This is a genomic window from Faecalimonas sp. (assembly GCA_029264305.1).
Lineage (GTDB): Bacteria > Bacillota > Clostridia > Lachnospirales > Lachnospiraceae > Faecalimonas.
Map to the genome: position 1 here is coordinate 57,672 of JARICA010000021.1, position 57,671 is coordinate 115,342.

General features: G+C 32.1%; 57 protein-coding genes and 1 riboswitch (2 of these 58 cut by a window edge). Of the genes, 53 read left to right on the plus strand and 4 right to left on the minus strand.

The window, feature by feature from the left end:
- The 13 genes from ACY2U7_RS07780 to rseP all read left to right on the plus strand — a co-directional run.
- Positions 1–62, plus strand: partial view of a YibE/F family protein gene (locus ACY2U7_RS07780; RefSeq protein ID WP_461812964.1) — the final stretch only. Its footprint begins 1,009 nt before the window's first position; 62 of the gene's 1,071 nt are visible here — the last part of the coding sequence; its start codon lies beyond the left edge, outside the window; it ends in the stop codon at positions 60–62.
- On the plus strand, positions 59–814 hold the full coding sequence (locus ACY2U7_RS07785; RefSeq protein ID WP_461812963.1) for a YibE/F family protein: 756 nt from the start codon (positions 59–61) through the stop codon (positions 812–814). Before ACY2U7_RS07780 ends, ACY2U7_RS07785 begins: the two co-directional genes overlap by 4 nt.
- A gap of 86 nt (positions 815–900) precedes the next feature.
- On the plus strand, positions 901–1,602 hold the full coding sequence (locus tag ACY2U7_RS07790; protein WP_461812962.1) for a phosphatase PAP2 family protein: 702 nt from the start codon (positions 901–903) through the stop codon (positions 1,600–1,602).
- On the plus strand, positions 1,599–2,633 hold the full coding sequence (locus ACY2U7_RS07795) for a lysylphosphatidylglycerol synthase transmembrane domain-containing protein (RefSeq protein ID WP_461812961.1): 1,035 nt from the start codon (positions 1,599–1,601) through the stop codon (positions 2,631–2,633). Before ACY2U7_RS07790 ends, ACY2U7_RS07795 begins: the two co-directional genes overlap by 4 nt.
- Before the next feature lie 13 nt (positions 2,634–2,646).
- Positions 2,647–3,264, plus strand: a complete 618-nt coding sequence (locus tag ACY2U7_RS07800; RefSeq protein WP_461813002.1) for a CDP-alcohol phosphatidyltransferase family protein — start codon at positions 2,647–2,649, stop codon at positions 3,262–3,264.
- A gap of 11 nt (positions 3,265–3,275) precedes the next feature.
- Positions 3,276–4,145: a phosphatidylserine decarboxylase gene (locus ACY2U7_RS07805; protein WP_461816179.1), complete on the plus strand. Its 870-nt coding sequence runs from the start codon at positions 3,276–3,278 to the stop codon at positions 4,143–4,145.
- Entirely contained in the window at positions 4,138–5,454 is a 1,317-nt protein-coding gene (locus ACY2U7_RS07810) for a M18 family aminopeptidase (RefSeq protein ID WP_461812959.1), read from the plus strand. The genes ACY2U7_RS07805 and ACY2U7_RS07810 overlap by 8 nt, the downstream gene beginning before the upstream one ends.
- Before the next feature lie 120 nt (positions 5,455–5,574).
- Complete coding sequence (gene pyrH / locus ACY2U7_RS07815; protein ID WP_461816180.1) at positions 5,575–6,270, plus strand: UMP kinase; 696 nt, start codon at positions 5,575–5,577, stop codon at positions 6,268–6,270.
- 33 nt (positions 6,271–6,303) lie between these two features.
- The gene (gene frr, locus ACY2U7_RS07820; RefSeq protein WP_461816181.1) at positions 6,304–6,855 is read left to right on the plus strand and encodes a ribosome recycling factor; all 552 of its coding nucleotides are present in this window, start codon (positions 6,304–6,306) and stop codon (positions 6,853–6,855) included.
- An 83-nt stretch (positions 6,856–6,938) separates the two neighbouring features.
- Entirely contained in the window at positions 6,939–7,649 is a 711-nt protein-coding gene (gene uppS, locus ACY2U7_RS07825) for an undecaprenyl pyrophosphate synthase (protein WP_461816182.1), read from the plus strand.
- Positions 7,649–8,452, plus strand: coding sequence for a phosphatidate cytidylyltransferase (locus ACY2U7_RS07830; RefSeq protein WP_461816183.1), 804 nt, complete (start codon positions 7,649–7,651; stop codon positions 8,450–8,452). The genes uppS and ACY2U7_RS07830 overlap by 1 nt, the downstream gene beginning before the upstream one ends.
- A 13-nt stretch (positions 8,453–8,465) precedes the next feature.
- Complete coding sequence (locus ACY2U7_RS07835) at positions 8,466–9,608, plus strand: 1-deoxy-D-xylulose-5-phosphate reductoisomerase (protein ID WP_461812874.1); 1,143 nt, start codon at positions 8,466–8,468, stop codon at positions 9,606–9,608.
- Positions 9,609–9,612: 4 nt separating this feature from the next.
- A complete protein-coding gene (gene rseP, locus ACY2U7_RS07840; RefSeq protein ID WP_461812873.1) occupies positions 9,613–10,638 on the plus strand; it encodes an RIP metalloprotease RseP in 1,026 nt (341 codons plus the stop codon).
- Between the two features lie 48 nt (positions 10,639–10,686).
- Here the strand turns inward: rseP and ACY2U7_RS07845 are convergent, their stop codons facing one another.
- Positions 10,687–11,952 carry a peptidoglycan-binding protein gene (locus ACY2U7_RS07845; RefSeq protein WP_461816184.1) on the minus strand — a complete coding sequence of 422 codons (1,266 nt, stop codon included), beginning with the start codon at positions 11,950–11,952 and terminating at the stop codon, positions 10,687–10,689.
- 500 nt (positions 11,953–12,452) lie between these two features.
- Between ACY2U7_RS07845 and ACY2U7_RS07850 the strand changes: the two genes are divergently transcribed.
- The 14 genes from ACY2U7_RS07850 to ACY2U7_RS07915 all read left to right on the plus strand — a co-directional run bounded on the left by ACY2U7_RS07850 (position 12,453) and on the right by ACY2U7_RS07915 (position 28,057).
- Positions 12,453–13,124 (plus strand): response regulator transcription factor, encoded by a 672-nt coding sequence (locus tag ACY2U7_RS07850; RefSeq protein ID WP_461816185.1) that lies wholly within the window; start codon positions 12,453–12,455, stop codon positions 13,122–13,124.
- Between the two features lie 44 nt (positions 13,125–13,168).
- On the plus strand, positions 13,169–14,101 hold the full coding sequence (locus ACY2U7_RS07855) for an ATP-binding protein (RefSeq protein ID WP_461868121.1): 933 nt from the start codon (positions 13,169–13,171) through the stop codon (positions 14,099–14,101).
- A gap of 113 nt (positions 14,102–14,214) precedes the next feature.
- Positions 14,215–14,982 (plus strand): ABC transporter ATP-binding protein, encoded by a 768-nt coding sequence (locus ACY2U7_RS07860; RefSeq protein ID WP_461812869.1) that lies wholly within the window; start codon positions 14,215–14,217, stop codon positions 14,980–14,982.
- Positions 14,975–16,960, plus strand: a complete 1,986-nt coding sequence (locus ACY2U7_RS07865; RefSeq protein WP_461816187.1) for an FtsX-like permease family protein — start codon at positions 14,975–14,977, stop codon at positions 16,958–16,960. Before ACY2U7_RS07860 ends, ACY2U7_RS07865 begins: the two co-directional genes overlap by 8 nt.
- 284 nt (positions 16,961–17,244) lie before the next feature.
- Positions 17,245–17,403: a hypothetical protein gene (locus tag ACY2U7_RS07870; protein WP_461812867.1), complete on the plus strand. Its 159-nt coding sequence runs from the start codon at positions 17,245–17,247 to the stop codon at positions 17,401–17,403.
- A gap of 104 nt (positions 17,404–17,507) precedes the next feature.
- Positions 17,508–19,223 (plus strand): recombinase family protein, encoded by a 1,716-nt coding sequence (locus tag ACY2U7_RS07875; RefSeq protein WP_461816188.1) that lies wholly within the window; start codon positions 17,508–17,510, stop codon positions 19,221–19,223.
- Positions 19,224–19,423: 200 nt separating this feature from the next.
- Positions 19,424–20,305, plus strand: a complete 882-nt coding sequence (locus ACY2U7_RS07880; protein WP_461812865.1) for a helix-turn-helix domain-containing protein — start codon at positions 19,424–19,426, stop codon at positions 20,303–20,305.
- 351 nt (positions 20,306–20,656) lie between these two features.
- Positions 20,657–22,165, plus strand: a complete 1,509-nt coding sequence (locus ACY2U7_RS07885; RefSeq protein ID WP_461816189.1) for a hypothetical protein — start codon at positions 20,657–20,659, stop codon at positions 22,163–22,165.
- 4 nt (positions 22,166–22,169) lie between these two features.
- A complete protein-coding gene (locus tag ACY2U7_RS07890; RefSeq protein ID WP_461813207.1) occupies positions 22,170–23,042 on the plus strand; it encodes an ABC transporter ATP-binding protein in 873 nt (290 codons plus the stop codon).
- Positions 23,043–23,054: 12 nt separating this feature from the next.
- A complete protein-coding gene (locus ACY2U7_RS07895; protein ID WP_461816190.1) occupies positions 23,055–25,181 on the plus strand; it encodes a hypothetical protein in 2,127 nt (708 codons plus the stop codon).
- Positions 25,181–26,308: a hypothetical protein gene (locus ACY2U7_RS07900; protein WP_461816191.1), complete on the plus strand. Its 1,128-nt coding sequence runs from the start codon at positions 25,181–25,183 to the stop codon at positions 26,306–26,308. The genes ACY2U7_RS07895 and ACY2U7_RS07900 overlap by 1 nt, the downstream gene beginning before the upstream one ends.
- A gap of 108 nt (positions 26,309–26,416) precedes the next feature.
- Positions 26,417–26,986 carry a 16S rRNA (guanine(966)-N(2))-methyltransferase RsmD gene (rsmD, locus tag ACY2U7_RS07905; RefSeq protein WP_461813210.1) on the plus strand — a complete coding sequence of 190 codons (570 nt, stop codon included), beginning with the start codon at positions 26,417–26,419 and terminating at the stop codon, positions 26,984–26,986.
- On the plus strand, positions 26,980–27,456 hold the full coding sequence (gene coaD / locus ACY2U7_RS07910; protein WP_461813211.1) for a pantetheine-phosphate adenylyltransferase: 477 nt from the start codon (positions 26,980–26,982) through the stop codon (positions 27,454–27,456). The genes rsmD and coaD overlap by 7 nt, the downstream gene beginning before the upstream one ends.
- Before the next feature lie 16 nt (positions 27,457–27,472).
- Complete coding sequence (locus tag ACY2U7_RS07915) at positions 27,473–28,057, plus strand: ATPase (protein WP_461813212.1); 585 nt, start codon at positions 27,473–27,475, stop codon at positions 28,055–28,057.
- A 2-nt stretch (positions 28,058–28,059) separates the two neighbouring features.
- On the opposite strand, the gene ACY2U7_RS07920 is transcribed toward ACY2U7_RS07915, so the two are convergent.
- A complete protein-coding gene (locus ACY2U7_RS07920) occupies positions 28,060–28,992 on the minus strand; it encodes a nucleoside recognition domain-containing protein (RefSeq protein ID WP_461813213.1) in 933 nt (310 codons plus the stop codon).
- A 111-nt stretch (positions 28,993–29,103) separates the two neighbouring features.
- Between ACY2U7_RS07920 and ACY2U7_RS07925 the strand changes: the two genes are divergently transcribed.
- The 13 genes from ACY2U7_RS07925 (at position 29,104) to ACY2U7_RS07985 (ending at position 41,871) form a co-directional block, all read left to right on the plus strand.
- Positions 29,104–30,552: an aminoacyl-histidine dipeptidase gene (locus ACY2U7_RS07925; protein WP_461816193.1), complete on the plus strand. Its 1,449-nt coding sequence runs from the start codon at positions 29,104–29,106 to the stop codon at positions 30,550–30,552.
- A 62-nt stretch (positions 30,553–30,614) separates the two neighbouring features.
- The gene (locus tag ACY2U7_RS07930; protein WP_461816194.1) at positions 30,615–31,454 is read left to right on the plus strand and encodes a M23 family metallopeptidase; all 840 of its coding nucleotides are present in this window, start codon (positions 30,615–30,617) and stop codon (positions 31,452–31,454) included.
- A 52-nt stretch (positions 31,455–31,506) separates the two neighbouring features.
- Positions 31,507–32,892, plus strand: a complete 1,386-nt coding sequence (locus tag ACY2U7_RS07935; protein ID WP_461813216.1) for an RsmF rRNA methyltransferase first C-terminal domain-containing protein — start codon at positions 31,507–31,509, stop codon at positions 32,890–32,892.
- Entirely contained in the window at positions 32,889–33,593 is a 705-nt protein-coding gene (locus tag ACY2U7_RS07940; protein ID WP_461813217.1) for a pseudouridine synthase, read from the plus strand. Before ACY2U7_RS07935 ends, ACY2U7_RS07940 begins: the two co-directional genes overlap by 4 nt.
- The gene (locus tag ACY2U7_RS07945) at positions 33,587–34,255 is read left to right on the plus strand and encodes an HAD family hydrolase (protein ID WP_461816195.1); all 669 of its coding nucleotides are present in this window, start codon (positions 33,587–33,589) and stop codon (positions 34,253–34,255) included. The genes ACY2U7_RS07940 and ACY2U7_RS07945 overlap by 7 nt, the downstream gene beginning before the upstream one ends.
- On the plus strand, positions 34,256–36,151 hold the full coding sequence (locus ACY2U7_RS07950; RefSeq protein ID WP_461813219.1) for a YgiQ family radical SAM protein: 1,896 nt from the start codon (positions 34,256–34,258) through the stop codon (positions 36,149–36,151). It abuts the gene before it with no gap.
- Between the two features lie 15 nt (positions 36,152–36,166).
- A complete protein-coding gene (locus ACY2U7_RS07955; protein WP_461813220.1) occupies positions 36,167–36,919 on the plus strand; it encodes an SDR family NAD(P)-dependent oxidoreductase in 753 nt (250 codons plus the stop codon).
- Positions 36,920–36,936: 17 nt separating this feature from the next.
- The gene (locus tag ACY2U7_RS07960; protein WP_461813221.1) at positions 36,937–37,512 is read left to right on the plus strand and encodes a hypothetical protein; all 576 of its coding nucleotides are present in this window, start codon (positions 36,937–36,939) and stop codon (positions 37,510–37,512) included.
- Between the two features lie 15 nt (positions 37,513–37,527).
- Positions 37,528–38,493: an RluA family pseudouridine synthase gene (locus tag ACY2U7_RS07965; RefSeq protein ID WP_461813222.1), complete on the plus strand. Its 966-nt coding sequence runs from the start codon at positions 37,528–37,530 to the stop codon at positions 38,491–38,493.
- Complete coding sequence (locus tag ACY2U7_RS07970) at positions 38,494–39,036, plus strand: Holliday junction resolvase RecU (protein WP_461813223.1); 543 nt, start codon at positions 38,494–38,496, stop codon at positions 39,034–39,036.
- A 13-nt stretch (positions 39,037–39,049) separates the two neighbouring features.
- A complete protein-coding gene (gene hisE, locus ACY2U7_RS07975; protein ID WP_461813224.1) occupies positions 39,050–40,303 on the plus strand; it encodes a phosphoribosyl-ATP diphosphatase in 1,254 nt (417 codons plus the stop codon).
- A gap of 92 nt (positions 40,304–40,395) precedes the next feature.
- A complete protein-coding gene (locus ACY2U7_RS07980; protein ID WP_461813225.1) occupies positions 40,396–40,674 on the plus strand; it encodes a hypothetical protein in 279 nt (92 codons plus the stop codon).
- Positions 40,675–40,758: 84 nt separating this feature from the next.
- Entirely contained in the window at positions 40,759–41,871 is a 1,113-nt protein-coding gene (locus ACY2U7_RS07985; RefSeq protein ID WP_461816196.1) for an aldo/keto reductase, read from the plus strand.
- Positions 41,872–41,945: 74 nt separating this feature from the next.
- Here ACY2U7_RS07985 and ACY2U7_RS07990 read toward each other — a convergent pair whose 3' ends face one another.
- Positions 41,946–44,072: a CocE/NonD family hydrolase gene (locus ACY2U7_RS07990; RefSeq protein WP_461816197.1), complete on the minus strand. Its 2,127-nt coding sequence runs from the start codon at positions 44,070–44,072 to the stop codon at positions 41,946–41,948.
- A 108-nt stretch (positions 44,073–44,180) separates the two neighbouring features.
- A complete protein-coding gene (locus ACY2U7_RS07995; RefSeq protein ID WP_461813228.1) occupies positions 44,181–45,770 on the minus strand; it encodes a helix-turn-helix domain-containing protein in 1,590 nt (529 codons plus the stop codon).
- Between the two features lie 384 nt (positions 45,771–46,154).
- Between ACY2U7_RS07995 and ACY2U7_RS08000 the strand changes: the two genes are divergently transcribed.
- The 13 genes from ACY2U7_RS08000 to ACY2U7_RS08060 form a co-directional block, all read left to right on the plus strand.
- Positions 46,155–47,726 (plus strand): InlB B-repeat-containing protein, encoded by a 1,572-nt coding sequence (locus tag ACY2U7_RS08000; RefSeq protein WP_461816198.1) that lies wholly within the window; start codon positions 46,155–46,157, stop codon positions 47,724–47,726.
- A gap of 264 nt (positions 47,727–47,990) precedes the next feature.
- Positions 47,991–50,177, plus strand: a complete 2,187-nt coding sequence (nrdD, locus tag ACY2U7_RS08005; RefSeq protein WP_461813230.1) for an anaerobic ribonucleoside-triphosphate reductase — start codon at positions 47,991–47,993, stop codon at positions 50,175–50,177.
- 12 nt (positions 50,178–50,189) lie between these two features.
- Entirely contained in the window at positions 50,190–50,681 is a 492-nt protein-coding gene (gene nrdG / locus ACY2U7_RS08010) for an anaerobic ribonucleoside-triphosphate reductase activating protein (RefSeq protein ID WP_461813231.1), read from the plus strand.
- A 60-nt stretch (positions 50,682–50,741) separates the two neighbouring features.
- Positions 50,742–50,846, plus strand: a riboswitch (TPP riboswitch).
- Between the two features lie 249 nt (positions 50,847–51,095).
- Positions 51,096–51,602 (plus strand): energy coupling factor transporter S component ThiW, encoded by a 507-nt coding sequence (thiW, locus tag ACY2U7_RS08015; RefSeq protein WP_461813232.1) that lies wholly within the window; start codon positions 51,096–51,098, stop codon positions 51,600–51,602.
- 11 nt (positions 51,603–51,613) lie between these two features.
- Entirely contained in the window at positions 51,614–52,435 is an 822-nt protein-coding gene (gene thiM, locus ACY2U7_RS08020; RefSeq protein WP_461813233.1) for a hydroxyethylthiazole kinase, read from the plus strand.
- A 15-nt stretch (positions 52,436–52,450) separates the two neighbouring features.
- Complete coding sequence (thiE, locus tag ACY2U7_RS08025) at positions 52,451–53,092, plus strand: thiamine phosphate synthase (protein WP_461813234.1); 642 nt, start codon at positions 52,451–52,453, stop codon at positions 53,090–53,092.
- Positions 53,089–53,745, plus strand: coding sequence for an HAD family hydrolase (locus tag ACY2U7_RS08030; protein WP_461816199.1), 657 nt, complete (start codon positions 53,089–53,091; stop codon positions 53,743–53,745). Before thiE ends, ACY2U7_RS08030 begins: the two co-directional genes overlap by 4 nt.
- A 71-nt stretch (positions 53,746–53,816) precedes the next feature.
- Positions 53,817–54,623: a bifunctional hydroxymethylpyrimidine kinase/phosphomethylpyrimidine kinase gene (gene thiD, locus ACY2U7_RS08035; RefSeq protein ID WP_461813236.1), complete on the plus strand. Its 807-nt coding sequence runs from the start codon at positions 53,817–53,819 to the stop codon at positions 54,621–54,623.
- A 1-nt stretch (position 54,624) separates the two neighbouring features.
- Positions 54,625–55,791 (plus strand): putative hydroxymethylpyrimidine transporter CytX, encoded by a 1,167-nt coding sequence (cytX, locus tag ACY2U7_RS08040; RefSeq protein WP_461816200.1) that lies wholly within the window; start codon positions 54,625–54,627, stop codon positions 55,789–55,791.
- A 194-nt stretch (positions 55,792–55,985) separates the two neighbouring features.
- Positions 55,986–56,471, plus strand: coding sequence for a hypothetical protein (locus ACY2U7_RS08045; RefSeq protein WP_461813238.1), 486 nt, complete (start codon positions 55,986–55,988; stop codon positions 56,469–56,471).
- A 20-nt stretch (positions 56,472–56,491) separates the two neighbouring features.
- A complete protein-coding gene (locus ACY2U7_RS08050; RefSeq protein WP_461813239.1) occupies positions 56,492–56,854 on the plus strand; it encodes a VOC family protein in 363 nt (120 codons plus the stop codon).
- Between the two features lie 84 nt (positions 56,855–56,938).
- The gene (locus tag ACY2U7_RS08055; protein WP_461813240.1) at positions 56,939–57,382 is read left to right on the plus strand and encodes a hypothetical protein; all 444 of its coding nucleotides are present in this window, start codon (positions 56,939–56,941) and stop codon (positions 57,380–57,382) included.
- Positions 57,369–57,671 carry the 5' portion of an FUSC family protein gene (locus ACY2U7_RS08060; RefSeq protein WP_461816201.1) on the plus strand. 780 nt of this gene lie beyond the right edge of the window, so the window shows 303 of its 1,083 coding nt (coding positions 1–303); its start codon is at positions 57,369–57,371; its stop codon lies off the right edge, out of view. Before ACY2U7_RS08055 ends, ACY2U7_RS08060 begins: the two co-directional genes overlap by 14 nt.

A 57,671-nucleotide genomic window follows, 5' to 3' on the forward strand; every position in this document is an offset into this window, starting at 1 on the left:
TTTCTATTTTTGTATCGGCTTCTCTGCTGAAAATGAAAAAAAGAAGGGGGGCGATATCATGATAGGAATTTTGGCAATAATACTGTTCGTTCTCATACTTATTGTAGGTGGAGAGAGAGGCGCAACTTCTATAATGGCTCTTGCTGGAAATGTTGTTGCGTTGATGTTTGCTATTATTTTGTTAGCAAGAGGATATTCCCCATTTCTTATTTTGTTTTTAGCGACAATCGCAATTAGTTGCATTTCTCTTTTTGGACAAAATGGAAAGAATGTAAAGACAAAAGCTGCCTTTGTGTCTGTGATTATTGTAATGTTTTTGATTACGATTTGTATTTATTTTGTCTTATGGAAAGATAGTGGAGCTGGTTTAAATGAAATCCAGTCTATACAAGAAGATGTTATGTATTATTACAATGTAAATATAGAAATCAGTATGATGCAAATAGCAGTTTCTGTTACAATACTAAGTGCATTAGGAGCGGCAATTGATACAGCTCTTTCTGTAACTTCAGCAGTACATGAGGTGGCATTCCATAAAAAGAATTTAACACAAAAGGAACTTTTTCGTTCTGGTATACAAGTTGGAAAAGAAATTATTGGAACAACAGTAAATACATTATTATTCGCGTATTTAGGAGAATCTCTTTTGTTATTTGCTTATTTAAAAAGAGAAAAGTTCCCTTTAGAATTAATTGTAAATTCTAAATTTCTATTTCAAGAACTTTCTGTTATGTTGTTTGGGGCCATTACTTGTTTGCTTATTGTTCCAGTTTCGGCATATTTTGTTTCGCATTATCTTGCAAATAAAGTTTAAAGGTTTCTTAAGATTGACTTATTTTCTTTATCCTAAGTGGAAAATTTGCTATAATAGATAGATGTTAGGCGAATGTGAGGAGATATATGAGAAAAAGAATACAAAGATGTATTGAAAAAATACTACCTGTGGATAGGTTTTTGATACTTATTTTTGCTTTTACGTTTAATAGTATAGTGTATAGCGGATCAAGAATGATTGCAGGCGATTGGCATCATTATATATTGACAAGCCATTTAGATGAAAAGATACCACTTATTCCAGAAAGTTTACTGATTTATTTTGGGTGTTATATTTTTTGGATACTTAATTATCTTATTATTGCAAAACAAGATGAAGAAAAAGCATATCAGTTTTTTTTGGCGGATATGATTTCAAGAATTATTTGTTTCTTGTTTTTTATTCTTTTTCCGACAACGAATATTCGTCCTGATATTTCAGGGGAAGGAATATGGAATGTAGGAATGAGATTTTTGTATCAAGTAGATGCAGCGGATAATTTGTTTCCATCGATTCATTGTTTAGTAAGTTGGTTTTGTTATATTGGAATACGAGGAGAAAAGAAAATTTCAAAATGGTATCGATGGACTTCGTGTATTATAGCAATTTTGGTGTTCGTTTCTACGTTAACAACAAAGCAACATGTAATTATTGATGTGCTTGCTGGTATTGTTATTGCTGAAATAACATTATGGTTTACAAAGCATACAAGATTTTATGTGAAATATATGCATTTTTGGAAAGGAATGAGCAATAAAATTTTTAAAATGGGAGGAAAAGGGGAATGAAAAATGTAAAGAAGAATGTATTTAATCTTATATTTCTATTTCTCGTATTCGGTTTGACCATTTATGGTGTGTTTAAGGGAGAAGATATTACACAAGTGATTCGAGTGATTAGGAATGCGCGGTTTGAGTTTATTCTTTTTGGCATAATATGTGTTATCCTGTTCATTTGGGGAGAATCGATTATCATTTATTATTTGATGCATTCATTATCTATTCAATTGAAAAAGTGGAAATGTTTTCTTTTTTCATCGGTAGGTTTCTTTTTTAGTTGTATTACGCCATCTGCGAGTGGAGGACAGCCAATGCAAATCTATTACATGAAAAAAGAAAGAATTCCAATACCGGTATCTACATTGGTATTGATGATTGTAACTATTACATATAAAATGGTACTTGTACTTATTGGTGTGTTTCTTCTTTTGCTAGGAAGAGGGTTTGTTAAGGAATATTTAACTGGAATACTTCCAGTATTTTACTTGGGAGTAAGTTTAAATGTGATGTGCGTGACTTTTATGCTTATTCTTGTGTTTCATCCTGTCCTTGCGAAAGCGATTATGAAAAAGGGGCTTCGATTGCTTGAAAAATTACATATTTTAAAGCATAAAGAAGAACGTATGATACAATTAGAAAATTCTATGAATTTGTATAATGACACTGCTAAATATTTAAAAAGTCATGTGCAAGTAATGTTGAATGTACTTTTAATTACATTTTTACAACGTATCGCATTGTTTTTAACAACATACTTTGTCTACTGTGCATTTGGACTTTCAGGAAAAGGAATTGTTGAGATTGTTTTGTTGCAAGCAGTTATTTCGATAGCAGTAGATATGCTTCCACTTCCGGGTGGGATGGGAATCAGTGAAAAATTATTTTTGATTATTTTTGTTCCAATATTTAGTCCAGCATTTTTATTGCCTGGAATGATTTTGAGCAGGGGATTAGGCTATTACGCACAATTATTTATTAGTGCAATTATGACGGTTGTTGCACAATTTACATTAGGAAAAAGAAAAGAAATGATAGAGTAAAGAGGGAAGAATGATGATAGGATTTTATAACTATTCAGTAATTTTAACATATATCGGACTTATCTCATCCATTATGGGAATGATATTTACGGTAAATGGACATTATAAATTGGCAATATTTTGTTTAGCATTTTCGGGATTATGCGATATGTTTGATGGAAAAATTGCAAGAGCAATGAAAAATAGAACTGATGATGAAAAAAAATTTGGAATACAAATAGATTCACTTTGTGATGTGGTATGTTTCGGGGCTTTTCCGGTTATATTATGCTATTGCCTAGGACTAAAAGATATATTTGGAATTGCGATTTTAGCATTTTATGGTACGGCATCGGTTATTCGTTTAGGATATTTTAATGTTATGGAAGAAAAGAGACAACAAGAAACTTCCGAAGCTAGGAAATATTATGAAGGATTGCCAATAACAACAATGGCGATTATTTTGCCAATTATTTATTTGTTGAAACCTTGTATGGCAGGATATTTTGTGCTCATCTTACATATCATTGTATTTGTTGTGGGATTTTTACTTATTTTGCGTTTCCAATTAAAAAAACCTGGTAATAAAGTTTTAGCTATTATTGTTGCTATTGTAGCATTGGCAGTATTGAAGGTTACACATATTATTTAGTGGGGAATCAAATGAAATATAGAGATAGAGATGGAAAAATAAAAGGAAAGAATGACTTTCAAGATAAATTATTAAAAGGGTTATATGGGAGTACAATTGGTAGAGTACTGGTGAAATGCTTGACAGTTCCGCTTGTGTCAGAAGTTGGCGGGAAAATTTTAGATAGTTCTTTATCAAGAGTATTGATTGCTCCTTTTGTAAAATTAAATCATATTGATTTATCATTATGTGAAAAAAATAAATTTGAATCATATAATGAGTTTTTTAAAAGGAAATTTAAAGCAGAAGCAAGAAAAATAAATATGGATGAAAATACATTTATTAGCCCATGTGATGCGAAACTTACGGTTTATCCAATAAGTAATCAAAGTCGCTTTTGTATTAAACATACTTCATATACCGTAGAAGAACTTTTGAAAAATGCGACATTGGCAAAAAAATATGAAGAAGGCTACGCTTGGATTTTTCGACTGTCGGTGGAAGATTATCATCGCTATTGCTATGTGGCTGAAGGAAAAAAATCAAAGAATATTAGAATAAATGGTGTTTTTCACACAGTGAATCCAGTGGCAAATGATGTGTACCCAATTTATAAAGAGAACACAAGAGAATATTCTTTGTTAAAGACAAAGAAATTTGGCACTATTTTAATGATGGAAGTTGGAGCACTGTTAGTTGGGAAAATTGAGAACCATCATGAAGAAGCGCAAGTAAAAAGAGGGGAAGAAAAAGGAAATTTTGCTTTTGGAGGTTCAACAATTATATTGTTAACGCAAAAAGACAAAGTACAAGTTGATGAGGACATTTTGAAGAATACAGAATGTGCGTATGAAACATTAGTTAAAATGGGAGAAGGAATAGGAGTGCGAAAAGATGTATAAAGAAACAGCGAAAGAATTATTATCATTTATTGAAAGAAGTTACAGTTGTTTTCATTTGATTCAAAATATGAAAGAGGAATTAAATGAAAATGGTTTTGAAGAATTATATGAATCTCAAGAGTGGAATTTAAAATGTGGAGGGAAATATTACGTATCAAGGAACGAATCATCATTAATTGCTTTTCAGATTCCAAAAGAAAATTATGTTGGTTTTCAAATAATGGCTAGTCATAGTGATTTTCCTACTTTTAAGATTAAAGAAAATCCAGAAATTTCTGTAGAAAATCAATACACAAAACTAAATGTGGAAAAGTATGGTGGTATGCTTTGTGCACCATGGTTTGATCGTCCGTTATCTGTAGCTGGAAGAATTCTTGTACGTGGAGAAAACGAAATTAAAACAAAACTTGTTAATGTGGATAGGGATTTAGTGATGATTCCTAATCTTGCAATTCATATGAACAGAGAAGTGAATGATGGATATAAATATAATGCACAAACAGATATGCTGCCTCTTTATAGTAATATAACAGAAGAAAATAGTTTTATGTCGGTTATCGCAGAATATGCAGAAGTAGAAAAAGAAGATATTTTAGGAAGTGACTTATATTTATATAATCGTATGAAAGGAAGTATTTGGGGTGCGAATGAAGAATTTATTTCCTCGCCAAAATTAGATGATACACAGTGCGCATTTGCATCATTAAAAGGATTTTTGCAAGCAAAAAATCAAAAAGCTGTAAGTGTTCATTGTGTTTTAGATAATGAAGAAGTCGGAAGCGGAACAAAACAAGGTGCAGCATCAACATTTTTAAAAGATACTTTAGGACGCATTAATCGCGGATTAGGCAAAACGGAAGATGAGTATTTGAGAGCGTTGGCAAATAGCTTTATGATTTCGGCTGATAATGCTCATGGTGTACATCCTAATCATAGTGATAAGACTGATTTAACAAATCGTCCATATTTAAACAACGGGATTGTTATTAAATATAGTGCTAATCAAAAATATACAACAGATGCGGTTTCTGCTGCAGTTTTTAAAACAATTTGTGACAAAGCAGAAGTGCCATATCAGAATTTTGTGAATAGATCAGATATGCTAGGAGGCTCTACTCTTGGTAATATTTCTAATACACAAGTTGCTGTAAATACAGTAGATATTGGAATAGCACAACTTGCAATGCATTCCCCATATGAAACTTGTGGAATAAAAGACACATATTATTTGATTGAAGTGGCAAAAGAGTTCTATAAATCAGTAGTTATTTCAGATGGAAATGGAAATTTCCATATTGAGCAAGCATAATTAAAAGGTGTCATTCAAGTATGGGTGGCACCTTTTGTTTCATTTTTGTACTTGTAGAAAGGAAAAAACTTATGCTATAATAAACTTATTGAAAGAAAAAACAAAGGCGAGGAGAAACAGATGAAAAGAGTGTTGTTAAAGCTAAGTGGTGAAGCACTAGCAGGAGATAAAAAAACAGGATTTGACGAAGCAACTTGTATCGGTGTTGCTAACCAAGTAAAACAATTAGTTGATTCAGGAGTACAAGTGGCCATTGTGACAGGTGGAGGAAATTTTTGGAGAGGAAGAACAAGTGAAACAATCGACAGAACAAAAGCGGATCAGATTGGTATGCTTGCAACTGTAATGAATTGTATTTATGTGTCGGATATTTTTAGACACGTTGGAATGCAAACAGAAGTATTTACACCGTTTGTATGTGGAGCATTTACAAGTTTATTTTCTAAAGATGCTGCAGTGGAAGCGTTAAACAATGGAAAAGTTATCTTTTTTGCAGGTGGAACAGGGCATCCATATTTTTCAACAGATACAGGTGCTGTTCTTCGTGCGATTGAAATTGAGGCAGATGCAATGCTTTTAGCAAAAGCAATTGATGGTATTTATGATAGTGATCCAAAATTAAATCCAGATGCAAAGAAATATGATGAGATTTCTATTCAGGAAACAATTGATAAACGTTTAGCAGCAGTAGATTTAACAGCATCTATCCTATGTATGGAAAATAAGATGCCAATGCTTGTGTTTGGTTTAAATGAAGAAAATAGTATTGTAGAGTCGATGACAGGAACTTTTAAAGGAACGAAAGTGACTGTATAGTAGATAGTAAGAAGAAAGTAGAGGACAGATTATATGAATGAGAGAATAAAAATATTTGATGAAAAGATGACAAAATCTTATAATAGTTTAGTGAATGAGTTGGCTACAATTCGTGCAGGTCGTGCGAATCCACATGTACTAGATAAATTAACAGTTGATTATTATGGAGTGCCAACACCGATTCAACAAGCAGCAAATATTTCTGTACCTGAAGCACGTATGATTCAGATTCAGCCATGGGAAAAATCTATGGTTAAGGAGATTGAAAAAGCGATACTTATGTCTGATATAGGGATTAATCCAACGAATGATGGAAGTACAATTCGTCTTGTTTTCCCTGAACTTACAGAAGAAAGAAGAAAAGAACTTGTAAAAGATGTAAAGAAAAAGGGAGAACAAGCTAAAGTTGCTGTTCGTAATATTCGTCGTGATGGGAATGATACATTTAAAAAGTTAAAGGGAACAGAAGTTTCGGAAGATGAAATTAAAGACTTAGAAGATGAATTACAGAAATTAACAGATAGATATGTTAAAGATATCGATAAAACAATCGAAGAAAAATCGAAAGAAATTATGACTGTATAAAAAGGAATTCATTTTTTAGGAAGAATAAGAGGGGTGCATATTGTGCCCCTCTTTGTATGAATGGAACTATTGGAGGAAAGAATATGAACGTACCAAAACATATTGCAATCATTTTAGATGGAAATGGACGTTGGGCGAAAGCAAAAGGAATGCCAAGAAATTATGGACATGTGCAAGGAAGCAAGAACGTTGAGAGAATATGTGAGGAAGCATATAAATTAGGAGTTAAATATTTGACAGTATATGCATTTTCTACTGAGAATTGGAGTAGACCAAAAGAAGAAGTAGATGCTTTGATGAAATTATTGCGTAACTATATGAAAACTTGTTTAAAGACGGCAGAGAAGAATCATATGAAAATCCGCGTTTTAGGTGATAAAACGGGGGTGGATGAAGATATTCGAATGCGTATTGATGAATTGGAAAAAGCGACTGTTAATAATGATGGATTGAATTTTCAAATTGCGTTAAACTATGGAAGTAGAGACGAAATGGTTCGTGCTATGAAGAAGATGGTGACAGACTGTAAGACAGGAAAATTAGAAGTAGAAGATATTTCAGAAAAAGTGTTCGAGACTTATTTAGACACACATGATATTCCAGATCCGGATTTGCTTATACGCACAAGTGGAGAATTACGTTTATCAAATTATTTATTGTGGCAATTAGCATATACAGAATTTTATTTTACAGATGTTTTATGGCCTGATTTTACGAAAAAGGAATTAGAAAAGGCCATCTTGCATTATAATAATAGAGATAGACGTTTCGGTGGAACAAAGGAGGAAAAATAATGTTTAAAACAAGATTGTTAAGTGGAATTGTCCTTGTAATACTTGCGTTAGTTATAGTTATAACGGGGCAAGATTTATTGTTTGGTGTTCTACTTCTCATTAGTTTGATTGGTATGAGCGAACTATATAAAGTGGTAAATGCACATAAAAGTTTTCTTGGACTTGTGGGATATTTGGCTGGAATTATGTATTATATTTGCATACGATTTGGAAGTAAAGAACAAATAGTGCCTCTTGTGATAGCTTTTCTTGTTCTACTAATGGCTGTATATGTGTTTTCTTTTCCAAAATATGTGGCACAACAGGTTATGTTTATATTTTTCGGACTTTTTTATGTAGCAATGATGCTTTCTTATGTGTATCAGACACGAATGCTTTCACAGGGAGTTTTTCTTGTTTGGTTGATTTTCCTTTGTTCGTGGGGAAGTGATACTTGTGCATATTGTGTGGGAATGCTAATTGGTAAGCATAAGATGGCACCAAAGTTAAGTCCGAAGAAATCAATAGAAGGAGGTATAGGTGGAATTCTTGGAGCTGCATTGTTAGGGGCAGTATATGCATTAGCAATTAATAAATTTGCAACAGGAGCAGACGCTAATATTCTTCATTATGCCATTATTTGTGGAGTTGGATCTATCATTTCTCAAGTAGGGGATTTAGCAGCTTCTGCAATTAAGAGAAATTATGATATTAAGGATTACGGGAAATTAATCCCAGGTCATGGTGGTATTTTGGATCGATTTGACAGTGTGATTTTTACAGCACCAATTATTTATTACTTATCGGTTATTTTAATGAAATAAATGAGGAAATAAAATGAAAAAAATAGCAATTTTAGGTTCAACGGGTTCGATAGGAACACAAACATTAGAAGTTGTCAGAGAAAATAAAGATATTGAAGTAGTAGGGATGGCAGCTGGGAATAATATTGATTTATTAGAAAAGCAAATTCGAGAATTTTCTCCAAAAATTGTAGCGGTTTGGTCTGAAGAAAAAGCGAAAGAACTGCGTGTGAAAATTTCAGATTTATCGGTAAAAGTTGTATCAGGGATGGATGGATTGATTGAGATAGCGGTTTTACCAGAAACAGAGATTTTGGTGACAGCGATTGTAGGTATGATTGGGATACGTCCAACAATAGCAGCAATTGAGGCTGGCAAAGATATTGCATTAGCAAATAAAGAAACACTTGTAACAGCTGGACATATTATTATGCCATTGGCAAAAAAACACGGAGTATCTATTCTTCCTGTAGATAGTGAACATAGTGCTATTTTTCAATCACTTCAAGGGAATGACGGAAAATCTATTCATAAAATTCTCCTAACTGCTTCAGGAGGACCATTTAGAGGAAGAAAAAGAGAAGATTTGGAAAATATTCAGGTGGAAGATGCACTTAAACATCCAAATTGGGAAATGGGTAGAAAGATTACTATTGATTCTTCTACTTTAGTAAATAAAGGATTGGAAGTGATCGAAGCAAAATGGCTATTTGATGTTGAAATGGAACAGATAGAAGTAGTTGTTCAGCCACAAAGTATTATTCATTCTATGGTAGAATATGTAGATGGAGCTATTATTGCAGAACTGGGAACGCCAGATATGAAATTGCCAATTCAGTATGCGTTATATTATCCAGAAAGAAGATATTTGCCAGGAGAAAGATTGGATTTCAAACAGTTGTCACAAATTACATTTGAAGAACCCGATATGGAAACATTTTACGGACTCCGCCTTGCATATGAAGCTGGAAATGTGGGTGGTTCATTACCTACAGTATTTAATGCTGCGAATGAATTAGCTGTTTGCAAATTCTTGAATAGGGAAATCCGTTATTTAGAAATACCAGAAATTATTGAAAAATGTATGAGGAATCATAAAAATATTATGAATCCATCTGTTGAAGAAATATTAGAAACAGAACAAGAAGTATATAAGCAGATAGAAAGCAGGTGGTAAAGGTATGGGAATAATTCTCGCACTATTATTATTTAGTTTTATTGTATTTTTCCATGAACTTGGCCATTTTCTCTTGGCGAGAAAAAATGGAGTTTATGTTGAAGAATTTTGTATAGGAATGGGGCCTACCATTGTCAGTAAAAAAGGAAAAGAAACAAAATATTCTATCAAACTACTACCAATAGGTGGTGCATGTATGATGGGAGAAGATGATGTTGAAAATACAGATGAGAGAAGTTTTAATAATAAATCTGTTTGGGCAAGGATTTCAGTGATTGCAGCTGGTCCAATTTTTAATTTTATTTTAGCATTTATTTTATCTGTAATTATTGTTGGTTGGGTAGGTTATGATAAGGCAGAGATAGGGAGTGTTATTCCGAATTCAGCAGCACAGGAAGCTGGATTGCAAAAAGGTGATGTGATAACAGAAATTAATGGAAAAAATATTCATTTATTTAGAGAACTTTCTGTGTACAATCAATTTCATCAAGGAGAAAAAACGACTCTTGAATATAGGCGTAATGGAAAGACGTATGAGACTACATTAACTCCAAAAAAGAATGAGCAAGGACAATATTTAATTGGAGTTACACAAGGAAAATATAAAAAGGCAAATGCCTTTACAGCATTACAATACGGTGTATACGAGGTTAAATATTGGATTGAAACGACATTACAAAGTTTGAAGATGTTATTTACAGGGAAAATAGGAATGGATCAATTATCTGGTCCGGTAGGTATTGTAGATGTGGTTGGAGATGCTTATGAGGCGAATAAAGCCTATGGAGCTTCTTCTGTGATTTTTTCTTTAATTAACTTATCAATTTTACTTTCGGCGAATTTAGGAGTGATGAATTTACTTCCTTTGCCAGCATTAGATGGTGGAAGATTAGTCTTTTTATTTGCAGAGGCGATAAGAGGCAAACGTGTTCCACCAGAAAAGGAAGGTATGGTACATTTTGCTGGTCTAATGCTTCTTTTTGGTTTGATGATTTTTGTTTTATTTAATGATATTAAGAGGTTGCTATAAATGATAAAAATGCAGAGATATGATAAGAGGTCATATCCCTGCATTTTTTTATGTTAATTCAGCTATACGAGATACACCGACATATATTTGGGAGATTTTATACCATGTAGGATAGTCGGTAATTCCTGTACTGGATAAGCCAAAAATAGATTGAAATTTTTTGACGGCATTTGTAGTTTCTGGACCGTAGATACCGTCTACATTTATTTTAGGAAGTGCAGGATAAGCATCGGAAATCACATTTAACTGTTCTTGTAGTTGTCGAACTTTATCACCAGAAGTACCGTTTTCTAAATCATAACCTGGCCATGAAGACGGAATACCGGATATTTCCTGAGCTGTATTTATATAAATATTGTCACCATAATAATATCGTAGAATTTCTATAGGGGAATACCCTTGTTCGCCAAGTGATAAAGATCCCCATTGAGTCAACCAATTTGGACAAGTAACTTGACGACCATCGCAATATTGTGTAAGAATTGGTTGGCGAACATTCGGACGCGAAAGGTAATTTGCAAAAATATCGTCAACAACACCAGAAATAGTATCATAGATGTTTCGATTTGGAATCCATTTATGATCAAAGGCTGTGGAAGAAGTGATTGTAAAATCATACCCTTTATTCCGATACCACTCTGTGTAGACACGATTTAATGTAAAAGACATAATAGCAAGTATATTTGCTTGGATAGTAGAAATAGGCCATGTAGCATATATTTCGCTAGAAGCGACATTTTTAATATAATCTCGATAGCGGACATAGTAATTTTTAGCAGTACTATCTCTTGGAGAGCCGTCATGTACAACGATAAATTCAGGAATTACAACACGACTAAGTACAATTTCTCCTGTTTCATCTATAGGTTTAATTTCATCTTCAGAAATTTTAGGTGGGTATTCTTCGTAAAGTGTATGCCCTGAAATCACATAAATATCTTGCTTTGGTGTACTTGTATCCAATGGTTTTAAAGCAACATTTTGTATGGCCTTTACTGATGGAAGTAGTTCTGCTCCAGCGATATTCATTGTTTCATATCCAGGAGCGCTAATTTGAAAAGTGTATTCAGAATAAGGTTGTAATTCTATAGAAGGATTTAAGCTATATTCTAAAGGGGGAGTGTCTAATTCGATTGTCTCGGTTTGGCCAGAGGAATCTGTAGTTAATTGTTCCAACTGGTTATTTGGAACACCGGTATAATAAATACTGATTGTTGCATCTGAAATTGGATAGGAAGTAATAGCAGAGGTAATATTTAGTTGAAGGGTACCTTTATCGATAGTATCGTTTTGCATTACATGAGAAGAACACATAAATACCTCGTGATATTTTTTACAATATATATATGTTTGAATAAAATAAATGTGAATTTACATTTTAAAATAAAATAAAGAAAAAAATAAAAACAAATAAAAGAAAAGTATTGACAATTTAATTTTTGATGATATAATAACAGTATACAAAATAAATAAAACAAATAGCAGATATCACTCAACTGATAATCTAATATTTATTTTATTTATGAAAAATATAATCTACGGAAAGGTTATATTCTTATTAGACATCTAATGATGATATACAATATTGAAATGTCAATTTTAAAAATGTAATAATCAAATTAGAGAGTTAATAAGGGAAAATTATGAAAGGAAGGTACAGACCACCAAAAAGGTAAAACAGAATGATTGAAGTGTTTAAGTAAAATGGCTATTGATTAGATAGATTAATTAATAGCCATTTTACATTGTGTAAAAATAAGTTTTATTTTATACTATACTTTATATATAATATTCGGCAGAAAAGAGGGAAGAAAATGTATAAATTACTCATTGTAGAGGATGATATGATGATTGCTAAAATTTTAGAGAACCATTTAGAAAAATGGGGTTATAAGATTAAATGTATTACTGATTTTGAAAAAGTGTATCAAGAATTTTGGGATTTTTCCCCTCATTTAGTATTGATGGATATTTCATTGCCATTTTTTAATGGCTTTCATTGGTGTGGTGAGATTAGAAAAGTATCAAAGGTACCGATGATTTTTATTTCTTCTGCTTCGGATAATATGAATATTGTTATGGCGATTAATATGGGTGCGGACGACTTTATTGAAAAACCATTTGATTTAAATGTAATTACGGCTAAAATTCAAGCTCTTTTAAGAAGAACATATACGTTTCAAGGAAGTGTAAATGTAATAGAACATAAAGGGGTAGTTTTGAATTTGAATGATGCGAGTGTATCCTATGAAGAAAAGAGGTTAGAATTAACTAAGAATGACTATAAGATTTTACAAATTCTCTTAGAAAAGGTAGGAGAAATAGTTTCTAGGGAAGAAATGATGGTGCATTTATGGGAAAACGAAGAATTTATAGATGATAATACGTTGACTGTTAATGTAACAAGGCTTCGAAAAAAGATGGAAACAATTGGAATTAAAGGATTCATTGTTACCAAGAAAGGAATAGGATATATGATTCCATGATGAAGTTGGTGCTGTCGTATATAAAGGAGAAAAGAAAGAATGTATTGATTTTTTTATTTTGCGCAATGCAGATAAAAATTTTTGCATTTTTGTATGGATTAAATTCAGCAGATATAAATTATGCTTTATTTATTTGTGGAATAAGCGTTGCTGTAATTGCTGTGATTGATTTGATCAAATATATAGAGAAATATAAAAAATTGGCATATTTAAAAAGACAATTGGAATATGAACTAGGTGAATTTCCTGAAGCAAAGGGGCTTTTAGAGAATACCTATCAAGAGATGGTTTCAGAATTATATATAAGTCGAAAAAACTTAGTCTCTTCTATGGATATTTCAGCAAAAGAAGCTGAAGAATACTATATGTTATGGGCTCATCAGATTAAGACACCGATTTCTGCAATGCATCTATTATTACAATCAGGCGAGGTTGATTGTAAAATACTATCTATAGAATTATTTAAAATAGAGCAGTATGTGGAAATGGTACTGCATTATTTGCGAGAAAAGCAAATGTCTCAAGATATGGTGTTGAACTACTATTCGCTCTCTGAGGTCATAAAAACTGCAATTAAAAAATATTCTAAATTATTTATTTTACAAAAAATTAAATTGAACTTTGAATCAATGGAAGTAATTGTTTTGACTGATGAAAAGTGGCTTTTGTTTGCAGTGGAACAAATTATTTCGAATGCGTTGAAATATACAAAGGCAGGAAGTGTTTCGATTTATATAGATAAAACAAATGAAAATTTACTTGTAATAGAAGATACAGGAATAGGGATCAGTGCTGAAGACTTGCCGAGGGTAGTTGAAAAAGGGTTTACTGGATATAATGGAAGAAGTAATCATAAATCTACAGGACTGGGATTATATTTAACAAAAGAAGTATTGAATAAACTAGGACATAGATTGTTGTTAGAGTCACAGGTGGGAAAAGGGACAAAAGTAATAATTGATTTTAACAGAGAATAAAATTTATTTATGACAATTTTGTAAGTTTGAAGGGGGAATTGTAAGCCAAATCTATGGCAATGCAATTCTCCCTTTTTTATAATAAAGAGGAAAGATTGAAAGGGGGACATAAAATGTCAATTTTAGAAGTGAAAAATGTTAAAAAAGTATATACAACCAGATTTGGAGGAAATACAGTAAAAGCACTTTCTGATGTTAGTTTTTCTGTTGAGCCGGGAGAATATGTTGCAATTATGGGAGAGTCTGGTTCAGGAAAGACAACTTTATTGAATATTTTAGCTGCTTTAGATAAAGCTACAAGTGGAAAAGTATTGTTAAAAGGAAGAGATTTATCCACAATTCGAGAGAGAGAAATGGCGGCATTTAGAAGACAGAATTTAGGATTTGTTTTTCAAGAGTTTAATTTGTTAGATACTTTTTGTTTGAAAGACAACATATTTTTGCCACTTGTGTTGGCAGGGAAGAAATATGATGAAATGGAAGAACGTCTTTCTCCAATTGCAAAAAAGCTGGGGATAGAAAGAATTTTAAATAAATATCCCTATGAAGTTTCCGGAGGACAGAAGCAAAGAGTTGCAGTTGCTAGAGCATTAATTACAAAACCACAATTGATTCTTGCAGATGAGCCTACAGGAGCATTAGATTCTAAGGCGTCAGATGAATTGCTAAAACTTTTTTCTGAAATTAATCAGGACGGACAGACAATTTTAATGGTAACACATAGTATAAAAGCAGCAAGCAATGCAAGGCGTGTTTTATTTATTAAAGATGGGGAGGTTTTCTATCAACTATATAGAGGAAATTTATCCAATGAAGAAATGTATCAAAAAATTTCCGATACATTAACAGCTTTAACTACTGGGGGTGAAATGGGTGAATAGTGCTGTTTATAGCAAATTAGCGATAACAAATATAAAAAATAGTAGAAGAATGTATGTTCCTTATATCATTACTTGCATAATTACAGTGATGATGTTTTATATTATTTACGGACTAACGAAAAACAAAGGAATTGTGGGGGCTCCTGGAGAACAAGTTTTTCGCGAAATGCTTTCTATGGGAGTGACAATAGTAGGGATTTTTTCAGTTATTTTTCTTTTTTATACAAATAGTTTTCTAATGAAGCAGAGAAAAAAGGAAATAGGAGTTTATAATATATTAGGACTTGGAAAAACGAATATTGCTAAAATGCTTATGGTTGAAATGTGTATTATTACGTGTATAAGTCTTTTGGGTGGAATTATAGGAGGAATTTGCTTTGGGAAATTCGCTTTTTTAATTATGCTTAAAATTCTTCATTTTGATACACATATGAAATTTTCTATCGAACCTAGAGCTATTTTCATTACTATTATTCTATTTTGTATTATTTTTCTTGCATGTTTAATATTTAATCTTTTTCAAGTAAAATTGTCAAATCCGATTGAATTACTGCATGGAAGTAACCAAGGGGATAGAGAACCCAAAACTAAAAAAATTATGGCAATTATAGGTGTTGTTTCATTAGGAGTAGGATATTATTTAGCATTAACTACAGAAAGTGTGATGAATGCACTAGGGGTTTTCTTTATTGCAGTTATTCTTGTTATTATCGGAACGTATGCTTTATTTACATCTGGAAGTATTGCTTTTTTGAAAATATTACGAAAAAACAAAACATATTACTATAAAACAAAACATTTTACTTCGATCTCAGGAATGCTCTATCGTATGAAAGAAAATGCAGTAGGACTTGGAAATATTTGTATTTTAAGTACTATGGTATTGATTATGTTATCGTCAACTTTAGCATTATATACAGGTTTGGAAGATATATTGCGTATGAGATTTCCAAAACAGTGTATTATTATGGGGGAGCTAACTGAAAATATAGATAAAGAAACAATGGTTAAAAACATTGATAAAGAAATTGATAGGGTGTTACAAAAATATAATTTGAAAGAAAAAGGGGAAATATCTTATTTTCATACAGAGATAGATGCATCGAAAGAGAAAAATGTATTTGAAACTAATGTAGATAATATAGGACCAGGGACATTAGATGTTTCAACCTATTGTGAAATTCAATTTATGACATTAGAAAATTTTAATCAAGTGGAAAAAAGAAATGAAATTCTTGGAGAAAATGAAGTGATTTGTTATGCGACAAAGGGAAAGAAACTTTTGGGGAATGAATTAATAATTAATAATAAAAGATTTCGTGTAAAAACAATTGAAATGAAAAATATAGATCAAGAAGTGCAAATGATGATTGATGAATATTATTTTGTTTTGCCAAATCAAAAAGCAATTATAGATTTGCTTGGAGAGGATAAAAGTGGAGCGAAGGAATCTTATTATAAAAGTCTTGATTTTGAGGGGAATAAAGACAATATAATCAAAGCTTCGGAAGAGTTGAAAGCAATATTTCCTATGAATGCGAATAATATTCGAGGGGAATTTAGAGAAACCGAAAGGGAAGAATTTTTTTCTTTATATGGTATGTTTCTATTCTTAGGCTTATTCTTTGGCGGATTATTTCTTATGGCTACAGTGTTAATTATTTACTATAAACAAATCTCAGAGGGTTATAGTGACAAAGCTAGATTTTCTATTATGCAGAAAGTTGGCATGAGCAAACAAGAAGTAAAATCGTCAATAAAAAGCCAGGTAATGAGTGTGTTTTATCTTCCACTTGTTTTCGCAGTACTCCATGTATTAGTGGCATTTAAGATTATTACAAAATTACTTTCTGCATTTGCGTTAAAGAATGTAAAATTAATAGCGGGAACAACTGTGGTGACAGTCGTTATGTTTGGGATTTTTTATACAATTGTATTTATGATAACAACAAAAGAATATTATCGTATAGTAAAATAATAAGAAATTAAATCTATACAAAAGGACGATGTATTATATACGCACCTCCTAGTGGTTAGAGTGATAACTGACACTGGGAGGTCTTTCTTTATAAAGCAATTCTATTTTATAACGTCTAGTCAGACCTGACTTGCTAGTTCAACAGCCATTGTATTTAAAACATACAATTTAAGTTCTGTAATTCTATTCAAGGATAGAGTTACATTTTTGAAAATTTTCCATATTGATATGCAAAGATGAATGAAATGCAACATTGCGTTAATACTCAAGATGGAGGATTTGTCATGGAATATTATAACAAAATATTATTAATGAAATTATTAAATCAAAAATTACACAACGAAAAAATTATTAATGATAAAACGTATGAAAAAATGCAAATGGAAATCAATCATAAAATTTCAAAAGTGGAATCTTATATAGAAATGGCTAAAATTGTATAGTAAGTTTCCATACATTTCCTATATGAAAATGTTGAAAAACAAATCAAAATGTGGCTATAATGAGGTGACGCATATAGCTTTATAAAATACGAGGAGAAATAAAAATGGATGTTTATAAAGCAAGGCAAGATTTAAGGGTAAAGAGAATACAAGATTTAAAGATGAGAGTTGTTCATTACGACAGAGTAAGTACTGATAAAGAGGAACAAAAATCATCCATTGTAAATCAAAATCTTTATAGTGAAGAGATTATTAAAAGTAATCCAAACTGGATATATGCTGGAAGGTATGTCGATGATGCTGTGTCCGGGTTATCTGTTGAGAAACGAGAAGGATTTAATACAATGATTGAGGATGCAAAGCGTGGAAAATTTGATTTTATCATTACAAAAGAAGTCCCTCGTTTTGCTCGTAATACATTAGATAGTATTCGCTATTCCCGTGAATTATTAAATTATGGAGTTGGAATATGGTTTATCAATAACAATATTGTCACTTTGTCTGAAGACTCTGAATTTCTTCTTACAATCATGGCAGGACAAGCTCAAGATGAATCTAGAAGAATTTCGTCACGAGTAAAGACTGGACATAGAATCTCCATAAAGCGCGGTCATGTATTAGGAACAGATAATATGTATGGGTACAAAAAGCGAAACTGTACTCTAACGATTGATGAAACAACTGCAGATGCGGTCCGTTATATTTTTGAGCAATATGCTACAGGTAATTCAAGCACAAATCGACTGTCGAAGGAATTGTTTGATATGGGATATAAAAACCGTTATGGTGGACCAATCTCTTCAAAAACGATTCAAAATATTATTCGGAATGCCAAATATAAAGGATATTTTTGTGGAGGAAAAGTTGTTATAGAAGATATGTTTACTAAAAAACAACGCTTTATTCCAGAAGAAGAATGGGTTACTTATAAAGATACAGAAGGAACTACCGTTCCTGCCATTGTAAGCGAAGAAATATGGAATGCAGCCAATAAAGTACTGAATAAACGTAAAGAAAAACTTTTTGGCTCTCAAAAAACTTCATTTAAATACGAAAATCTTTTTACAGGTAAAATAATCTGTGCTAATGATGGGGCAACTTATTGGTTGCGATCAAGAGGGAAAAAGAGCAATCGCTATGATCTTTCGTGGGAATGCTCCGTACGAAAAACAAAGGGAGCTTCATCGTGTGACTCGTTTAATATTAAGGAATCAGAATTGATTGAACTTACACGAGAAATTATTAATGAAAAAATTGGAAATGTTTATTCTGTTGTGGAAGATTATATTTCTCTTTTAAAAGGAATACTGAATAATACTGATTATGAAAAAGAAATTATAAAACTAAAGAAAGCATTAGAACAGATTAAACGAAAAAGGAATAAAATATTAGATCATAATTTAAACGGAAGATTATCTGATGATGATTTTTATGAAAAAGATGTTGAATTTAAAAAGGAAGAAGATGTACTAAAACAACGATTATCTGAATTTGAAAACCAGACGGTAAAAGATGAATTCCATGACATTGCAAATAAAATTCGAAAAAAGGTTTTAGTATTTGGAGAAGTAGCAGCCGATGAGATTGACAAGCAAACAATTGATTTACTTTTTGATAAAATATATGCTAAAAAAGTAGATGATACAAAAATGGAACTAATATTCAAGATGAACATTGGATATGATATCACCAAATTTTATGAAAAGCGTTCTGCTCATCAAAAGAAGCAAGCGCTTAAAAATAAGTCTAATATGTGTCGTTCGGATACTATGTTAAAAAAAATGATTGAAGAACAAGAAAAACAGATGGCCGGTAAATAAAAGTCAAATGTTTCGTTAATGAAGAATCTGCTGGTGATAAAAAGCCAGCAGATTTTTATATGTTTTGATATATTAAAAGATAATGTTTATGATAAATCAATTTTAAGCAATGTTAGTTTTTGTTGCTTGTATATTTATTGTACATAATATACAGTGAAGATGGTATCGATACAAAAAATTGAAAATAAGAAGGTGAAGATATGATTAGTGAAAATATTAAAAAATATCGAAAGAAAAAAGGAATGAGTCAGGAAGAATTGGCTGTTAAACTTCATGTGGTACGTCAAACAGTGTCGAAATGGGAAAAATCTTTATCTGTTCCAGATGCAGAAGTGTTGGTGCGAATGGCCTCGTTATTGGATGTGCCAATTAGTTCGCTTTTGGGAGTTGAATTTGAAGACGAAAATGTACATAGATTGACAGACGAACTTGCACGATTAAATGAGCAAATTGTAGAAATGCAACATGAACAAATTCTTCGAAAAAGAGCAGGAGAAAAAAGGGGAATAATAATATTTTTATCATTTTTAGCAATGTTCATTAATTTAAGTATAAAAAGACCTGAGATATCTATTTTACTATCTGGATTTTGTATTATAATAGCAGTTATTATTTTGTATAGAAACTTAACATTATTGACAAGGGAAACGACAACAAATATGAAACTAAAAATATTACGGTTAACAACAATTTTTAATTTGACGATAGTGATAGTTTCGATTTTTGGGTCGATGTTTATTTTGTTAAGTGATGACATGTTTTTAGAATATCAAGAAAAAATATTTGCTATAGTATTGATTACTTCCATAATCATTTTTGTTGGAATAATTTCCCCTAAGCTTCCGTTTACAAGGCATACAGGATTAAGATTACCATGGACGATCCGAGATGAAGATACATGGAATGTGGCACATAAAATAATAGGAATTATATCTCTTCCAATAGCTTGTTTATATGTTGGTTGCTCGTTGACAATAGAAAATTTTAAAATAGTGACACTAATTGCCGTTATGTTGTGGATTGGTATTCCAGCATTTATTTCGTATTGTTTTTATATAAAGAAAATGTATTATAAATATTAAAAATAAATGTATAAACTCTGCTTGAATTTTATTTGGAGCTTAATAAATATAATAAAGTGATAGAAAATATTTGTTGATTTTGCATGATATTTTATCTGTACGATTAGAAAAAATAGTGCAAAATGATTGTGTTTTGAGAGCGAAAGATTGACAAAATTAAAACGCTATGATATTGTAATTATACAAATATATGTGTATATTTTGATATCTATATCAGTGGTGAAAATATGTATCTCATATTATTTAGACGATGGTTATATAAGTCAGTTTAAAGAATTACTAGAAATCAAAGAAAGAGTGCCAGTGAAATCTAGATTTCACTGGCACTCTTTCTTATAGAATGGAGGAACTATGAAAAAGAAAAAAATTAATAAAAATTATTTTTTAGCAACAATAATGTTGATTTTGTTTGGGATATTTTTGAGTGGGTGTTCCTCAAAAAAGAAAGAAATTGTGTGGTATATTTCTGATCCTGAGTCCTATGGCGTGAAAGAAGCAAAAGCGTATCAGGAAATAAAGTCAGAACGATTTCAATTATTTAATGAACGTTTAGAAGAACTAAATATATCTGCAAAGGTAGTTTTTAAATATATGCCTAATAGATATGAAGCAAAGGAAGAAGATTTTGATAGTAGGGATTTGAGCAAAAAAGAATTTTTGTTTCAGACAAAGATGATAGAAAATTTGATAAGTAAAGATAGTGATGCAGACATCGTTAATTTTTCACCATTGGAGTATGATAAATTTTTGAATCTTAATGAGTATTTAAAGAAAGAAGAAAATCAAAAAGTTCTTAAGGTTATTCCAGAATCTATTTGGAAGGTAAATGCAATTAACAAAAAAACATATCAAATACCTAGAGGAAATGTAACTGTGTCGCAATTAACATGTATGTTTTATAAACCGTTTTTAGAAAAATATCATATAAATTTAGAGGAAGAAAAGATAAAAAATATGACTCCAGAGGAAATTATTGCATTTTTTGAACCGTATTTTGAAAAAGAACGCCTTTTGGATGATAAATATTATTTGACTTCAGCTTCTGATTTACAATATAGTGGATACTTTCAAAATAGATATATTCCAGTTATAGGAAATTCTAGAGATTGTAATTTGGCAGTTGACATAAAAGAAAAGAAGATAGTTAATTTATTAGATACACCAGAAATGAAACAGATGTTGAAAATCAATCACATGATTTACACGAAAAATTTAGATGCCCATATAGAACGTCAATATAAAAATGGAAATCCAATATTTTGTATAACAGATATACCAACAATACAAGAACTGACACAAGAGCGAGAAAAGAAATGGCTGGAGATAACATTAGGAGACAAGAGACTGAAATCGTCATTTGGAAATGGAGTTTTGAAAAATAGTGATGCAAAAGAATTAGCAGTTCATGTGTTAACAGCATCCATGTACGATGAACAATTGTCTAATATTATGATTTATGGAGTTCCAGATAAAGATTATCGCTTAGAAAATGAGCATGCTATTTATCAAGATAGACAAATAACGTTATCATCTATGGGAAGTTTTAAGAGTATTGGGAATAATAGGATTGCATACCCAAATGAGTTAGAAGTGAAAGAAAAAAGAAAGATAACAGAAAAATTACTGAAACAAACTAGAGTTTATCCATATAGCAATTTTACTCCTGTGTTAGATAAAAATCTTTCTAAAAAGTTAGCAGAAATTATGCGGATTTATAATGATATAGAAAGCAAGACAGAATTTGAAGAGATACCTAATTTTGAAGAATTTATACAGGAACAGGAACAGAAATTGAAAGAAAAGGGAGTAGAACAAGTTGTTTTGCATTTACAAAAACAGTTGGAAGATTGGAAGGAGTAATAAAATGCAACTAGAAATAAAAAATCTTGGAAAATGTTATGGAGAAAAAGAAGCGTTAAAACAATTGAATTTACAACTTTCCCCAGGAATATATGGACTTTTAGGACCGAATGGAGCTGGCAAGAGCACCTTTATGAAGTTGATTTGTATGCTTATAGAACCTACAACAGGAACTATATTGTTTGATGGGAAAGATATTCGAACAGACAGAAAAAATTTTTTGAAATTGTTAGGATATATGCCGCAGCAACATTGTTTGTATTCTGAATTTGGAGTAGAAGAATACTTACATTATGTTGGTGCCTTGAAAGGAATGGATAAGAAGAAAGTACAAGAATCTTCTTTGAGTCTGTTAAAAAAGGTACGCCTTTGGGATGTGAGAACACAGAAGATTCGGACTTTATCAGGAGGAATGCAACAAAGACTTATGTTTGCTCAAGCATTACTAGATGATCCCAAGGTATTGATTTTAGATGAACCTACAGCGGGACTTGATCCGAAAAAGAGAATTGAAATGAGAAATCTAATTGCAGAGTGTGCAAAAGATAAAATCATTTTAATAGCCACTCATGTGGTAAGTGATGTGGAACTGATTGCTGATAAAATGTTGCTTTTAAATAAAGGAAAACTTTTGGCAGAAAGTAGTGCGTTGGAACTTACAGAAAGTTTATGTGGAAAAGTTTGCGAGTTGGAAGCAAAGGAAGAATTGGAGATATTGGAGAAAAAATATCGAATTAGTAGTATGTATCGAAGAGAAGGAAAAATTTACGCTAAAATTTTATTAAAACCAGGAGAAGAACGACCAGAACAAGCGGTTGATGTGTATCCTGATTTGGAAGATGTATATTTATATTACTTTAGTGCCAAAGAAGAGTAAAGGGAAAACAAGATGGTGAAGTTAATTTTATATGAATGGGAAAAACTATGGAAAAATGCGTCGGTTTTGAAAATTGTATTTTTGTTTTTAGTTCTTTCGGGGATAGTGTTTCAAGGAGAATTAAATCGTGATAAAGAAGAACATCAGCCTTATCTAGAATTCCATAAAGCTATGGATAATATGACAGAAGAAGAAGCTATACATTACTTGCGGAAAGAAAAAGAAAGAAGTGGTTATGAACAATATAAAGCAATTTCATATTTAGAAGATGAGATATCAACTATAAATGGATATGAAGCATATCGAAAATCTATTCAGACTAGATATAAACAAAATCAAAGTATTTCTGTTTTTTCAAAAAATAAAGAACAGAATCAATATATGGAACGTATAGCAAAAAAATATGAGAATCTTAAAATTAAAGCACCAATGAAGCGTCAACCATATCAAGGTTTTTTGAAAGTTGTAGATTTCTATGTGCATTATATTTTGGCTATTGTTTTGCTGATTTACCTTGTAAGTGTTGTGTTTATACAGGAACAACGAAATGGAAAAGCAGACTTTGCGCGTACAATGTTTCGGGGGGATAAGTCATTGTTTATTGCGAAAAGTTGTACGGTATATGGAGCATTATTACTTTATTTATTAGGAACATTTTTAATTCACATTGGGTTGGCAGGTAGAGAATATGGTTTTATTTCTATAGATGCAGCAATACAAAGTGTGCCAGGATTTTATTCTGTTCCATATGCTTGGAATATAGGTACATATGTTATTGCTTATATAGGATTACAAGGACTTGCAGCATTTCTTCTTGTAGCAATTGCCATATTTTTAGCTAGATGGTCTACATCGGAATTAAAGACAACATTAGGATTGACGATTATTATGGGGTGGAGTGTATTTAGTCAAAATACAATGAATGGGGAAGGAATTGAATCGTTTTTTAGGATATGGAATATTTGGGGATCTTTTACAGGCGAATCTATATTGAAAAATTATGAAATTCTTAAAATTGGGAATATCTTTATTGAGCAGAGTTTATGGATACCAATATGTATTATTCTCTCTATTTTTTTATTGCTAGTAAGCGGAAAACATTGTCCAAAAGAAAGAAAAAAGACATATTTTCGTAAAGAAAAAAGAAAAAAGAATCCACATGGATTGTTTTATTATGAGATGAAAAAAATGTGGATTTATCAGGGGGGCATCTTTTTGTTTGTTGCATGTATGGGTATACAGGCAATAACAATTTATCAATATAAAACTTATATAGGAACAGATGAAGTTTATTATCAGAAATATATAGATGAATTTGGAAACAGAATTACAACAGAAACGGAAAACAAAATTGCTGCAGAGAAAATACGTTTGAAAAATTTAGAAAATGAATTGAATCAAACTGAGGATCCTATCAAAATGGATAACCTTACACAGCAACTTGAATGTGTAGGAGGATTTCATAAATATGTAGAGCGAATTGAAAATTTACTAGAAGATGAAAAGATTCAATTAATATTGAAAGATAGACAATATGATCTGTTATTTGAAAACACAGTAGTATCACGAATGATGATCATTTTGTTATGTGTTTCCTTTGCCTTTTTGATTCCAGTTATATATCAGAAAGAAAAAGAAACAGGAATGGAAGTACTGCAGGACACGTCTTGGACTGGTGGTAAAAAAATATGGAGATTAAAAATTGGAATAGTTCTTTTGTACAGTATTCCTTTTATACTTTGCAGTGAAGGAATGGTGGTTGCAAAGGAAAACTATATGTATGATTTGGAATGGTTTGCTCCGGTAGGATGTCTACCACAATATTGGGAGAATCATGGAAAAACTTCTATAGGAGTTGCCTTTTTGATAGGGTTTATAATTCAATGCATTGTAGTAAGTATTATTGTTATGTTTTTATCAGCTTGTGCGAAAAAGGTGAGAAATCAGCACATGTTAACTGGAATTATTTTGGGGTTGACGGTAGTGCCTGTAATATTATCTTCGCATGTGCCTGTAGCAGTACTTAGTTGGGGCTATAATTTGATTTTTGTGTTTACTGCACAGTTTAAAATAGTAATAGCAGGTTGTGGTATTTTGGGAATAGTTACATATCTAATAAGAAGAAAGGAGAATAGATGATGAAAAAGAGAAAACTTATAGTAGTCTTTTTTCTACTTGTATGTTTAACGCTGACAGCATGTGGAAAGGATGAAGGTACAAAAGAAAAAACAGAGAAAGACAGATTTCAAGATGAACAAGAATATTTAGTTATGGCAAATCTAACCGAATCTAATAATGGTATATATGGAGTCAAATGGGAAGGAGAATATACACCTATCTTTTTTGTAGACAAAAACACAGGGAAAAAGACGGTGCTTTGTCAAAAGGTTAACTGTAAACATGATTCTGAAAAGTGCCCAGCAGTTGAAAAAGGAACTGTGGGATGCATGGCGTATTCGGATGGAATGGTATATTTTATAGTGCAAAAAGAAGAGGAAGATTTGAAATTGGAATTATATTCTATGAAAGAAGATGGTAGTGGAAAGAAAAAACTACATACATTTGAAAATGCTCAAGTTTTTCCAAATCAAGCTGGATTATATAAAGGAAAAGTTATATTATCGGTTCAGACGCAAAAGGAACTAGAAGATGGAAGTGGTTTAACTACAGCAGAACCATCGATTGTATTGTATGATTTAAAAACAAAAAAGGAAACTATTTTGCTAAATGGAGCAGAGAATGAGGGGAAATATACAGTTCCATGCGGAGGCAGTGGAAATGCTATATATTTGGCCCAAGTACCTTGGGAAGAATCAGGACATAATCTAGAATGTGATTATTTGAGATATGATTTTAAAACTGGCAATTTAGATAAAGTCTATACAGCGAAAGTATGTGATATGCAAATTATTAAAAATGATATACTCTATTTGCAGTCCGAAGGAAAAAAACAGTTGGAGAATTATAATATAAAAACACAGGAAAAAAAGGTTGTGTTGAAATGGAAAGATGATATAGATGAAGTTTGGGCAAGGGAAGATCATGTTGAATTTCGTAAAAATGTGAAGAATGGTGACAAAAAAAAGATATACGGTAATTGGTATGATTTTGAGGAAAAAAAATATTTGTTTGATGAGTATCAAGATTTAGATAAAGTTAGCGTGAAAGACAAAACGGAGAATGGATATTGGATTTACAAGGAAGGAGAACCTTATTTTTATCATTTAAAAGATAAAAACTGGCAAAAAATTGAAGAAATAAAATAAATCAAAAAGTGTATAACATAGGTTTTAAGTCAATATTTGACATTTGACCATTAACTAATTATAATAAACGAGGAAAAGATTATTATCTCTTAAAGAAAGGGAAAATATATGAGAGTTATAGGTGGAAGTGCAAAAAGATTACAGTTAAAAACATTAGAAGGCTTGGAAACTAGACCGACAACAGACAGGATTAAGGAGACATTGTTTAATATGATTTCTCCATATTTGTGTGACTGTATGTTTTTGGATTTGTTTAGTGGTAGTGGTGGCATAGGAATTGAAGCATTGAGTAGGGGAGCTAAAGAAGTTACTTTTGTTGAAAATAATCCAAAAGCCATGCAATACATAAAAGCAAATTTAAAGTTTACAAAGCTAGATAAGAATGCAGTTACAATGCAGACAGATGCAATAACCGCCTTGAGAAAAATGGAAGGGACAACTCAGTTTGACTATATTTTTATGGATCCACCATATGCGAAAGGCTTGGAGAAACAGGTTTTAGAATATTTAGCAGAATCGGATTTGGTAAATGAGGGTACAGTCATTATTGTAGAGGCAGCGAAAGAAACAGAATTTACCTATTTGGAACAATTTGGTTTTTATGTTAGCAAAATAAAAGAATATAAGACAAATAAACACCTGTTTATTGAAAGAGAGCGAGGCGAAGAAGTGTGCTAAGAGCAATTTATCCTGGAAGCTTTGATCCAGTCACTTTGGGACATATGGATATAATTAAACGTTCCTCCAAAATTGTAGATGAGTTAATTGTAGGAGTGTTAAAGAATAACGCAAAAACTCCGTTGTTTTCTGTAGAAGAACGTGTTAAAATGTTGAAAGAAGCAACGAAAGAATTTGAAAATATTAAAGTAGTAGAGTTTGAAGGGCTTTTAGTTGATTTTGCAAAAGCGATGGATGCAAAAGTGGTTATTAGAGGGCTACGTGCTATCACTGATTTTGAATATGAATTACAAATGACACAAACAAATCATAAATTAGAACCAGATGTGGAAACACTTTTTTTGACGACAAGTATAGAATATTCTTTCTTGAGTTCCACGACAGTAAAGGAAGTTTCTGCTTTTGGAGGAGATATTACCCAATTTGTCCCTAAAGTGGTTGTAAAAGCAATAGAAGAAAAGATGAAGTAAAAGGAGAGTATAAATTATGAGTAGTCGTATTGAACAAATTATTGAAGAAATTGAAGAGTATATTGATAGTTGTAAATTTCAAGCATTATCTACTTCGAAAATTATTGTAAACAAAGAACAGATTGATGAATTGTTACGAGAACTTCGAATGAAGACACCAGATGAAATTAAGCGTTATCAAAAAATTATAGAAAATAAAGATGCGATTTTAGCAGATGCACAGGCAAAAGCACAAAGCATGATTGAAGAAGCACAAATTCAGACGAATGAATTGGTGAGTGAACATGAAATTATGCAACAAGCATATGCACAGGCAAATGAAATTGTTATGACAGCAACAGAACAAGCACAGGAAATTCTTGATAACGCTACGAATGATGCAAATGATATTCGTATTGGTGCAATGCAGTATGCAAATGATGTTTTGGCAAATGCGGAAGGAATCATTGCGCATTCGTTGGATACATATACAACAAAATATGAAAGTCTTATTAATTCTTTGCGTGAGTGCTATGAAGTTGTCCGTACAAATCGTAAAGAATTAGAAGTGCCTGAAAAGTCAGATAGAGGAATAGAATCTGAATTTGGAAGTGAAGAATAGCATTATATTAAAAAATGAATATATAACAATGTAAGAAGACTGGTTACCATGGCGGTAATCAGTTTTTCTATTGTGTATGAATAAATAGAAAGACCTGTACCCTCAAGCATACATTTTGTTTGAGCTATGGAACAAAAACCACCAAAAGAGATAAGAGTCATTATACAAATATAAGAAAAAGAAAATGGTAGGTTCGTTTTGAGAATCATTTGAATGCCAGTAGTAATTTCTAATGATGGTAAAAAACATATTGTCCATACGGATGATGTACATGGAATTTCTTTGAGAAGAGTAGTTAATACAGAAAAAAGAACAATATAACCACCTACCTTTGTAAGCGCCTCAAAACTATTCATAATGGTTTGATCTAATAATTGAAAATGAAAGTAAGGATGGGAGAAGGAAGAAACAGCTTGTGAGAAAAATGGTTTCTTCCGCAAATAATAAATGCGAAAAAGAAAACTGCATAAGATAGGAGAGATAAATAAAATAATAAGAGAAGGGAAAAGAAGTTCGTCACATTTTAGAGTTTTTAAGATAACATAGTTCATAATAAACATGGGGCTTGTATTATTACAGAAAGAGAGTAGGTATGCTGCTTCGTTTTTTGAAATTTTTCCGTTTTTTACTAAATCAGCAGTAACTTTTGCACCCATGGGATATCCACATAAAAAACCAGTTAAAATTGAAAAGGTTCCGTTTGAACTTGCGGAAAAAAGAGGGCATAAAATAGGTGATAACCATTTTGTGAAAGAAACCATGGTGTTTGTTCGAATAAGCAGGTTTGTGATAATCATAAAAGGGAAAAGAGTAGGTAAAATGATTTGATACCAAAGTAAAAGACCTTCGCTTGCTCCTACAAAAGTTTCATTTGGTTTTATTAACATAAAAAGAAATATGCTAATGAGAATAAAAGGAAGAATTTTGTGTTTCATATAAATCTCCTAAAATTGTACAATATAGAAAAAATATATGATAATACTTGATTTTATATGTGCAATATGCAAAAATAATAATAGAAATATTTAGCAAGGAAGGGAAGAAAAATGGCATTAGAAAATTTAGAACCAAAAGAAGTATTTCATTATTTTGAGGAATTAACTAGGATTCCACGAGGAACGTATAACACTAAAGCAGTCAGCGATTATTGTGTGAATTTTGCAAAAGAATTGGGGCTTGAATATATACAAGATCAGGCAAATAATGTCATTATAAAGAAAGCTGGCACGAAAGGGTATGAAGAATCAGAACCCGTTATTATCCAAGGACATCTGGATATGGTTTGCGAAAAAATTCAAGGATCTACACATGATTTTATGAAAGATCCCCTAGATGTTTATGAAGAAGATGGGTTTGTACAGGCGAGAGGAACCACACTTGGTGGAGATGATGGTATTGCAATCGCTTATGCGATGGCGATACTTGCTAGCAATGAATTGGAACATCCTCCTATAGAAGCAGTATTTACTGTGGATGAAGAAGAAGGAATGGGGGGAGCTAATGCGATTGATTTATCTGTGTTAAAGGGACGTATGTTGTTGAATCTTGATTCCGATGTGGAAGGAACAATTGTAGCAGGTTGTGAAGGTGGTTGTGAAAATGTGGTTCGTATTCCTATTGAAAGAGAAGAAAAGGAAGGAACTGTATTGACGATTTCAGTTGATGGATTAAGAGGTGGACATTCGGGGTTAGAAATCCATGAGCAACATGGTAATGCGAATAAATTAATGGGTAGATTGTTAATGACATTAGCGGCGGAGAAAGTGGCATTTTCCCTTGTTAAAATAGATGGAGGTTCAAAACCAAATGTAATTACATCTTTTGGGGAAAGTAAGATTGTTCTCGATTCATCAGATGTAGAGAAAGCAAAAGAAATTTTACAGCAATGTACACATGTATTAAAGGACGAATTCGGACAGGATGAACCTGATTTATCAGTTATAGTTTCTGAGGAAATAGACCAAAAAGTTTGTGCGATGACAACAGAAAGTAAGAAAAAGGTTATTTTTCTCGTGACAGCAACTCCAGATGGAGTGCAATGTTTCAGCAGAAATATTAAAGGACTTGTGGAAACATCATTGAATTTGGGAATTGTCAAGACGGAAGAGGAACAGATTACAGCAGTGTATCGCGTAAGAAGTGCTGTCAAAAGTAAGAAAGAAAATATGAAAAAAACTCTTGCAATGTGGGCAGAATTCTTAGGTGGAACGATTGCTATTGAAGGAGAATATCCGGCTTGGGCTTACAAAATAGATTCTAAAATTCGCCCGATTGTAGTGAATACATATAAAGAATTATTTGGGACAGAACCGAAAGTAACAACGATTCATGCAGGGTTAGAATGCGGGTTATTTGCAGGAAAATTGGAGGATTTAGATTGCGTTTCACTTGGTCCAGAAATGTTAAGCATTCATTCTCCAAATGAAAAGTTGAATGTTGCTTCTACACAACGTACATGGGAATTGCTTAAAGCTATTTTGAAAAATTGTAAATAAAAGATAAAAATTTCATATAGAGATTATATAGGAACATATAGTAATACAAAAAGGAGATTTCCATGAAGGGAAAAAAAGGTGGAAAGTTACTTCTTCTTGTATTACTATTTTCTTTTTTTATTATTGTAGGAAAATACAAATTACTTAATGAAAGTCAGTTGAAAAGATTAAATGAAAAAACAATTGTTTCAAAACAATTTAGAAAACAGCAATTGGAGGAAAACATACTAAGTCTTCTCGAAAAAGAAGAGAACAAAGGGAAGATAGTTGGTTTATATTTGTTAGAAAGTGATTTTTCTAATAAAAGGTTTTTGGAGGAGGACAAAAAAAGTACTTATCAGAAAGTGTATAGAAAGTGGGCTGAAAATAAAGAATGGATACAATATAACAAAGTATGTAAAGCAATTTGGAATGACTTGAAATATTTTCCAGTTCCATTATCTTCTGAAAATAAAAAATTAACTGTTTCGTATATAGATACTTGGCAAGAAAAGAGGACATATGGAGGAGAAAGGGGACATGAAGGAACGGATATTATGGCAAAAGAAAATGTTGTGGGAGTATATCCGATTGTAAGTATGGCAGACGGTGTGGTTACGGAGAAAGGATGGCTTGAAAAAGGGGGATATCGCATTGGAATAAGAGGGAAATCAGGTGGGTATTTTTATTATGCGCATTTAGATTCTTATAGTGATATCGAAATAGGACAAACAATCAAAGCAGGTCAAGTGATTGGGTATATGGGGAATACCGGGTATGGAAAAGAAGGAACTAGAGGGAAATTTCCGGTACATCTTCATTTGGGCATTTACTTTTATTATAAAGGAAAAGAGATAAGTATAAATCCATATTGGATTTTGAAATATTTAGAAAATCATAAATTAAAATATGCTTTCTCCTAGTCAAAGCAAATAAAATTATGGTATACTAAATGTTGAGATGAAGGAGGCAAACATGAATTTACCAACTAAATTTGAAGAAAAGATAAAATTGTTGATAGGAGAAGAATTCTCTGATTATATAAAATGCTACGAAGAACCAAGATTTTATGGTTTGCGTGTGAATACAAAAAAAATTAGTGTGGAGAAGTTTAAGAAAATTTGTCCGTTTGAAATCCAACAGATTCCTTGGATTGAGAATGGGTTTTATTATGATGGAGATCAAGTGCAACCTGCAAAACATCCTTATTATTTTGCGGGATTGTATTATTTGCAAGAACCAAGTGCTATGACACCAGCCAATAGACTTCCGATAGAACCAGGAGACAGAGTGTTGGATGTATGTGCAGCTCCAGGAGGAAAAGCTACTGAACTAGGAGCAAAACTAAATGCAAAAGGTGTGTTAGTTGCTAATGATATAAGTAGTTCAAGGGCAAAAGGCCTACTGAAAAATATTGAAGTTTTTGGTGTTGGAAATGTGCTTGTATTAAGTGAAGAACCCGGAAAGTTGGAGGAATATTTTCCGGAATATTTTGATAAAATTTTGATTGATGCTCCATGCTCTGGGGAAGGAATGTTTAGAAAAGATAAAAAAATGGTGAAAGCATGGGAAGAACATGGTCCTTCTTTTTTTGCAAAAATTCAGAGAAGTATTGTGACACAGGCTGCAAGAATGTTGAAACCTGGAGGAATGATTTTGTATTCTACATGTACTTTTGATGCAGAAGAAAATGAAGGAACGATAGAATATTTATTAAAAGAATATCCTGAATTTTTCCTAAAAGAGATTATTCCATACGAAGGATTTGCAGAAGGGATACCAGAAGTGACAGAAAGCAAATCGTTAGATTTCAAAAAAACAGTCCGTATCTGGCCCCATAAAATGCATGGAGAAGGACATTATCTTGCTTTGTTACAAAAAGGAGAAAAAAGAAAAGAATATACTACAACTAAAGTTCAGAAAAAAGCAAAAAAGGTTCCGTTAGAATTGGAAACATTTTTCCGAGAAGTGACATGGGAAATGGATTGGAGTAGATTAGAAATTCATGGAGAAAAGGTGTATTATATGCCAGAAGGTCTGCCGGATGTGAAAGGAATACGGTTTTTAAGAACAGGATTATATTTAGGGGATGTGAAAAAGAACCGTTTTGAGCCTACACAAGCCTTTGCCATGTGTCTGAAAAAGGATGAATATGCACATACGATTTCTTTAGCTGTAGATGATGAAAGAGTGATAAAATATTTAAAAGGGGAGACGTTGGAAGTTGATGATTTAGTTTCTTCTAAACAAAAAGGATGGCATTTGATTTGTATAGAAGATTATCCTTTGGGGTGGGGGAAACTTTCTAATGGAACACTAAAAAATAAATATTTGCCTGGATGGAGATGGCAATCGGCATGATAAGATTAGATAAATATTTGTGTGAAATGGGTATTGGAACACGTTCGGAAGTAAAGAAATATATCCGACAAGGTCGAATTACTGTAGATGGGGAAAAAGTAGTTAAACCAGAAGAAAAGATAGATGAACAATCGAGCCAGGTTAGTATGGATAATCAGTTGATTGGGTATGAAAAGTTTGAATATTATATGCTTTATAAGCCGGCTGGAGTTGTTTCTGCTACAGTAGACAAAAAAGAAAAAACAGTGCTGGATTTAATTACCGACAAAAAACGTAAAGATTTATTTCCAGTAGGAAGACTTGACAAAGATACGGAAGGACTTCTTTTGATTACAAATGATGGAGAAATGGCTCATCGTTTGCTTGCACCTAAAAAGCATGTTAATAAGACTTATTATGCAAAAATAAAGGGGAGAGTAACAGAACAGGAAATACAACTGTTTTCAAAAGGTCTTTCAATTGGAAATAATGAATATGCCAAACCATCTGTATTGAAAATTTTAAAATCAGGAGAAGTTTCAGAGATAGAATTAATTATACAGGAAGGAAAATTTCATCAAGTGAAAAGAATGTTTAGAACTGTAGGGATGGAAGTCGTTTATTTGAAACGGATTTCTATGGGAAGCCTTGTGCTAGATGAAAGTCTGCAAAAGGGGGAATACAGGAAATTGACAAAGAAAGAGGTTGAACAGTTATGTTAGAAAATATGAAAGCGGTTCTGTTTGATTTAGATGGTTCTCTTGCAGATTCTATGTGGGTTTGGACAACAATTGATATGGAATATATTAAAGAGTATCAGTTGGAAGTTCCACCACATTTTTATAGAGAAATGGAAGGAAAAAGTTTTACTGAAACAGCACAATATTTTTTGGATGTTTTTCCTAAATTACCTTTTACTTTAGAAGAATTAAAGCAAGATTGGACAAATAGAGCATATGATAAATATACAAAAGAAGTCAAATTGAAAGAAGGTGCATTAGATTTCCTGAAAATGTTAAAAGAGCAAGGAATTCTTATGGGAATCGCTACAAGTAATGGGAGACAGTTAGTGGAAGAATTTCTAAAAGCGAATCAAATTGAGACTTTTTTTGGAACAGTTTGGACATCATGTGATGTATGTGCAGGAAAACCAGCGCCAGATGTCTATTTAAAAGCAGCGGAGAGTTTGCAAGTTTCACCAGAACATTGTCTTGTGTTTGAAGATGTCCCAATGGGAATTTTAGCAGGGAAAAATGCTGGAATGAAAGTTTGTGCAGTGGAAGATGAATTTTCAAAAGAACAAGAAAAAAAGAAGAGGGAATTAGCGGATTATTATATACAAAATTATAATGATATCCGAAAGAAAACCTATGAGGTATTATAAATGCAACAAGAATTTTTACCAATTTCAAAAGAAGATATGCAACAAAGAGGGTGGGAACAAGTAGATTTTGTTTATGTATCAGGAGATGCTTATGTAGACCACCCTTCCTTTGGGCATGCAATCATTACGCGTGTTTTAGAAGCACACGGGTATAAGGTGGGTATTATTGCCCAACCAGATTGGAAGAATAAAGAAAGTATTATGGTTTTTGGTGAACCGAGACTTGCTTTTTTAGTTTCTAGTGGGAACATGGATTCCATGGTAAACCATTATACTGTGTCTAAAAAAAGGAGAAAAACAGATGCGTTTACCCCGGGTGGAGTTATGGGAAAACGACCGGATTATGCAACTGTTGTATATAGTAACTTAATTCGCCAAGTGTATAAGAAAATACCGATTATTCTTGGGGGAATTGAGGCGAGTCTTAGAAGGCTTGCACATTATGATTATTGGAGTAATAAATTAAAACGATCTATTTTACTTGATTCGGGAGCAGATATCCTTTCTTATGGAATGGGGGAACGCTCTATCGTGGAAATTGCTGAAGCGTTGGATAGTGGTATAGCAGTTTCAGATATTACTTATATTGATGGAACAGTATGTAAAGTAAAAAGTTTGGATTGTGTCTATGATGCGATTACATTGCAGTCGTATGATGATTTACAACAGGATAAATTAAATTATGCTAGAAGTTTTTACGTTCAATATTGTAATACGGATCCATTTACAGCAAAACGTCTTGTTGAGCCATATGGAGAACATTTATATATTGTGCAAAATCCACCATCAAAGCCGCTAAGCCAACCGGAAATGGATAGAGTGTATAGTTATCCATATATGAGAACATATCATCCTTCTTATGAGGAACTGGGCGGTGTTCCTGCTATTGAAGAGGTAAAATATAGTTTGATTAGTAACAGAGGTTGCTTTGGTGCCTGCAGTTTTTGCGCATTGACGTTTCACCAAGGAAGAATCATTCAGACAAGAAGCCACGAATCGCTTATTTCTGAAGCGAAGAAATTTATTTGGGATAAAGATTTTAAAGGGTATATACATGATGTCGGAGGTCCAACTGCCAATTTTAGAGCTCCTGCTTGTGAAAAGCAATTAACTCATGGGGCGTGTAAAAATAAACAATGTTTATTTCCAAGACCATGTAAAAATATGAAGGTAGACCATAAAGATTATTTATGTCTTCTTCGTAAATTAAGAGAATTGCCAAATGTAAAAAAAGTATTTATTCGTTCGGGTATTCGTTTTGACTATTTAATAGCGGATAAAGACGATACATTTTTTAGAGAACTTTGCGAAAATCACATTAGCGGACAATTAAAAGTTGCACCCGAACATATTTCTGATGCCGTTTTGCAAAAGATGGGTAAACCTGAAAATAGTGTTTATCAAAGTTTTACAAAAAAATACAAACAGATAAATGAAAAATTAGGAAAAAAACAATTCCTTGTCCCATATTTAATGTCATCACATCCAGGCTCGACGATGAAAGAAGCAGTAGAACTTGCAGAATATTTGAGAGATTTGGGATATATGCCAGAACAAGTACAAGATTTCTATCCGACACCATCCACAATTTCTACATGTATGTACTATACAGGGGTAGATCCTCGCACAATGGAAAAGGTGTATGTACCGATCAATCCGCATGAAAAAGCAATGCAAAGAGCATTGATTCAATATCGAAATCCTAAGAATTATGATTTGGTGTTAGAGGCATTGAAAATAGCCGATAGAATGGATTTAGTTGGTTATGATAAAAAATGTCTTATTAGACCGAAACAAAATAAACACCAACAGTGGGAAAGACCACAACAAACACAAAATAAAAAGCCAAAGAAGAAAAAGGCAATACGAAATGTTCATAAAAAGAAAAATAAATAGTAGAGGTGATGAAAGGTGAAAATAGCAATTATTACAGGAGCTTCTTCTGGATTTGGACGAGAATTTGTACGACAAATTGATAGCTTATATAAAGACCTAGATGAAATATGGGTGATTGCTCGTAGAGTTGACAGATTACACGAGTTAGAAACAAGAATTATGACAAAAATACGTGTTTTTGGTGGGGATTTACTTGGAGAAGAAATTTATAACGACCTTTCAAATGCACTTGCTGAAGACAAACCGAATGTTCGAATGCTTGTAAATGCTGCTGGTTTTGGAAAAACAGGAACGGTAGAAGAAATTGATGAAAAAGTACAATTAGAAATGATTGATACAAATTGCAAATCCTTGACAAAAATGACAATTACTTGTCTTCCATATTTGGAAAAAGGAAGTCGTATCGTAAATATTGCTTCAGCAGCCTCTTTTTGTCCGCAACCATCGTTTGCTGTATATGCAGCAACAAAGTCTTATGTATTGAGTTTTAGTAGAGCTTTGGGTGCAGAATTAGAGGAACGAGGTGTTTATGTTACTGCTGTTTGCCCGGGACCTGCCAAGACAGAATTTTTTGATATTGCAGGGATGAGTGCAAATATATTAAAGAAGATGACTATGGCAAAACCTGAAAAAGTAGTTAAACAGGCGCTTGTAGATGCAAAAAATAAAAAGGAAATTTCTGTTTACGGTAAGGCAATGAAAGCGGCAAGAATTTTAACAAAAATTCTTCCACATCGATTTGTAGTGAAGATAATGAAACAATTTTAAGAGGCAGGCGAAACAAAATGAAAATAGCAAAAGGGAATGCCGGTTATATACAATCAAAGAAAAAATGGGAAATTACAAAAACATGTATCGAATTTGGTATGGTTATTATTGTATTTTTCACAGGATATTTAACAACAAAAACAAGATTGAATTTATTGACGGTGGCAGCAGTTCTTGGTTGCCTTCCAGCAGCAAAAGCATTAGTAGGAGTAATTATGCTTTTCCCTCATCAGAGTATGCAAAAAGAAAAGGTAGAAGAAATTGAAAAAAAAGCATCTAAACTTGTAAAAGCTTATGATATGATTTTAACTAGTTATGAAAAAATCATGCCGATAGATAGTATAGTTATTTTTGAAAATGTTGTATGTGGGTATACAAGCGATAATAAAGTGGATGTAAATAGTACAGCATCCTATATAAAAAAAATGCTTGGAAATAATAAATATGATAAAGTATCTGTGAAAATTTTTGCAGATTATAAAACATATTTGACGAGAGTAGAAGGTATGCAAAACATGGCAGAAGTAGAAAAAGAAAGTTCATTGGAACATGAAGAAGGAATAAAAAGAACTATATTGAGTTTATCAATGTAAAAGAAAGGAAAAAAGATGCAAGAAATTCAAATTTCAGCAAATGAAGCAGGGCAACGTTTGGACAAACTCTTAGCAAAATATTTGAATGAAGCGCCAAAAAGTTTTTTATATAAAATGCTTCGTAAAAAAAATATTGTTTTAAATGGAAAAAAGGCAACTGGAAATGAAAAACTTTTGACAGGCGATTGTGTGAAATTATTTTTATCAGATGAGACGATAGAAAAGTTTTCTAAAGAAATTAAAATGTATAAGGTAAATACAAATTTAGATATTCTTTATGAAGATGAAAATATTTTACTTGTTAATAAACCAGTAGGCATGTTGTCGCAAAAAGCAGAGGCAAAAGATATTTCTTTGGTTGAATATTTGATGTCTTATTTAGTGGAAACGGGACAGTTAACAAAGGAAAATTTAAAAAGTTTTAAACCATCCATATGCAATCGGTTAGATAGAAATACAAGTGGACTTGTTGTATGTGGAAAGAGTTTAAGAGGTCTTCAAGTAATGGGACAACTATTTAAAAATAGAAGTTTAAAAAAGTATTATCGTTGTATTGTTTCCGGAAAAGTAGTAGATAAACAGTATGTAAAAGGTTATCTTAGTAAAAACGAAAAGAAAAATCAGGTAATAGTAAGTGATACGTATTTTCCAAATAGTCAAGAAATTGAAACGGAATATACTCCTATCCAGCAGTTGAAGGAAGGAACTTTACTAGAGGTACATTTGATTACAGGAAAAACCCATCAAATTCGCGCTCATTTAGCATCACAAGGTCACGCAATTATAGGTGATTATAAATATGGTGATAGAGAAATCAATAATAAATATAAAAAAGAATATCAGTTATCACACCAACTATTACATGCCTACAGGATAGAAATGCCAAAAATGGAGAAAGAGTTTTTGCAACTTTCTCAAAAAGTATTTATTGCACCTTTGCCTGAGCAATTTAAAAAAATAGTAGAAGGTGAGAATAGATAAATGGGAACTTGGAATTCGAGAGGGCTTCGAGGTTCTACCTTAGAAGACTTTATTAATAGAACGAATGAAAGATATTTGGAAAAAGGGCTAGCGTTAATACAAAAAATTCCAACGCCAATTACTCCGGTAAGAATAGATAAAGAACATCGGCATATTACTTTGGCATATTTTGAACAACAAAGTACGGTAGATTATATTGGAGCAGTGCAGGGAATCCCCATTTGCTTTGATGCAAAAGAATGTGGTTCAGACACATTTCCTTTACAAAATATACATGATCATCAAGTTACATTTATGAAAAATTTTGAGAAGCAGGGTGGAATTGCTTTTTTACTGATTTATTATAGTGAAAAAAATATTTTGTATTATATGCGTTTAAAAGAGTTGTTACAATACTGGCAGCGATCCTTAAATGGAGGGAGAAAAAGTTTTCGATTTGATGAATTAGATAGAGAGTTTTTTTTGCCTCTTTCTAATGGTTGTTTTGTTCCATATTTAAATGCTATACAAAAAGATTTGGATATGAGGGAAATCTCTGATTAGATAGGAGAAAAATATGAGTTATAAAAGACTAATTCCATGTATATTTATATATAATGGAAAAGCGGTAAAATGGTTTCAAGATAAAGATGTTGTTTCTGAAAATGTAGTTGAATTAGCACAATATTATAGCGAACAAGGTGCTGATGAATTGCTTGTGTTTGATTTATCTGATAGCGATGAAGAGCATACGGAATCCATAGAATTAATACAGAAGATAAATAGAGTGATTCCTATACCAATGATTGCTGGAGGAAATATAAAACGATTGGAAGATGTAAAAAGGCTATTATATACAGGTGTAAAACGTGTCATGTTAAATTTTTCAAAATCAGATATGTTTTCATTAGCGCAAGAAGCATCAAATCGATTTGGAAAAGAAAAGATCGCAGTTTCTTTAAATGATTTTGATGCATTATTTAAGCAACAGCAATTGATTGAAGAATATAGTAGTGAATTGATTTTTATGCATCGGTTAGATTTGAATTCGGTGATGAATATAACAAATATTCCATGCATTATTGTGACCGATACAGAATCGGAAGAAGAGTTATTTAATATACTTAGATGTCCAGGGGTAAAAGGACTTTCAGGTCGATTTGTAAGCAATGTAAAAATGCAATTATCTGATTTTAAAGATAAGTGTGCGGAAAGGGATATTAAAATAACTTCTTTTGAAAGTCTTATGGATTTTTCGGAATTTCATATTCATACAAATGGGAGCATTTCTGTTATTACACAAGATTATAAAACAGGAGAAATTTTGTCTGTACGAAAAATGAATCGAGAAGCTTTTGAAACAACTGTTAAAACGGGGAAAATGACTTATTATAGTCCGGATTTAGATTGTATAGAAAGTAAGCAAAATCAATATGTAAAATCTATGACGGTTAACGAAACTAGAGATACCTTACTTGCCAAAATTGATTTTCGAGAAAAAACAGAAACATATTTCACACAATCTTTAATTGGAAGTGATGAAAGCAAAAAAGATCCTATGCAAATATTTGAATATGTATATCAAACCATTTTGGATAGAAAACAGAATCCTAAAGAAGATTCATATACTACATATTTATTTGACAAAGGACTTGATAAAATTTTAAAAAAAATAGGTGAAGAAGCAACGGAAATTGTAATTGCTGCTAAAAACCCAAATCAAGATGAATTAAAAAGTGAATTTGTAGATTTCCTATATCATGCTATGGTGCTTATGGTAGAAAGAAATGTAACTTGGGAAGAGTTGACAGAAGAAATGGCAAAACGATAAATTCTAAAAAACGAAAGAGGACATATACTTTATTAGGAGTATATGTCCTTTTTGTTGTGGTTTTAGAAAAATGCGAGAATGGAGATGAAAAAATGAATGAAGTTGAAAGAAGGAGACGGCAACTTTTGGAGGAAACAAGAAAAAAATATGGGGATTCAAAAATGGTTCCCGCAATTCATCCACGATATGGATCTATTTATTCAGATTTGTATGAAGAGAAGGAAGAAAAAAGTAGTGGATTATTTTTGCGAATAATTATTGCTGTTTTGTTATTTGCTTTATTTATAGTGATGGATTACAGTGGAGAAAAAGTAGCTAAGGTTGATAGTAAACGAATTGTGGAAGCGATACAGGAAGAAATGAGTGAATAAAGTTGCAGTTTGCAAAAGAGATTTGTATAATGAAATATAAGTGAAAATGCATTTTATAAAGTACGAATTGAAGGAGAGAATACAATGATTTATAAAGAGTTTAAAGATGGAATTCAATTATCTAGATTGGGAATGGGAACCATGCGATTACCTATTTTGGATAAAGATAATACGAAAATTGATTATGAAAAAGCGACAAAATTAATTGACGATTGTATGAAAAAAGGAATTAATTATTACGATACTGCATACATTTACCACGGTGGAAAATCTGAAGAATTTCTAGGAAAAGCATTAGCCAAATACCCACGTGAAAGTTATTACATAACTGATAAATATAATTTTCAAGCAGAACCTGATTACCGAAAACAATTTAAAGAACAATTGTTACGTTTAAATGTGGATACAATAGACTTTTATTTACTTCACAGTATACAGGATGCATTTGCAGATGAGATGGTTGGAAATGGGTGTATTGAATATTTTGATCAGATGAAAAAGGAAGGAAAAATCAAATATTTAGGCTTTTCTTTTCATGGTTCTCCAAAAGTAATGAAAAAATTATTACCGTTGTATTCGTGGGATTTTGTACAAATTCAATTGAATTATTATGATTGGTATTTTGAAGATGCGAAAGAGTTATATGAAATGCTTGCTGAAGCTAGTATTCCAGTTATGGTCATGGAACCAGTACATGGTGGATTATTAGCAAATTTAACAGAAGATGCAGTAAAAGAATTGCAAAAATTGAATGGGAAAAAATCAATTGCTTCGTGGGCGATGCGCTGGGTGATGGATTTGGATTGTGTACAGGTTGTGTTAAGTGGAATGTCAGATCAGAATCAAGTGGATGATAATGTAAAGACATTTTCAGAAGCAATTCCTTTGACGGAAGAAGAGAAGGGAAAAATTGAGAAGGCTGCAGAAATTCAACATGCAGCAATTACGATACCATGTACAGCATGTAATTATTGTACGCCAAATTGTCCTAAAGGACTAGATATTCCTAAATTATTAAAGTGCTACAATGAAGCAAAGGTTGGTGGTGCATGGAGAGTTCGCTATTTGAAAAATTTACCTCAAGCGAAAGGACCATCAGGTTGTATAGGATGCAAAGTCTGTACAAAACATTGTCCTCAAGGATTTGATATTCCTAATTATATGAATGAGTTATCTGAAATGCTAAAAAATTTATAGAACTATATAATTCAATAAGAATTAAAATAAAAGACAGTGTTTCTAGTAAGAGACACTGTCTTTCGTGTTTGCTTTTATTTTGCGTTTAATGTACAATTTTCGAAAGCTTTGGTTACTGGGACTTCAGCACATATAGAAGCGTTTTCAATCTCGATAGAATATGTTTTGTGAATTAAACAATTTACAGGGTCTTCTGTGGCAATAACTATAGCAAGACGATGTCCTGGTTCTATAGTGTATCTTGTTGCATTTAGATATATATGGTAATCGTGATAGTCTCCCTTTTTCAACTGAATACTATTTGTTGCTGTTTCGGGTTCATATCCTGCTTCAGGATTACAAAGATCTGCAAAAGCACGTGTAATAACTCGATAATTTTTGTGTACAGTAGAAAATTCCACTTCATCAAATGCAGGAAGATCTCCACCATTTATAATTCCTTGTTCCTTTACTGTAACTACTGGCACAATATTTCTTTCAGGATCTACTGTTTGAATACTATCAAATTTTTCGTCACAAACATCACAAAGAAGAACTGTAATTTCGACATCATCCATTTTTCCGGAGATTGCAGAAGAACCGAGTTTCATTGTGAGAGTATCTGCATCATTTCTATTTTCAGGATTAAAATCATTCGCTGAATCACCATCTTTTAAAGCTGCTTTTAAATTAACACAAACAGTACCTTGTATAGTCATAGCTTCTTTAAACGGAGCAGTGAGATAGCGCTTGTTCATATTAGTGGATTTCTGTGCTACAACATCATCAAAATTTTCTGCACTAATATTTGCATTTTCCCAGTGAGTATCAATGATAGTTACACCCGACTCTGCGCTTTCTAACTTCATGTTATATTTTGTTGTCCAAGACTCTTCTGTTTCCCAATTTTTCTGATTTACATTATCTTGTGCCAAGACTGCAGGCATATTTTCGGCGTTATTCTCTATATCGTATAGATAATGGGAAATCCATTCGTTTACAATATCATCATAAAATTTTCCGTCTATAAGAATCCCATAATTTTTGTTTGGCATAGTAGGGGTGATATGCGGTCCTTGATGGATAAGAGCTTTTACAGTTTGACCAGATTTTTCAAAAGCTTTATGCATCATTTCAAATTGTTTTGTAGAAACATTTTCGTCATTTAAACCTTGTACAATTAATGCACTACATTTGATTTTGTCTGCGTTAAGTCTATAGTTTCCAGTTCCCCAAAAGTCTTTATCATAATCAAAGCCACATTTAAGTTGTTGGAGACTTAATTCATGATGAAATGCTGCAATATCATCAAGTTCTTTTTCTGTTAAAGTTGTATCATTATAACGGCTAGAACAAAAATATGCAAGAAAACTATTCAGCATTTCTTTAGGCCAATATCGTTGTGCACCTTGTTGATTTTGTTGGCTATACCAATCAGAAATTCCTGCAACAGGAACAATCGTTTTAAGTCCTTCTACACCTGTTGTTGCCACTGCAAATGGCATGGTTCCAGCATAAGATCTACCTGTCATGGCAACATTACCGTTTGACCAATCTGCTTTAGTTGCAGTTGTACCTTCACGGTCTGCATAAGCAATACGATCTCCGTGTAACCATTCAACAACAAATTTAAAAGCATCTCTTTCATAGTCAGAACCCACATAATTAAAGCCATCTGAGCCTAATGCTCCAAAACCTGCACTCACAATTACTGCAAAACCACGTACAAGATAGTAGTTAAAATTATCAAGGTTTTCATATACCATACTGTCGTTATTACCTTTATCAGGATAATACCAGTCAGCAGGATTCGATTTTAGAGAAAGATCCATAGAGCTGATATAGTCCGTAGGAATACGAGCAGGGACTACTTTAGCAAGGTCATCGAAATCAAATTTACGATATTGTGTATCTTCGACTTCTTTCATGTGTTCATAGCCATCTGCTTGTACACCAGCGCAGTATGGGCGAGCTTCGAATAAAGAAGCTGCTTTGTAGTTACCTTCTACAGCGCTACGAGGAACTTGAACAAGAACTTTTATAAGGTCTCGTTTTCCATCTCCGTCCATATCGTAATCAGATTCAACATAGACACAATATCTTATAATTGAAGATGTAGATGGATCATAAATTTCTTTGGTTTTTCCATCGGTAAAAGGAAAAACAGGTTGTGCTAATCCATTTTCGAAAATTGGCACAGTACTATAATTTGTGTTTGTCATAATGCCCTCCTCATTATTAAAATAATAATAAATTATAATTTTAAAATGTATTTTACTAATATTATAGATAGTATTTTTAACAGTGTCAACGTTTGTAAAAGAGTATAACTATCGCATCAATAGTTTTTGGATGGTTCTATATTCAACCTCATTTTCAGGGGATGCAACATAGTTTATATTAGAAAAGTCTTTGTTTGCATATATAAAATCGTAAAATATACTCTCTTCGTGTTTTGCAATAGTTTGTTGAATATGTTTAATATCATTATCGTTCATTTCGATTGTAATAGGAATGATTGTATTGCTTTTGTCTAAATCTAAAGAGTTTATTACCGTTTCAAAGTGTTTTTGTACAATAATGATACAGTTTTTTCTATCCTTTAAAAAATCTTTATGTTCGATGCTAAATAGAAGAGGTAGGATGGTAATTCTTTTGTTTGAAAAATTCCGTTCAAGATATAATCGTATATTTTCAAGATCGACAACCAACCCGGATACAATAAAAATGGAAATAGGCTTCATAAACTGCTGAAGGATTGATTTTACCTTGAGAGATAAACAAAATAAATGTTTTTTGTTGATGTCATATTTGATTTGGTTTTTGGATTTCCATGTGTCCAAAAGAGGTTTCAATAAATTAAATAATGTAAGATCTATTTGATCTTTTTTTCTATCATCATAAAAATCATTGTCTGGAATAATGCAATGAAGTTCAAATAAAAAGGTTTTATAAAAAGCGATTAAAGTTGACAATAATGCCGGAGATTGTGTTATTATTTCACCAAATTTTTCATGAAATGTTTTTACTAAATCATAAAATGCAGTGTCGGAAAAAATAATGTTTCGCATTTGAAAAAAATTATCATAGGACCAAATATCATTAAACACACAATTACTAGTAGTACAGTAAGCTAAATAGATATATTCAAAATCATTTTCTGAAAATGCAATATGAAGTTTAGGTTCGATTTCTGATTTTAAAGAAAGTTTAATTTTTTCATAAATAAAAAAATTTTTTAATTCGGAAAATGTTTTGTTACTTGGAATGTTAACAGAATAAGATTTTCTTTTCCACGCAAGAATGAGCAGAATTTTAAAGTAATCATATACAGAATATGTTTGTCTAAGAAAATCTATATCAATAGCTTGATTTGTAGATGTAATATAATTATCAGCGAGAGAAAGAGAAGTTTCGTCTATTTCACAACAATTAAATCCATATTTACAGTATAAAAGGGCAATCAAAAAGCGTATTCTATACTCTTCTCCCATAATGTGAGTTCCTTTTGTACTCAATCCTATACTATGGAGATATAGATCACATTTTTGTCGAATACGATATGCACTTGATTTAGTTAAAAAATTCTCATCTATAAATTTGGAGAAAGGAATATTTTTATCATTGGTAATTAAAAACTTTAAACAGTGTAACATACTAGAAGATTTATAGATTAGATGAATTAAAGATTTTAAATTGCAATGGGTATCCAATGCAAGGGAATAGTAATTTTTTCCTTTGCTGATTTTGAATATATTTTCAAAATCATTATTGAGTTCATCAATAATGATATCAACTCTTGAAAGACTCAAATTAAGGGTTGAGCAGAGTTCATTGTTAGAAATGGTATTTTGTAAATACATAGTATTTATAATTTTTAGTTTGTGCTGTATGTTAGTTTCTAAAAAAGAATCGAGCATAATTTATTTACCTTTCATAAAAAATTATATATATTCTGTATGAAATATATATTATAAATTAAAGTGTAAATGAAATCAATATTTTGGGAAAATGTATTGGAATTATAAATTTGTATATTGATTTCAAATGGGAAAAAGATGAAACAAGGATTCATAAAAATGAAAATTTCCCAAAAACAAGATTAAAATGATCACATTTTTGGGAAAAAGTGAATGATATGTATGATATAATAACAAGAGAATACAAAGATTAATAAATATGCAATAAATTCCATTAAAAATGCATATTAAATACATAAAAGTATTGAAAATCTTACTAGATAAAAGTATTCTTGGTATAGACAAGAGGAAATCTCTTGTAATAAATATAAGGAGTGAAGAAGTATGAAGGCAAAAAAAGTGTTAGCCATGGGATTAGCAGTAATGATTGGAACTGCAACGGTTGCATCAGGGACTCAATTTTCTGTAATGGCACAGGAGAATGTAGAAAAAGAGCAGACAGTTGTAACCGATAATAATGTGGCGGAACAACAGAAGTTAAAAGATGAAAAGGGAGAAGAAACACAATCTGCTTTGAAAAATCTAGAAGCCGAACAAGAAAAAACGGAAAATAAGGTTGATTCTGAAGTGGTAAAACCGGAAAAAGAGAATGTCAAAGTAGAAGGAATAGCACTTGATGAAGCTCATTTTCCAGATGAAAGTTTTCGTGGAGAAATCTCTAAGAAAGTTGATAAAAATCAAGATGGTGTATTATCAAATGAAGAAATAAAGTCATTGAATACTTTGAGAATAACAGATGCAGGAGTCAAAAATATAAAGGGAATTGAGTATTTTACGGAAGTAACTGATTTAACAATTAAAAAGACATCTCTATCTTCTTTGAAGCTTACAGGATTAGGTAAATTGAAATTTGCTTCTATTGAAAGTAATTTAAAGTTGACAAGTATTGATATTTCTAATCATAAAACAATAAGCAAAATAAGTTATTACGCAAATCCAAAATTAAAAACTCTTGATTTTAGAGGATGTAATAATTTAAAGATAGGTTGGCATTCTGATAATCAAGAAACGGTATATCTATCAGCAGGAATGACTCAATATATTGGATGTGATGTGGTTAAGGAACATACAGGAAATATTGTAATTGATCTTGATAATCTTTATACAATAAATCCTGATGGAAGTAAGAGTGTTGATTTAAGTAAGATTATTTCATCAAAGTTGATTTCGGTATTAGCAAAAGAAAAGCATCCATCATTTAATGAAAAAACAAATATATTAACAATTCCAGCTGGAGAAAAAACAACAGTATTACAAGCAGGAAGGGATAATTCAGGGAAACCTACGCGTTGGACATTCCATACAGATATTGTAGCTGTAAATGACTGTACAGTAAAATTCAATAGTATGGGTGGAAGTCTTGTAGAAGATGAAATAGTTGAGAATGGAAAGATGGTAAAAAAACCACAGGATCCAGTGAAAGAAGGGTTTGTTTTTAAAGGTTGGTATACAGAAAAAGATTATAAAAATCAGTATGATTTTTCTTCTGCGGTACTAAATGACATTACTCTATATGCAAAATGGGAGAAAGCAAATAATGAAGTTCCTGTTATTAATGCAAATAATTTGGTATTAACAGTTGGAGATTCTTTTGATCCATTAGCAAAGGTAACGGCACAAGATAAGGAAGATGGTGCAATTAAATTAACAAAAGAAAATGTTATAGCAAATGATGTTAATACTTCTAAAGTTGGAATATATCATGTGACTTATAAAGTGGCTGATAGCAATGGGGCGATTGCTGAAAAGACAATCACTGTTACAGTGAAGGAAAAAGAAGTATCCTCTGTACCAAAAACAGGAGATTTATCAGCTATTGGGGGATTAGGATCTATGCTTGTAGGTTCATCTGGAACTTTGGCTGTTTTATTAGGAAAGAGACGTAAAAAGAAATAAATTTTAAAAGAAAATGTTGGAGTTGGATTTTTATAAATCCAACTCTTTCGTTGATTTTAAGAGGTTATTTCATAGAAATAAAAAGAATAAAGAGAATAGAATCTTTAAAATGTATTGCCAAAAATACTGGGATTTTCGTTAAAACGAAAAAGTCAAGTCTTTTATTAAAAAAAAAAATGATGTAGAATAAGCAAGCGAACACAATATGTAGTAATTAAAAAAAGTACTTTGCAATATATAGTACGAAAAGTAAAGAGGGATATCATGGATCAGTTTAATTTAAGAGTTATTAAAAGAAATGGCGAAGAAGTAAGTTTTGACAGTAATAAGATAATTACTGCAATTGAGGCAGCTAATGAAGAGGTAGAACCAATCTATCAACTTAATCAGTATCAGATTGCTGCGATTGCACATAAGATTGAAAATCAAGTTCAAAAATTTACACATGCTGCTAATGTAGAAGACATCCAGAATATGGTTGAAACAGGAATTATGGAGATGAGAGGATATGAAGTTGCACAAAAATATGTAAGATATCGCTATAAAAGAGAACTCACTCGTAAATCTAATACTACAGATGATGGGATTTTAGCTCTTATTGAACATATGAATGAAGAAGTTAATCAAGAAAATTCCAACAAAAATCCTGTTATTAATTCTACACAGCGAGATTATATGGCTGGTGAGGTAAGTAAAGATCTTTCAAAGCGTATATTACTTCCGGCAGAAATTGTGAAGGCTCATGAAGAAGGAATTATTCATTTTCATGACTCGGATTATTTTGCTCAAAAAGAACATAATTGTGATTTGATTAATCTTGAGGATATGCTTCAAAATGGAACCGTTATCAGTGAAACTATGATTGAGAAACCACATAGTTTTTTTACGGCGTGTAATGTTACAACGCAAATAGTTGCACAGGTTGCAAGTAATCAATATGGAGGACAGTCATTTACTCTTGCGCATCTTGCTCCATTTGTTGATATTAGCCGAAAAAAAATTAGAAAAAATGTTATTGAAGAAAGAAAAGAATGTGGAGAAAGCCTTGACGATGAAATTGTTACAAAAATTACGGAGCGTCGTTTGAAGGAAGAAGTTAAAAGTGGGATTCAAACAATTCAGTATCAATTAATTACTTTGATGACATGTAATGGACAGGCTCCATTTGTTACAATATTTATGTATCTAGACGAAGTAGAAGATGGACAAACGAGAGAAGATTTGGCACTTATTATTGGAGAGGTTTTAAAGCAAAGAATGCAAGGAGTTAAGAATGAAAAAGGCGTTTGGATTACACCTGCTTTCCCGAAACTGATCTATGTTTTAGACGAAGATAACATTACAGAAGATTCCAAATATTGGGAACTTACAAAACTCGCTGCACAATGTACTGCAAAACGTATGGTTCCAGATTATATTTCGGCTAAAATTATGAAAGAATTAAAACAAGGAGAAGTTTACCCATGTATGGGATGTCGTTCTTTCCTTACAGTGGAAGATTCCCAAAGAAAACCAGATGGAAGACATAAATTCTATGGAAGATTTAATCAGGGAGTTGTTACAATTAATTTGGTAGATGTAGCCTGTTCCTCTGAAGGAAATATGGATAAATTTTGGGAAATTTTAGAAGAAAGACTTGAACTTTGCCATAGAGCACTTCGTTGTCGTCATGAAAGACTTCTTGGGACAATTTCAGATGTTGCACCTATATTATGGCAATATGGAGCAATCTCAAGACTTAAGAAAGGAGAAGTTATTGATAAACTTCTTTATGATGGTTATTCAACAATCTCTCTTGGGTACGCAGGTTTATATGAAATGTGTGTAAGAATGCTTGGGAAATCTCATACGGATATAGAAGCGAGACCATTTGCAATGGCTGTTATGCAAAAATTGAATGATAAATGTGCACAGTGGAAAGCGGCGGAAAATATTAGTTATTCTGTATATGGTACACCAATGGAATCTACAACATATAAATTTTCTAAATGTCTTCAGAGACGTTTTGGAATCATAAAGGGTGTTACGGATAAAAACTATATTACAAATAGTTATCATGTGCATGTTTCAGAAGAAATTAATGCATTTGATAAGTTAGAGTTTGAATCTGAATTTCAGAAACTTTCTCCAGGTGGAGCGATAAGCTATATTGAAGTTCCAGATATGCAACAAAATATTCCAGCAGTACTTAGTGTTATGCAATTTATTTATGAGCATATTATGTATGCTGAATTAAATACAAAAAGTGATTACTGTGAAGAATGTGGATATGACGGTGAGATTATTATTAAAGAAGAAGAAAATGGAAAGCTTGTATGGGAGTGTCCTAATTGTGGAAACAAAGATCAAAACAAGATGTTTGTGGCTAGAAGAACTTGCGGATACATAGGTACACAATTTTGGAATCAAGGTAGAACACAGGAAATTAAAGATAGAGTTTTACATCTATAATGAGGAGAAAACATGAATTACGGAAACATAAAAAAATATGATATAGCAGACGGACCTGGAGTTAGAGTCAGTTTGTTTGTTTCCGGGTGTACACACCACTGTAAAGGATGCTTCAACTCGGAAACATGGGATTTTAATTATGGACAGCCATATACAAGTGAAACAGAGAAAGAAATTTTAAAAGCAATGGAACCGGGATATATTTCTGGATTTACACTTTTGGGGGGAGAACCTTTTGAACCGGAAAATCAAAAAGTGCTTGTGGGACTGTTGAAAAATATAAGAGCAAAATTTCCCAATAAATCAATATGGTGTTATACAGGATATACGTATGACGTTGATTTGATTAAAGATGGAAAAGTGCACATAGATGTTACAGATGAAATGTTATCTTATATTGATACCTTAGTTGATGGAGAATTTGTTGAAGATAAAAAAGATCTATTACTTCAATTTAGAGGAAGTAGCAATCAAAGATTAATTGATCTTAAGAAAATGAGATAGATAGAGTAAAATATTTCAAAAATCTTGACATTTCATTTGAAAAAGAGCATACTAAAATAGTTTTATAGAAACGGGAGCTTGTAAACAGGCTGAGAGTAAGGTGTGACCTTAGACCGATAACCTGATTTGGATAATGCCAACGTAGGGATACTAAGATGTGTGTATTGCGGAAGTCATCGGATCAGGTGGCTTCCGTTTTTGTGTTCCTTTTAAGGGAACAGCAACATCTCGATTAGTTTCGGGCGGATAGGAGGGGAGCGCCTTTTATCTTGTACATAGCAGCGATGGGAAGCCGTGTTCCGGCGTGAGAGGAAACCAGTAAGTTTTGACCGACATTCTTAGGCAGAGGGGATTCTCTGCATTTTTGAGAACGCTGCAGTTGCTGACGTTCTCGCATAGAAAGGAAGAGATAAAATGAAGAATCAAAATGTAAAAAAAATATGTGTAGCAGGAATTTTGTGTGCTGTAGCAGTGGTTGGAAGTTTGTTTTCGATTCCAGTTTTTGGTAGCAAATGTGCTCCAGTACAGCATATGGTCAATATTCTTTGTGCTATTTTGCTCGGACCGTGGTATGGCGTTGGAGTTGCGTTTGTTAGTAGTTTTTTACGAAATCTGATGAGCTTAGGTAGTCTTTTGGCATTTCCAGGTAGTATGTTTGGAGCTTTACTTTGTGGAGTGGTATTTTGGAAAACGAAAAATACATGGTTGACTTATTTGGCAGAAGTGTTTGGGACAGCAGTGCTAGGAGGGCTTAGTGCATATCCTATTGCAATTGCTTTCATGGGAGGTTCAGCTGGAAACATAGCATTTTATGCGTATATTATACCGTTTCTTATTTCAACTGCAGGAGGGGCTATACTTTCTGCGTTTGTTGTGGAATCGCTGAAAAAGACAAATATTATTTCTAAAATAAATTCATAAGGAGAAAAAGGATGCTGAAAAATATAATGGATTCTGTGAGGGAAAAAAGTCCTATTGTCCATAATATTACAAATTATGTGACTGCTAACGACTGTGCAAATATTTTATTGGCTTGTGGTGCTTCTCCTATTATGGCAGATGATTTGGAAGAAGTAGAAGAAATTACGACAATTTGTCATGGGCTTAATATTAATCTTGGAACATTAAATTGTCGTACGGTTGAATCTATGCTATTAGCAGGTAAAAAAGCTAATCAATTGGGACATCCGGTAGTATTAGATCCTGTTGGCGTAGGAGCATCTGTTTTTCGAACGAAAACTGCTTTTTGTTTATTGGAAGAAATTCAATTTGATGTAATTCGAGGAAATATTTCAGAAATAAAAACTTTAGCCAATGGCAAAGGGACTACGAAAGGAGTAGACGCAGATATCGAGGATGTTATAACGGAAGACAATTTGATGCAAACTGTTACCTTTGCTAAAGAGTTCTCAAAAAAATGTGGTGCAATTATTGCGATTACTGGTGCGATAGATATTGTTGCAGATAGTGAAAAAGCTTATTGTATTTATAATGGTCATCAAATGATGAGTAGCGTTACAGGGACGGGGTGTCAACTTTCGGCTATAACGGCAGCATATGTAACTGCTAATCCTAAAAATAAATTAGAGGCAGTTGTGGCGGCGATTTGTTCTATGGGAATTTGTGGGGAAATTGCTTATAATAGACTTTCTTCCATGGACGGAAATGCTAGTTATCGTAATTATATTATTGATGCGATATATCATTTAGATGGAGAAATATTGCAAAACCGAGCAAATTATAGAATATTGTAAAGAGAGGGAATACACATGAATTGTAGTAAAGAGATGATGCTTTTATATGCTGTGACGGATAGAAGTTGGGCTGGAAAACAGACTTTGTTGGAACAAGTGGAATGTGCCTTGAAAGGTGGTGCTACTTGTATTCAGTTAAGGGAAAAGGAATTAGGAGAGGATGAATTTTTATCAGAAGCTTTAGAAATAAAGCAATTATGTCAAAAATATCATGTACCGTTATTGATTAATGATAATGTAGATATAGCAGTGCGATGTGGTGCGGATGGTGTCCATGTTGGACAATGTGATATGGAAGTTGGGAAGGTCCGTTCGCTTTTAGGCGATGAAAAAATTATAGGTGTGTCTGCTCGAACAGTGGAACAAGCGCTTGCAGCTGAAAAGGCAGGAGCGGATTATTTAGGAGTAGGAGCTGTATTTTCGACTAAAACAAAATTAGATGCAAACACAATTTCACATAAAACTTTACGAGATATTTGCAATATAGTTAAAATTCCTGTAGTTGCGATTGGTGGTATTAATAAAGAAAACATTCCAGAACTTTCTGGTTCTGGTGTGGATGGCGTTGCTTTGGTATCAGCAATCTTTGGAGCGATAGATATTGAAAAAGAATGTGAAATTTTGTCTATATTATCTAAGGAAATGATTAAAAAATGATACGAGGAGCTATTTTCGATGCAGATGGAACTTTATTAGATTCCATGTCTATTTGGGATACCATTGGTGAGGATTATCTTCGTTCCATTGGATATATACCGAAAGAAGATTTATCTGAAACTTTTAAAACTTTTAGTTTATATCAAGCAGCTTGCTATTATCAAAAAGAATATGGGGTTCCTTTCTCTACTGCTCAGATTATAGATGATATTAATAAGATGATTTCATTTTTTTATCGAGAGCAAGTACAATTGAAGCAAGGAGTCGAGGCATTTTTAAGCGATTTACAGAACAAGGATGTGGTAATGTGCATTGCAACTGCTACAGATAGTAGTTTAATAGATGTTGCATTAAAACGTTGTGGTATTCGGAATTATTTTTCTAAAATATTTACTTGTAAATCTGTAGGGTATAGTAAATGTGAACCAATAATTTACAGAGAGGCTATGAAACATTTGGAAACATTGAAAACAGAAACAGTTGTTTTCGAAGATGCATTACATGCTGCACAAACAGCCAAAAATGATGGATTTTCAGTGATAGGCGTATATGATTGTTCTGAAAATCAGCAAACAGAATTACAGGAAACTGTTGATTTTTATCTAGAAGATTTTTTGAATTTTGATTCTTTTTGGAAGTATATTTCAAAGTGATTTGAGAGTTTAGCATAGTAGAGAAAAAACTTTCGAAGGCATAATAAAACAATACGAAAAGGAGAATAAGAATGAAAACGGCATTATCAATCGCAGGAAGTGACTGCAGTGGCGGAGCAGGTATTCAGGCGGATCTTAAAACAATGACTATGAATGGGGTTTATGCCATGAGTGCTATTACTGCACTGACAGCACAAAATACAACTGGTGTTACATCTATTTCGGAGGTTACACCTGAATTTTTAGAACAACAAATAGATGCAGTCTTTGAGGATATTCGTCCAGATGCTGTGAAAATAGGTATGGTTTCCTCAGTACAACTTATTAACACTATTGCAAAAAGACTTCGTTTTTACAAAATGAAAAATATTGTGACAGATCCAGTAATGGTTGCAACGAGTGGAGCTAGACTTATTGCGGAGGATGCGATAGAAACATTAAAGAAAGAATTATTACCTATAGCTTCTTTAGTAACACCGAATATTCCTGAAGCTGAACTCTTGTCAGGACAAACGATTCAGAATGAAGAGGATATGATTTCTGCTGCTCGAATGATTGGTGAAACATATCATTGTGCAGTCCTTTGTAAAGGGGGACATAGTATTAATGATGCGAATGATTTGTTGTATGTAGAGGGAAAAGCAGTGTGGTTTCATGGAAAACGAATTCCGAATTCAAATACACATGGAACAGGATGTACCTTGTCGAGTGCTATTGCGGCAAATTTAGCAAAAGGATATGATCTTGTTGATTCGGTTAAATTGGCAAAAGACTATATTTCAGGTGCATTGGAATCTATGTTGGATTTGGGAAAAGGAAGCGGGCCTATGAATCATGCTTTTAATTTACAAGGGAAATATGCAAGGGAGGCGAAATAAAATGGAAGAAAAACGCACTTCTCTATTTGAAAATGGTTTAATTTGGTTTGGTGCAGGTGTTTCCATTGCCGAAATTTTGATAGGAACTTATTTTGCCTCGTTGGGATTTTCAAAAGGATTGTTAGCTATTATTATTGGGCATATTATCGGTTGTATTTTATTATTTTTTGCAGGAATTATTGGTGGGATAGTACGAAAAAGTTCTATGGAAACTGTAAAAAGAAGTTTTGGACAAAAAGGTAGTTTACTATTTTCTGTTGCGAATATTATACAACTTGTAGGATGGACTGCCATTATGATTTATGATGGAGCGAAGGCTGCTAATGGTATTTTTCATACAGGAAGTTGGATTTGGTGTTTGGTGATTGGAATCCTCATTATTATTTGGATACTTATTGGACTTCAAAGTTTAGGAAAGGCAAATACAGTTGCTATGATAGCTTTATTTGGTTTAACGATTGTTCTTTGCTATGCAATTTTTGGAAAGGGGTCTGTGCATCCTATAGCAGAAGAAACGCTTTCTTTTGGTGCGGCAGTGGAACTTTCTGTTGCAATGCCTCTTTCATGGCTTCCTTTAATTAGTGATTACACTAGAGAAGCAAAATCGCCAATAAAAGCAACAGTGGTAAGTGTGACTATTTATGGAGTGGTAAGTGCTTGGATGTATGTAATTGGCATGGGTTCTGCTATTTTTACAGGAGAATCAGATATTGCGAAAATTATGCTAAATGCAGGATTAGGGATTGCAGGACTTTTGATTGTTGTATTTTCTACAGTAACAACTACTTTTTTGGATGCGTATTCTGCTGGTGTTTCCAGTGAATCTGTATTTTCTAAAATGAATGGTAAATGGTTTGCTGTTGGAACAACAGTTGTTGGGATTATATGTGCCATGTTCTTTCCTATTTATAACATTACGGATTTCTTGTATTTTATTGGTTCGGTATTTGCACCTATGATAGCTATTCAAATTGCAGATTTTTTTATTATAAAAAAAGACAGTAGTAAAACAACTTTTAACGTTAAAAATCTAGCGATTTGGGTAATAGGATTTGTGATTTATAGAGTATTGATGCGTGTTGATATTTTGGTGGGGAATACTTTGCCAGATATGGTAATTACAATCTTAATTTGTGTGGTTGTCCATCAAATCACAAAAAATAAATAGAGTATAGAAGGATATAAATAGCAGTCATATATTTTGAAGTATGACTGCTTACTTTTTGTTGGATTGGTATGAGTGAAAAAAATATATATCCACAATTATATTGGAAATTCGGAATACCTGAAATAGAAAAAGATAGTAGTTTATATATAGATATGATATTATTAACTAAATGAGAACAGTAGGGAGGACGAAGGATGATTTTAACGATTGAAATAATAGGTTTATGTATCATTTTTTTCTTGGTGTGTTTTTGTGGAACCGGTACAGATGCCAGAAATTTAAAAAATTACTCATCTTATCCTGATGAAGTCCAGAATAGAATAAAGAGTAGTGTGCGATATCAGGGAAAATTCAAGGAAACGAACAAAAGTATTGCATTTATATTGAACTTTATATTGTTTTTCTTTGTTTTGTTCATGTGTGGATTATTTATTAAAGAGAATAATTTTATACACAATTTTATTTGTTTGAGTATCATAGGACAAACATTGAATGTTTTTGATTTACTTGTTATTGATCTTTTATGGTGGAGGAATACAAAACGTATTCGGTTTTCAGAAATACCAGAAAAGCCACTCTATCAAAACCCAAAGAAACATATTGAATCATTTGGAAGAGCATTTGTTATGTATCAATTAATTGCTATGATAGCAGGATATATATTAACAAATTTAAATTAGTAAAGTGGAGGAATATTCAAATGAAATTAAAAAATATTTTGATTGTGGTTAAAGATATTGAAAAGTCAAAACAATTTTATCATGACTTATTTGGTCTTGATATGGTACTTGATCATTTTGGAAATGTTATTTTAACGGAAGGCTTGGTGCTTCAAGATGAAAAAATATGGAAGGAATTTTTAGAAAAAGATATGGTTCATAAAAATAATTGTTGTGAATTGTATTTTGAAGAAAAAGATATAGAAGCGTTTGTTGAAAAGTTAGATAATTTATATCCTTCAATTGAATATGTGAATAGGCTTAGATCATACGATTCTGGGAAAAAGATTCTCCGATTTTATGATTTAGATGGAAATTTGATCGAAGTAGGGACGCCTATATAATTAATTGTTTTTTAATAAATCTTATATTGACAAATTTTTTGTGCAATCATATAATTAACAATGTTAATTTAAAAGGAGGATTATATGATTGATTGGATAAAAATGTTGATTATGCATCAAGAATTGAATCAATTTGCTAGAGTGATGTTAGCACAGAAGCAAAAACAATTTTTAACCTCTAGTGAAAGAGAATTATTGGCTTGGATTTATTTAACAAAAAGCAACTGTACCCCTTTATATTTAAGCAAAGTAAGTGGGATGAAAAAAGAAGCCGTTAGTCGTTGCTTAAAATATTTGTTTGAGAAAGGATGTATTCAGAGAGAAAAGAAATGTACAGATGAAAGAAGTTATTCTCTTTTATTGACAGAAGAAGGAAAAAATGCTTTACAAAATGATTATGAAATTATGCTTCAAAAATTCTATGATTTATATAGAGAAATGGGAGATGATTTTACAGAATTATTTGAATGCATTTCTAAAGCGAATAAAATTTTGGCGAAAAGGAGAGAAAAACATGAGATTTTATGATATTCTTCAACTTGATCCTAAAGTAATAAAGGATTTAATGCATAAAAGTTCAACGAAAAATGAAAAAATAAAATTAGGTATAGGAATGTTTGTACGTTCTGTATTAATTGTGTTGTTTGCAATTGTGTTTATTTCAACATTATCAACGGTATTTGGTAGTGAAAACAGTCCTATGGCTGTTGCCATGTTTTGTATACTATTAGGTATTAGATTTGTTGATTTTGGATATTGTATAAGAGACGAATTGATAGCGTTAAGTGTTTCATTTTTGCTTTTACTTATTTCACCG

Coding starts and splice junctions, on each gene's coding strand:
- thiW (WP_461813232.1), top strand. CDS start 51,096: ATGAAGAATCAAAATGTAAAAAAAATATGTGTAGCAGGAATTTTGTGT.
- ACY2U7_RS07995 (WP_461813228.1), bottom strand. CDS start 45,770: ATGCTCGATTCTTTTTTAGAAACTAACATACAGCACAAACTAAAAATT.
- ACY2U7_RS07940 (WP_461813217.1), top strand. CDS start 32,889: ATGATAAGATTAGATAAATATTTGTGTGAAATGGGTATTGGAACACGT.
- rsmD (WP_461813210.1), top strand. CDS start 26,417: ATGAGAGTTATAGGTGGAAGTGCAAAAAGATTACAGTTAAAAACATTA.
- frr (WP_461816181.1), top strand. CDS start 6,304: ATGAATGAGAGAATAAAAATATTTGATGAAAAGATGACAAAATCTTAT.
- ACY2U7_RS07990 (WP_461816197.1), bottom strand. CDS start 44,072: ATGACAAACACAAATTATAGTACTGTGCCAATTTTCGAAAATGGATTA.
- ACY2U7_RS07960 (WP_461813221.1), top strand. CDS start 36,937: ATGAAAATAGCAAAAGGGAATGCCGGTTATATACAATCAAAGAAAAAA.
- cytX (WP_461816200.1), top strand. CDS start 54,625: ATGGAAGAAAAACGCACTTCTCTATTTGAAAATGGTTTAATTTGGTTT.
- ACY2U7_RS07885 (WP_461816189.1), top strand. CDS start 20,657: ATGAAAAAGAAAAAAATTAATAAAAATTATTTTTTAGCAACAATAATG.
- ACY2U7_RS07930 (WP_461816194.1), top strand. CDS start 30,615: ATGAAGGGAAAAAAAGGTGGAAAGTTACTTCTTCTTGTATTACTATTT.
- ACY2U7_RS08030 (WP_461816199.1), top strand. CDS start 53,089: ATGATACGAGGAGCTATTTTCGATGCAGATGGAACTTTATTAGATTCC.
- ACY2U7_RS07925 (WP_461816193.1), top strand. CDS start 29,104: ATGGCATTAGAAAATTTAGAACCAAAAGAAGTATTTCATTATTTTGAG.
- ACY2U7_RS08045 (WP_461813238.1), top strand. CDS start 55,986: ATGATTTTAACGATTGAAATAATAGGTTTATGTATCATTTTTTTCTTG.
- nrdD (WP_461813230.1), top strand. CDS start 47,991: ATGGATCAGTTTAATTTAAGAGTTATTAAAAGAAATGGCGAAGAAGTA.
- ACY2U7_RS07800 (WP_461813002.1), top strand. CDS start 2,647: ATGATAGGATTTTATAACTATTCAGTAATTTTAACATATATCGGACTT.
- ACY2U7_RS07785 (WP_461812963.1), top strand. CDS start 59: ATGATAGGAATTTTGGCAATAATACTGTTCGTTCTCATACTTATTGTA.
- ACY2U7_RS08000 (WP_461816198.1), top strand. CDS start 46,155: ATGAAGGCAAAAAAAGTGTTAGCCATGGGATTAGCAGTAATGATTGGA.
- ACY2U7_RS07900 (WP_461816191.1), top strand. CDS start 25,181: ATGAAAAAGAGAAAACTTATAGTAGTCTTTTTTCTACTTGTATGTTTA.
- ACY2U7_RS07835 (WP_461812874.1), top strand. CDS start 8,466: ATGAAAAAAATAGCAATTTTAGGTTCAACGGGTTCGATAGGAACACAA.
- ACY2U7_RS07890 (WP_461813207.1), top strand. CDS start 22,170: ATGCAACTAGAAATAAAAAATCTTGGAAAATGTTATGGAGAAAAAGAA.
- ACY2U7_RS07795 (WP_461812961.1), top strand. CDS start 1,599: ATGAAAAATGTAAAGAAGAATGTATTTAATCTTATATTTCTATTTCTC.
- thiE (WP_461813234.1), top strand. CDS start 52,451: ATGAATTGTAGTAAAGAGATGATGCTTTTATATGCTGTGACGGATAGA.
- ACY2U7_RS07830 (WP_461816183.1), top strand. CDS start 7,649: ATGTTTAAAACAAGATTGTTAAGTGGAATTGTCCTTGTAATACTTGCG.
- ACY2U7_RS07915 (WP_461813212.1), top strand. CDS start 27,473: ATGAGTAGTCGTATTGAACAAATTATTGAAGAAATTGAAGAGTATATT.
- thiM (WP_461813233.1), top strand. CDS start 51,614: ATGCTGAAAAATATAATGGATTCTGTGAGGGAAAAAAGTCCTATTGTC.
- ACY2U7_RS07810 (WP_461812959.1), top strand. CDS start 4,138: ATGTATAAAGAAACAGCGAAAGAATTATTATCATTTATTGAAAGAAGT.
- ACY2U7_RS07850 (WP_461816185.1), top strand. CDS start 12,453: ATGTATAAATTACTCATTGTAGAGGATGATATGATGATTGCTAAAATT.
- ACY2U7_RS07870 (WP_461812867.1), top strand. CDS start 17,245: ATGGAATATTATAACAAAATATTATTAATGAAATTATTAAATCAAAAA.
- ACY2U7_RS07965 (WP_461813222.1), top strand. CDS start 37,528: ATGCAAGAAATTCAAATTTCAGCAAATGAAGCAGGGCAACGTTTGGAC.
- ACY2U7_RS07860 (WP_461812869.1), top strand. CDS start 14,215: ATGTCAATTTTAGAAGTGAAAAATGTTAAAAAAGTATATACAACCAGA.
- ACY2U7_RS07980 (WP_461813225.1), top strand. CDS start 40,396: ATGAATGAAGTTGAAAGAAGGAGACGGCAACTTTTGGAGGAAACAAGA.
- ACY2U7_RS07805 (WP_461816179.1), top strand. CDS start 3,276: ATGAAATATAGAGATAGAGATGGAAAAATAAAAGGAAAGAATGACTTT.
- nrdG (WP_461813231.1), top strand. CDS start 50,190: ATGAATTACGGAAACATAAAAAAATATGATATAGCAGACGGACCTGGA.
- uppS (WP_461816182.1), top strand. CDS start 6,939: ATGAACGTACCAAAACATATTGCAATCATTTTAGATGGAAATGGACGT.
- ACY2U7_RS07970 (WP_461813223.1), top strand. CDS start 38,494: ATGGGAACTTGGAATTCGAGAGGGCTTCGAGGTTCTACCTTAGAAGAC.
- ACY2U7_RS07790 (WP_461812962.1), top strand. CDS start 901: ATGAGAAAAAGAATACAAAGATGTATTGAAAAAATACTACCTGTGGAT.
- ACY2U7_RS08055 (WP_461813240.1), top strand. CDS start 56,939: ATGATTGATTGGATAAAAATGTTGATTATGCATCAAGAATTGAATCAA.
- ACY2U7_RS07945 (WP_461816195.1), top strand. CDS start 33,587: ATGTTAGAAAATATGAAAGCGGTTCTGTTTGATTTAGATGGTTCTCTT.
- ACY2U7_RS07950 (WP_461813219.1), top strand. CDS start 34,256: ATGCAACAAGAATTTTTACCAATTTCAAAAGAAGATATGCAACAAAGA.
- ACY2U7_RS07985 (WP_461816196.1), top strand. CDS start 40,759: ATGATTTATAAAGAGTTTAAAGATGGAATTCAATTATCTAGATTGGGA.
- pyrH (WP_461816180.1), top strand. CDS start 5,575: ATGAAAAGAGTGTTGTTAAAGCTAAGTGGTGAAGCACTAGCAGGAGAT.
- ACY2U7_RS07935 (WP_461813216.1), top strand. CDS start 31,507: ATGAATTTACCAACTAAATTTGAAGAAAAGATAAAATTGTTGATAGGA.
- hisE (WP_461813224.1), top strand. CDS start 39,050: ATGAGTTATAAAAGACTAATTCCATGTATATTTATATATAATGGAAAA.
- ACY2U7_RS08050 (WP_461813239.1), top strand. CDS start 56,492: ATGAAATTAAAAAATATTTTGATTGTGGTTAAAGATATTGAAAAGTCA.
- ACY2U7_RS07880 (WP_461812865.1), top strand. CDS start 19,424: ATGATTAGTGAAAATATTAAAAAATATCGAAAGAAAAAAGGAATGAGT.
- rseP (WP_461812873.1), top strand. CDS start 9,613: ATGGGAATAATTCTCGCACTATTATTATTTAGTTTTATTGTATTTTTC.
- thiD (WP_461813236.1), top strand. CDS start 53,817: ATGAAAACGGCATTATCAATCGCAGGAAGTGACTGCAGTGGCGGAGCA.
- ACY2U7_RS07895 (WP_461816190.1), top strand. CDS start 23,055: ATGGTGAAGTTAATTTTATATGAATGGGAAAAACTATGGAAAAATGCG.
- ACY2U7_RS07920 (WP_461813213.1), bottom strand. CDS start 28,992: ATGAAACACAAAATTCTTCCTTTTATTCTCATTAGCATATTTCTTTTT.
- ACY2U7_RS07845 (WP_461816184.1), bottom strand. CDS start 11,952: ATGTGTTCTTCTCATGTAATGCAAAACGATACTATCGATAAAGGTACC.
- ACY2U7_RS07875 (WP_461816188.1), top strand. CDS start 17,508: ATGGATGTTTATAAAGCAAGGCAAGATTTAAGGGTAAAGAGAATACAA.